Here is a 53,916-nt window from a genome sequence, read left to right on the forward strand (position 1 = left end):
TCGGAATGTTCGCCGCCGCGTTCGCCGTCGGACTGGTCACGTCGAAGCGGCGCTACCTCGAGATGACCGCGGCCGGTGCCTCGGTCGGCGGCGTTACCGCGCTGCTGGCCTCGCCGATCGCGGTCGCCGGCTCCGGACAGGCCGTCCTCGCGGTCGGTGTCAGCGCCGGGCTGGCCGCCTGCGTCGGCGGCTACTACTTCGGCCGCGACCTCCGAGACGGGCTGTTCCGCGACGTCGAGTGATCAAATCTGGTCCGAAGCCAGCTCCCAGCCGCGTTCCGTCCGCTGGACCATCCCCTCGTCGGCCAGCAACTCGAGTAGCTCGGCGACGACCTCTCGGGGGGGCTCGACGTCCTCGCTGAGCTCGGTAATCGACTTCGGCTCCGACCGAATGCTCGCGAGCACGTCGGCGTAGATTCGGCTCTCGGGGCCGGAGCCGACGGTCTCGGAGATCCGATCGAGGACGTCACAGACGTTTCGCTGGACCCACCGCTGAGCGAGCGACAGCTCGTTTTCGAGCTGCTCTAGCTCCTCGAGCGTGCCGAGCAACTCCTCGAGTTCGTCGGCCTCGCTCCAGTTAACGTCGAGTTCGAGGTGACGACAGGTCGTGATGTCGAAGCTGCTGTTGGTCGGATAGGCGCTCTTGCTCACGTAGCCGTACGGCGAGAGGCTCACCTCGAGTCGGACGTTGCGAGCGATGTGAAAGTACTTCCGCCGCTGATCGTCGACCCGGCTCTCGATCAGGCCCGCCTCCTCGAGTTTGCGCAGGTGTTCGATGACCGCCTTCGGGCTCACTCCGAGGTACTCCGAGATCTCGGTCACGTAGCAGGGTTTGCGTGCGAGCAACCGGAGGATCCGTCTCCGGTTTTCGTTGCCGAGAAGATCCAACAAGGCGGCGGAGTCCATCGTATGTACGGTTAGGTGCCGTCGCGGAAAAGCGTGTCTTCTCACTGCACCGAACGTAGCGACTCGGTTCCGGTTCCTCGATGGAGCCGTCGGTTACTCGTCGTCCTCGTCGGATTCGTGGTCCTCGTCGGTCGTCGGTCCGTCGCTGCGGACCGGCATCTCGTTATCTTCGCTCGTCGAGTCTCCGCCACTGCTCACCGATTCGTTTCCGCTATCATCGTCGTCCTCGCCGAGTGCGGTATCGTCGTCTTCAGATTCCACAGGGTCGGTTCGTTCCTCGTCATCCGAATCGTCGGCTGAAGTGCGCTCGTCGTCATCCGCGTCGTCGCCGGGCAACTGGTCGCTAAACGGCGCGCCGTCGAGGTAGTCGTCGAACCCGACCAGCTTCTTCGCAATGTCCGCGATCTGCTCGCCGCTGAGTTCGGCGGCGCTCTCCCGAACGGACTCGAGTCGATCGAGGCCGACCTCGGTATCGAGCGCGAACGGACGGGTCTGCTCGACGGATCGCTCGAGTGCGGTGATCTCGACGGTCAGTCGAGTCATCCGCGCCTGGTACTGTGGCTCCGAGAGTTCGTCTTCCTGCTCGCGGAGTTCGTCACGCTCGTTTTCGAGCGACTCGAGCTTCGCCTCCAGTCCGTCGGCCCGGTCGTCGACGAGCGCCTTGCGGGTTTCGTTGTCGGCATCCTCGTACTTCGCTTCGAACATCTCGGATTCGACCGTGTTCGACGTGTCCGCCGCGCTCGATTGCATGAACGTGGAGACGCTCTGTCCCGGTGCCACCTCCTCTTCGTCCGGCTGTTCGGTGGTGCTGTCGGCGCCGATCGCACCCGCGAGGGCCCCGCTCGCGGCGGGTGCCACCGTCAGGCCGACGAGGGCGACCGCCACGAGAAACACAACCGACCGAGTAGCTGTCATTACCGTGTTCAACCGAGGAATCTCCTAAAAAGTCAGACCTTCGTTCGGATCGTTCAACTGATCCCGGCGTGGCCTGAGAGCCGCCCGGAGTGTTTAAGCGGCTTTCAGCTGCCGTCGTTCGCTACTTATCGAAGCTGGTAACCTGTTCGTCCGACCGTCGGTTCCGTCAGGCGACCTCGACTGTTTCGGACCGTTTAAACCGTTTATCATCAGTTTCAGCGACTGACTACTGCTCTTCTGGTGCAGGTTTCACGACCGTTCTCGAGACCCGCTCTGGACCGTTGTGCTCTCATGACGGTTGAATCGTAACCGGCCGCCGATCGAAACTGCTGTCGAACGATTTCATTGATAGCACGTCGGCTTAAACATCTCGCCGAACAGTTATGTCCCCTCGAGTCGTGGTATCAACTGTCATGTTCGAGGTGTTTTCGCGGAGCTACTACCTCGGCCGGCTCTACGTGACTCCGACCGACGGAGATCACGCACTCATGCACGACGAGCAACACGAGCGCATCAACGAGGAGGTGTACACGACCGGGGAGGGCCTCGAGCGGCTCGACGCCCCGCTGGTGATGAAACTCGAGTCGAGACACTTCCCGGTCCACGGCGACGAGGCCGTTCCGACGAACACGCTCGCCCTCCCCGAGTCGATGCTCGAAGACACGGCGATCCGAAACCCGCCCTCGCTCCGCGAGGTGATGCTCGCGCGCCGCGAACGCGCCGAGCAACTGCTCGCGTTCGCCGGCGGCTGGCAGGTACCCGACCCGGATCTCGGTGACTATCCCGGCGCCGGAACCTAAAAGTAGTCCCGCTTCGCGTGTTCGGTCAGATGCTCGACGAGTTGCTCGGCCGCGCCTCCCTGAAGGAGCGTATCGACGACCTCGAGGAAAAGAACGAGCGCCTGCGAGAGCGGTACGAGGCTGAATCCGAGCGCCGGTCCGACGCGGTCACGGCCAGACAGGACGCCGAAGAGAAACAGAACCGGCTCGAGGACCGCATCGCCCAACTCGAGGGCGAACTCGAGCGCACCGACGGCGACGAGGGCGATCTCGGCGTTCGCCGCCGCGAGGAGCTACGCGGCGGACGCCTCGCGGACGTCCTCGACCGACTGCAGTCGATCCGAACGGAGCCGGAGGGCGCTCTCACTGCCGGTATCGGCGACGAAGCCGGAATTCCCGACACCGTCCGAGACGACCTCGAGGACGTGCTGGGCGACCGACTCGCCCTGCTCGACGGCGAGGCTCCCTGTCTCTGCTGCGTGGACGACGCCGGACTCGTCTCGGTTGCGCTCGAGTCACCCGTCCGGCCCGCACTCGAGCCGATCTGGGGCGATCGGTTCGAACTCGAGCGCGAGTGGTTCCTGCCGACCGGCCGCTACGCGCTCGCGCTCGTTCGAGCGGACCTGTTCGCCCTCGGCGTCTACGAGGACGACGAGCGCGTCTCCTATCGCGGCTTCGAGAGCGACGTGAAGGGAAACCACTCGAAGGGCGGCTTCTCGCAGGCCCGCTTCGAGCGCATTCGCGACGACCAGATCGACGACCACCTCGAGCGCTGTCGCGACGCCATCGCCGAGTACGACGGCGACCGACTCTACGTGGTCGGTCAGCGCGGCGTCGTCGACGCGCTTGCAGAAGAGTCGGCGTTCGAACCGGACGCGACCGCGGCCGTCGACGCGACCGGCGATCCGAAGCCGGCGCTCGAGGACGCCCGTCGCTCGTTCTGGACGACGACGCTGACGGTCATCTGAGCCACGACAGCGGTTCTCGGCTTCGACCGGTATCAGGGGATTCATTAGCGACCCCTCCGAGATTCGAACGATGAGTATCCCGTCGTTCGTCATCGGCATCGCCGGCGGCACGGGCGCCGGAAAGACGACGGTCGCGCGCACCGTCGCCGAGACGGTCGGCGAGGCCGTCACGCGGATCCCGGTCGACAACTACTACGAGGACCTCTCCCACCTCGACTATGAGGAACGAGCGGAGGTCAACTACGATCATCCCTCGGCGTTCGAGTGGGAGTTGCTCCGCGAACAACTCGACGCGCTTCTCATGGGCCAACCGATCGAGATGCCCCAGTACGACTTCGAGATTCACAACCGGAAGGACGAGCACGTCAGGGTCGAGCCCTCGGACGTGATCGTCCTCGAGGGAATCTTCTCGCTGTTCGACGAGCAGATCCTCGAGATGCTCGACCTCAAGGTGTACGTGATGACCGACGCCGACGTCCGCATCCTGCGGCGGATCGAGCGCGACGTCGTCGACCGCGGGCGCGACCTCGAGGGCGTCATCGAGCAGTACCTCGAGACGGTCAAACCGATGCACGAGCAGTTCGTCTCGCCGACGAAGAAGAACGCGGACGTGATCATCCCCGAGGGCGCGAACCGGATGGCGGTCGACCTGCTGGTCGAGAAGGTCGAAGCGGAACTCGTCCCCGGAGAACCGGAGGGCGACGCGGAGCACTCCTTCCCCCTCGACGTCGGCGAGGAGCGTTCGACGCGCGTCGAACTCGAGTCTTCCGGTAGACCCGACGACTGACCCGTTCGTCCTGTCACGGGTCTGCCAGTCGGTTACCGAGATATCTACGATTAAGTAGCCGCTCGCCCGATAGCCCGGTATGCAGATCGCGATTCTCGCCCACGAGAAGTTTCCGGACCGAGCCAAGACCGCTCTGGGAGTACTGCGCTACGCTGATTACGACGTCGCTGCGGTCCTCGACCGCGACAGCGCCGGCAGCCGGGTCACCGAGTTCGTTCCCGACGTGCAGGACGCGCCGATCGTCGAGGGGATGGCCGACGTCGACGCCGACGTCGACGCCCTGCTGATCGGGATCGCGCCGATCGGCGGCGGCTTCGACGAGAGCTGGCGCGACGACGTCCGGACGGCCCTCGAGAACGGCTGCGACGTGATTTCGGGGCTCCACTACTTCCTCGAGGACGACGAGGAGTTCGTCCGACTGGCCGACGAGAACGGCTGCGAGCTGTGGGACGTCCGCAAGCCGCCCGAGGATCTGACGGTGAGCCAGGGGATCGCCGACGAGGTCGACGCCGAGGTCATCCTCACCGTCGGCACCGACTGCTCGGTCGGGAAGATGACCGTCTCGATGGAACTGGCTCGCGACGCCCGCGAGGCCGGCTACGACGCCGCTGTCATCCCGACCGGCCAGACCGGAATTATGATCGAGGGCTGGGGCAATCCGGTCGACCGGGTCGTCTCCGACTTCACGGCGGGTTCGGTCGAGGAGATGATCCTCGAGAAGGGCGACGAGCACGACTTCCTCTTCGTCGAGGGCCAGGGCAGCATCGTCCACCCGGCGTACTCTGCGGTCACCTGCGGCATCCTCCACGGCTCGATGGCCGACCAGCTGATCCTCTGTCACGAAGCGGACAAGGAGGCGATCCACGGCTACGAGTCGTTCTCCCTGCCGTCGATCTCGAGCTACGTCGATCTCTACGAGGATCTCGCCGAGCCGGTGTCGGACGCCACCGTCACTGCGGGCGCGCTCAACACCGCCCACCTCGAGGACGGCGAGGCTCGACAGGCCGTCGACGACTACGTCGAGACGCTCGGCGCGCCGGCGACCGACGTCATCCGCTTCGGGACAGACGACCTGCTGGAGGCGCTGCTCGAATGACGCTCGCGACCGACTTCGAACGGCGAACGCTCCCGCTCGAGTTCCCGTTCGGCATCTCCCGGGGAACGGCGACCGACGCCGAGATCGTCTTCGTCACGATCGAGGACGAGGACGGGACCGTCGGCGTCGGCGGCGCCGGACCGTCCGCCCACTACGGCGAGACGCCCGAGACGGTCGCGGCGGTCCTTCCCGACCTTCTCGCGGTCGTCGAGGAGATCGGGGACCCCCACCAGCTCGAGCGGATCGAACGCCGCATGCGCGAGACGGTTCGGCGGAACCCGGCCGCTCGTTGCGCCGTCAGCATCGCCGTCCACGACCTCGTCGCGAAGCGTCTCGACGAGCCGCTGTACCGGTACTGGGGGCTGGATCCGGCGGAGACGCTCGAGACCTCCTACACCATCGGCATCGACGATCTCGAGACGATGCGCGAGAAGACCGAAACTGCGCTCGAGCGCGGCCACGGAACGCTGAAGGTCAAACTCGGCACCGATCGCGACGTCGAGATCGTCCGGACGATCCGCTCGGTCGCGCCCGACGTCCGCCTGTTCGTCGACGCGAACGAGGCCTGGACGCCCCGCGAGGCCGTCGGGAAGATCGACCGACTCGCCGAGTTCGACCTCGAGTTCGTCGAGCAGCCCGTCGCCGCCGAAGACCCCGAGGGACTGCGGTTCGTCTACGAGCGCTCGTCGCTGCCGATCGCGGCCGACGAGTCCTGCATCACGCTCGAGGACGTTCCGCGGATCGCCGACCGGTGTGACATCGCGAACCTGAAACTGATGAAGTGCGGCGGGCTGCTGGAGGCGAAGCGGATGATCCACGCGGCTCGCGCCCACGGCCTCGAGGTGATGTGCGGTTGTATGAACGAGTCCAACGCCTCCATCGCGGCGGCCTGTCACCTCGCGCCGCTGCTCGACTACGCCGACCTCGACGGCTCGCTTCTGCTCGACGAGGATCCCTACGCGGGCGTCCCGATGCCGGACGGCGAGATCGATCTCGCGGGCCTCGAGCGGGCCGGCACCGGTGCGGTGCTCGAGTGACGGAGTCGGCGGTCCTGGTACCACGACCCTCAGAAGCGTTATCCGTGCACTGGCCGTACGATCGTTTGTAATGGCGAAAGGTAACGTTGATTTCTTCAACGACACAGGCGGCTACGGTTTCATTTCGACGGACGACGCGGACGATGACGTATTCTTCCACATGGAAGACGTCGGCGGCCCGGACCTCGAAGAGGGACAGGAGATCGAATTCGATATCGAACAGGCCCCCAAGGGTCCCCGCGCGACGAACGTCGTCCGCAACTAATCGCGGATACCCACGTCAGAGTCACCGTGCGGCGACTCTGACCGACGGTCCAGTTTTTAGTGATATTACGCGTCTAGACGGTTCTGTCCGCGGATTTTGTCGCCGATCAGTACCGCGAGCAGGTCGCCCAGTTCGCGAGAAGGAGACAGCCGACGACCGCGAGCATGGCGATCAGGATGGCGCGTCGCTCCCCGTACCGATCGGCCAGCATCCGCTCGGGTACTGGCTGATCGCGTACGCCAGCCGCATCCCCGTCATCGCCGTTCCGACGAGCGCGTTCGAAACGTCGAACTCGGCGACGATCTCGGGGACGACCCGACTGACGGCCAGCCGACCGACTGTGATCACGAAAAACGCCAGGATACAGAGCAACAGCACCGTCTCGCGATAGCGCCATTCGGCGAGTCCCATCGAATCGTTCGGTGGCGCTTTACCGCGGTCCTCGTACTACCTGTCGAACCCGGAGAACGCGTCGGGTACCCGGGCTCCGAGATTCGAGAGGCATTCGCACTCCGCTCGACACAGCCACGGCGACTGTCGCGTTCATCGCCAATATGGTTTAACAGGATCGTTACCCTGAGAGATTCAGGCATGACCGGCAGTCACGACAGTTCGAGACTCTCTCGACGGGTGCTGTTACAGGCCACGGGCGGGACGATCGCGCTCTCGAGCGCCGGGATCGCGGGCGCGAGCGGAACCGACGACTCGAGCGGACGGCTCTCCCGGCGATGCCCCGACGCGACGCTGCAACCGAGCATGGGACACTGCGAGGGCGCGAGTGTGGAGGGCTGTGCGGACGACCATCCCGCCACGGTAGCGCTCCGGGAAGAGGTCCAGGAGACGCTCGAGACCCGGTATCCCGACGTCGGCGCGCTGATCGACGCGGGGTTCAAGCCGTACTTCGATACACTCGACGGCGAGGACGACGGCTGGTCTCACTGGTTGAATCCGGAGTACATCGGCGACGACACCCTCCTGGATCCCGAGCGACCGGAGTCGGTGCTCGTCGACAACCAGTCCTGGCGCTCGATCGGCGTCATGTTCATCGCGACTCGCGACGGCGAACCGATCGATCCGCCGCCGGCGGTGTACGACGCTGACGGCGATAGCGAGTCTCCAGACGACGGTCACGAGCACGACCGAGATCCCGATGACGACCACGATCACGAGAACGGGCACGGCCACGATCAGGACGACGACCACCACGACTATCCTGAGGGCGATCCGGACCGCTGCTCACCGTGGCACTACCACGCCGGGCTTCCGGGCCGATTCGCGTGGTGGTACTACCAGCAGGCCTACGAGGGGGCTTTCAGAGAGGGCGACCTCCAACTCCCCTGTCGCACGCCCTGTCTGATGCACGTCTGGGCGGTCGACCACCCCGGCGGAGCGTACGCACACGACGGTCCGCCGGCCGCGTCTCGCGACGACGAACCCGCCGAGGACCCCGGATTCGAAGACGCGGAACCTGGCGAGGACGAACTCGGCTGGGACGTGCTGCCGGACGAGGTCGCCCCCGACCGGAAGCCGGACGAGTTCTCGATCCCCGGGCGGCCGGGACCATAGGGCGACTCGAGTCTCGAGACCCGAATCAGGCTCTCCACGACTCGAGCGCGGCCAGGACCTGCGCCGTCGCCTCCGTAACCGACGACTCGTCGGTGTCGATCCCGAGGTCCGGATTCGGCGGCTCGAACTCCCGGTAGATGACGTGGACGCCCCGCTCGTCGATCGATTCCCGTCGATTCCGGTTCCGCTCGAGACAGGTCTCGAGAGTCGCGGTCACGAGGACGAATCGGACCTCATCGAGCGTGCGAAACCGTTCCTGCCAGCGCCGCCGGTAGAAGGTGCCGTCGACGAGCCAGAGCACGTCGTCGGGTCCCTCGGCGACGCGTTCTGACAGTCGCTCGTAGGTGCGACTCGAGAAGTCGTCGGAGTGGAGCAGTCGCGTCGGCTCGTCGCGGCTCTCGAGTCGACGGTCGACGCGGGTCGCGATGGTCGTCTTTCCCGCACCGGGCGGCCCGCAAATAACGACGATCACGACCTCGAGTAGGAACCGACCGCCGTAACGTGCTCGGATTCGTGCCGGTCGGAAACGAAGGGGGACGATCGGCGCGGTTCACTCCCAGTCGATATCCTCGCTGCGACTCGAGTCCCGAAGGATGAACGGTCCGATCGCCAGCGTCCGCTTCGCCATCGTTCCGATCCGGAGGACGAACGCGACCAGCAGGAGAAACGGCGTGACGGCGACCGTCGCCGCCGTCACGACGACCCAGGTGACGGTATCGACGCCGAGTACCGTTCCGGTGATGGCTTCGGCATCGAAAAAGAGCAACATCGACATCGCGACGACCAGTGCGGGCACCGAGACGTACATCATCGCCCGCGAGAGGTTGATCAGCTCCCACTGGAAGTACAGCGTCTTGAAGTGCTCGCGGGCGAGTCCGAACAGCTTCAGCGCCTCGAGGAGATCGTCGTAGGCTTCCCGGGCCTCGTCGGTGAACGACTCCGTGTGAACGTTCTGGATCCGGCGAGCACGGAAGATCTTCCAGGAGTAGTTGTAATCCAGCGCCGCCTTGAGGACGTCGTAGGTGCCGAACTGGGCGTCGGCCAGATCGTCGCGGATCGAGTCGGCGTGGGTCGTGAGGTTGTCGACGAAGTCGTCGACGCGCCCCTCGAACTCCTCGTCGCGGCTGTCGGCGACGGCGTCGCGAAACTCCGAAGCGCGATCCTGGGAGGCGGCGACGATCGCCTGCATGAACGATGCCGGTTCGGGCGGGCTAATCTGCGCGTCGATCACGTCCTCGACGTCCTCGTGAAAGTCGAGCGACCCCTCGAGTCGCTCGCGCTGATCGTCGACGGCACCCAGTTCCTGGGAGAGCACGAGCTGGTTGATCGTCAGGACGAGGGTGACGCCGGTGATGATCGCGGTCACGAGCGCCTGGAAGAGGAAGTGAACCGGCTCTTTCACGGCCATGAGCCCCCGGAGGGAAACCGGACTGAGTTCGCTCAGTACGAGTAGACCGACGAAGACGAACGCCATGAGGCCGGCGGTTACGACCCACCGGTTCGCGTTGAGAAGCAACCACAGCTTCCACGTCGAATCTTCGCTCCGCTCGGCCATCGTATCGTCGGGCTGCGAACTGTCGCTGCTCATCGGACGGACTCGAACTACGATACCGACCGGCAAATACGCACGGCCGGCGGTCGCTCTCGGTCGATACGCGGTCGAGACGGACCGACGACACGGATCGTCTCCGTTCTGCCGTCTCAGTTACCGATCAGTCGACGCTCGCAAACGGTAGCCGACCGGTAGCGTGCGTTCGGTCCAACGGTGATTCGCAAACAAAAGCACTTCTACGGGGGGTCTGGTAACGTATCGCTGTATGACTGAGTCCGGCTGGAGTGACGAGACGGCCAGCACCATCGAAGACCGCGTCCGCGGCGGTCGCCTGATGGTCTGGTTCCTGGTTCGAGGGAACCGTCTGGTTGTCGCCAGCGTGATGGTGTTAGTCGCGTACGCGATACTGATCGCTCTCGGCGAGTTCGGTCCGGGTTCTATCTCGAAACTCTTCGAACCCGATCCGGTGTTCGCGCTGTTCACGCCGATCGTTATCGGCATCATCATGGGTGTCAGCCTGGTCCTGACGTTCAACCAGCTCGTGCTCTCCCGGGAACTGGGTCCCGTCGGCGACCAGCGCGATCGGATGGCGGAGGCGATGGACTTCCGCCGGGACGTCGAGGAAGCCGTCGGACGGGAAACCAGTCCCCCGGAGCCGTCGACGTTCCTGCGCGGCCTCGTCGAGAAGACCGGCGAGCACGCGAGCCAGATTCTCGACCGCCTCGACGAGGAGCCCGCTCTCGATGACGACGCGCGGTCCGACGTCGCCGGGTACGCCGAAGGGGTTCGCGACGACGCCGAGAGAGTCACCGAGGACCTCAAGGGCCAACAGTTCGGGACGTTCGAAGTCGTGGCAGCGGCCCTCGAGTACAACTACTCCTGGAAGATCTACATCGGACGGCGAGTTCGAAACCGCCACGCGGACGTCCTCTCGGAGGAGACCATCGAGTCGATCGACAGGCTGCTCGAGGACCTCCAGTTCTTCGGGCCGGCCCGCGAGCACTTCAAGACGCTGTACTTCCGGTGGGAGATCATCAACATCTCGCGGGCGCTGGTGGTCATCTCCCTGCCCGCGCTGGCGGTCGCCGCCTACATGATCCTGATCTTCGAGACGGGCGACGTCGCCGGTTCGGTCGCCGGCGTCGACAGCGGACTGCTCGTCGTCGGACTCGCGTTCGCGATCGGCGTGATGCCGTTCTCGATCTTCCTCTCGTACATCCTCCGGATCGTCACCGTCGCGAAGTGGACGCTCGCGATCGGTCCGTTCATCCTGCGAGAGACCGACCGCGGTTCGGACATCGAGTGGGAGTAACGTTTCGTCACTCGCTCCTATCGCGATACGAGACGTCGAACTGCCCCTCGTCAGGATCTTTCTGGGGGAGAATCGGCCCGACCGACGCGGTTCGCCGGGCCACGGTCGCGGTTCGGAGGATGAACGCGACGAGTAGCGCGAGCGGCGACACGACGACCGCGACGAGCCCGCTGACGACGTAGGGAAGGAGCGCGGTGCTGATGTTCGGACCGCCGAGATCAGCGTAGATGAACCCGATGAGCATCGCCGAGAGTATCGACGGAACGCCCGAGTAGATCGTTAGTTGGGAGAATCGAGTCAACTCGCGCTGCAGGTACGTCGTCTTGAAGTGGTCCCGGGCGACGCTGAACAGTTTCAACGCGTCGATCAACTCGTCGAAGGCCGTCTCCGTTTCCTCTGAGATCGAATCGGCGTGCATCCCTCGAAGGTGTCTGGCAGCGTACATCTGCCACGCGTCGTTGTACCCGATCGTGGCCGAGAGCGCCGTGAACGTGCCGGACTTCGCGTTCTCTAGCGTTTCGTCGATCCGCTTGGTGCTCTCGTCGATAGTGTTGACGTACTTGGCGACCAGTCTCGCAAACTCTTCGTCCTCGTGATCCGTGACGGCATCGGAGAGATCGTGAGCGTGGTAGTGAATCGTCTCGACAAGGAGTTCGAGCAATCTCGTCGGTGACGCCGGCGATGCCGGCACCTCCGCCATCTCTTCGATATCCCGTTGAAAGTTCATGACGCCGTCGATCTGGTCACGAGCCTCCCCGGCGGTAGCGAACTCCCGAGAGAGAATGAGCTGATTGATCGAGACGACGAGCGTGACGAGCGAGAACGTGCCCGCGATCATCCCGCCGGCCAGGCGGGTGATCGAGTCGTCGTTGACAAACGCGATGATACCGAGTTCGTTCAGAGAGAGAAACAGTACGAAGACCGCGAGTGACAGAAGGAGCGCGATAAAGACGCGACCACCTTCGACCAGCACCCAATCCGATACTCGTGTCAGCGAACTCGTTCGTTGACCGATATCGGCTCCGTATGATTCGAGCGTCTCGTCGACCTCGGACCGATCCATGGAGTCACGTTCGCCGGAGGTGACAATAAGGGACCACGTTGCATATCCCGCTCCGGTGTCAAATCGACGGACATCGCCGGCGTCGACTCGGTCTCTTCTCGGCGACTCGACCGTTACCGTCGTCCTCGAGTTGTGACGAGTGCCGTGTAATTCACCTGCGGGCGTATCGGTTCGACTGAGTCGGAATCTGACGGTTCATGGCTCACACTGAAATACACTCGCGCCGTCGAATCGACCATGATCAGCTACGGGGACCGTCTTCGAGACCGTTCGTTCCGGAGGCTCGAGGAGCCATGACCCGGCCGACACTGAGTCGCCGCCGCGTTCTCGGCTCGGCCGGCGTCGCTATCGCGGGCGCGTTTGCCGGCTGTAACGACGTCGGCGGGGGTGGCGAACCGGAGTACGAGGACGGCGAGGTCGGTAACGTCGACGGCGAGGCGCGGTCGGCCGAACAGATGGCTGCAGCCGAGGCGCTCGCCGAGCAGGAGGTCAACGAGGGCGTCACTCCGCTCGACGTACTCACGATCCAGAACCACGAGTTCGTGCTCGAGGATAACTACCTCGGCTCGACGGTCCAGGGAACCGTAGAGAACACGGGCGAAGACCGGATCGAAATCGTCGAGGTTCGGGTCCGCGTCTACGACGAGACCGGAACCCAACTCGGGCAGTATCTCGACGTCACCGGCGACCTCGCCGGGAACACCACGTGGAATTTCCAGGTCGTCATCCTCGAACCGCCGGCCGACATCGCCGACTACGAGATCGCGGTGCTCGGCACCCCGTCGTGAGGCGAGAACGGCCGCCCTACGGGGACGAATCCCTCTCGTCGACGAGTTCGTCCGCAACCCCCTCGTAGATCGTCTCGACCTGCTCGTTCAACTCGTACGCCGGTCGACCCTTTCCGGTCGGCGAGCGCTCGTCCGGTTGCCGCTCTTCGACGAACCCCTCGGCCTCGAGGCGGTACAGCGACCGCATCACGTCGGCTTCGGTGATCGTCCCGACGACCTCCGCCTCGGCGTCGTTCAGCCGTGTCCGGCACGTGCGCCGGATCTCGTGCGTCTGGACGGGAATCTCGTCGTTGCGGTGCACCTCGGCAATGGCACACAACACCACCTGTTCGGTTAGCGAGAGCGATTCGATGTCTGACTCGGCCACCATACACAACCGTACTACAGCCTAGATGGTAGCCGTTCCCCTCAGTCGTCGTTCGTGAAAATTCAGATGTGCGGATACTGTAACGACCCTTCTCGGCTCGACTCCGTCGATCGGAGACGCTACGCGTTCTCTTCTTCCTGCAGTTCCTCGAGTTCGCTGTCGATCTCGTCGTCGTCGACTTCGGCCTCGAGGTCCTCGATCTCGGACTCGTCGACCGCCTCCTGAGGTTCGGACTCGGATTCGGCGCCGGAGTCGGCGCCGACGTCCGATTTGAGCGTCTCGAGTTCGGCCTCGACGCCGCTGTCGGTCGAGAGCTCCTCGAGTTCGCGGTCGATCTGATCCTTATCGGAGAGTACGTCGTCGAAGGCACCCGTCTGGTGGAGTTCGTCGAGCGCGGACGCGCGAGCCTCCATGTCCTCGGTCTGCTCCTCGGCGCGTTCGATGGCGCGGCCGACGTCCTCGAACTCGTCACCGGTGGCCGTCATCGCTTCCGACACCGTCGAGCTGGCCTCGGCGGCCTCGTAGCGGGCCTTCATCGTCTCCTTCTTGGTGCGGAACTCCTCGATGCGGTTCTGCAGTTCGTCCTTCTGCTCGATAAGCTGGTCCTGCTGGCTCTGGAGCTCCGAGACCTGACGCTCGAGGTCCTCGATCTGGTTCATCTTCGTCTTCTTCTTCTCGAGGGCGCGGCGCGCCAGATCCTCACGGTCCTGCTGGACGGCCGTTCGGGCCTGCTCGTTGTGTTTCTCCACGTTCTCCTCGAGGCGCTTTTTCTGCATCTCGAGGCGCTTCTTCTGGGTGGTGAGGTCGGCGATACCGCGTTTGACGTCCTGGAGCTGATCGCGCATCTGCTCGTAGGAGTAATCCAGCGTCTCGGTCGGGTCCTCGGCCCGGTTGAGCACCGAGTTGATCTTCGATCGAATGACGTAGGAGGTCCGAGAGAGGATGCCCATACGCCTACCTATCGTTCGCCGCCCTTAAAAACATCACATCAGCGACAGTCCGTGCCGAAACCGACGCCGCAGCGGCGCCGTTCTCGCCGATTTGACTATCGTAACGACTGAAACGGTTTCCACACCGATCGCGCGACGGCTGTTCGATCGGGTGTGCGCTGACGTTCAGTGGCTACTATAGCCTCCCTCACGAACGGTCGGTCATGAGCGACGTGCTCGTTCCCGGCCGCCGCGACGTCCGGGGCCGACTCGATGAACCGGACGGGGAGACGGACGCCATCGTGATCGCCTGTCCGCCCCATCCCCAGCACGGCGGCTCTCGCACGGACCAGCGGCTGATGGCCGTGACCGAGGCCCTCTGCGAGGCCGGGATCGCCTGCCTCCGGTTCGACTACGGCGAGTGGGGCGACGGCTACGGCGAGCGCGAGGACGTCCGCAACGCGATCCGGTGGGCCGCAAACCGGGACGATGGGGAGGGCGCTGACGGCTGCCCGATCGGCGTCTTCGGCTACAGCTTCGGGGCGTCGCAGGCGCTGCTCGCGTCGGCGACCGTCGACCGGCCGGTCGCGGGCGTCGCCGCCCTCGCGCCGACGGCGACGCTCGAGGAGGATCTCGACGCCGTCGCGGCGCTCTCGACCCTCGAGTCGCCGGCGCTGGTACTCCACGGCGAGCGGGACACGACCGTCGACTGGGAACCCGTCGTCGAGCGTGCGCGCGAGCGAGGCGACGACGTGGTCTCGCTGCCGGCCGATCACTTCTTCCTCGGGACGCGCGACGAGATCGCGCGGGCGGTCGTCGACTTCTTCGAGCGACTGCTCGTGGAACCGTAAGCGCCCGCTACGACCGGCCCGGTCCAACATTCGATGGAGACCGGACGGAAGTAGCGACCGCCTACGACTCGCTCGCTCGAACGTATCCGGTCGATACGATTCGGTACGTTCCGGTATTTCGAACGGTATGCGGTCGTATCTGCTACTCGGCGGCTATTTCTCGAGCGCTTAACAATAGTTCCGGAACAGTTCTTCTCGATTGGAGTATCAATGAGAGTGAAGGAGTTGCGAGCCAGTCGGCGGACGGAACGTGGGGCGACCGGCGTCGGTCGTTCCGCCGCAGATCGCGCACTTCGAGGGGTAACGGGTGGAACGGTGGTACCGTTCGAAACGACGCATCGCGGCTCGAGCGATACGCGGCGCTCGAGCGAGACCGCCATCGGGGTGAGTATCGATGGATGACGTAGCGGAGGAAGAACCGGGTCAGCCGGGCGGCGTCGGCCGCGCCTCGTCGGAGCCGATCGAGTCGAACGGCCGGGCGCCGATTTCGGCCGGACGCGATCGGACCGTCGCGATCCACCAGCCGAACTATCTGCCCTGGCTCGGCTACTTTCAGAAGATCCACCGGAGCGACGTCTTCGTCCTCCTCGACGACGCGGAGTACTCGTCGGACTCCTGGATCAACCGGAACAAGATCAAAACGCCCGACGGGTGGACGTGGCTCACCGTTCCGGTCCACGGCTCGGACGAGCCGATCGCGGACGTCGAGATCGCGGACGACAGGTGGGCCGACAAACACCGCAAGAGTATCCAGGCGAGCTACGGCGGCGCCGCACACTACGACGAGTTCGCCGACTTCTTCGCGGAGACGTACGTGCGCTCGTGGGAGTCGCTGTGCGAGCTGAACGTCCACCTGATCCGGGAGCTTTCCGAACGGATCGGACTCGAGTGCCAGTTCGTTCGCGCGTCGACGCTCGACGTCGACGCCACGAACAGCGAGCGCATCGTCCGACTCTGTGACGAAGTCGACGCCGACCGGTACTTCTCCGGGGAGGGTGCCCGCTCGTACAACGATCACGATCGGTTCGAGGCGGTCGACATCGCTCTCGAGTACCAGTCTATCGAGCATCCCCGGTACGAGCAGCGCTTCGACGACTTCGTCCCGAACCTGTCCATCGTCGACGTGCTGATGAACGTCGGCGCCGAGGGAACGTACGACCTCCTGCGGTCGGTGACCGCCGATGAGTAGTAGTACCGATCGTACCGACCGGGTGCGCACCGACGGCTGGGCGAAGGACTTCAGCTACGACTACTACCGGACGCTGCTCCGGACGCTCCAAGCGAACTTCGATCTCCGGACGCTCTCGGAGTACCAGTCCCGCCGGCCGACCGGTGAGCGCGTCGCGTTCGTGCGACACGACGTCGACGTCTGTCTCGAGCGCGCGGTCGAGATGGCGGAAATCGAGCACGAACTCGGCGTTCGATCGACGTACATGGTGATCCCCGACTCGCCGCTGTACGACATCGAGGAGGAGAAGGATCTTCTGCACCTCATCCACGAGTTCGGTCACGAGATCGCCCTCCACTGTGATCTGGATCCCTCGAGAGCGAGCGGCGTCGACGCGCCCGCCGACGGACTCTCTCGCACGGAGTTGCGACAGATCGAGGAGGACAAGCGCCGACTGGAAGCGATCGACATCCAGCCGATCACGTCGCTCTCGTTTCACCGCCCCTCCGAGCGGGTCCTCGAGGGGCCGCGAACGATCGCGGGGATGGTCAACGCCTACAATCCGGACCTGCTGTCGGCGTACATCTCGGACTCGAGCGGGCGGTGGCGGGAAGGAAACCCGATCGAGTCGATCACCGCGAACGCCGCAGCGGACCGCCTGCAGATACTGACGCATCCGGTCTGGTGGGGAACGCATCACCTGCCGCCGATCGAGCGGTTCAGCAGCGTCGCGGACGAGTTCGAGGTGCTGGACGAGCGAATGTACGCCGAACTCGTCTCGATCTACTCGGCGTACGGCGAGCAGACCGATCGGATCGTCGCCTGATCGGCGCTGAACCGTCGCCCGATCGTCGTCGCTCAGTCCCGCCCGTGGCGGGTCAGGCAGTTCGAGAGGCCGATCAACTCGACGGGTTCGGAGTTGTCCGGCGAGTAGACGACCATCTGTCCCTTCTCCATGTACGGCACCTTCGACTCGAGGTTGCTCGGGATGTTGACGCTCTTGATAGCGTCCTCGTCGCCGAGGTTGAGGACGACGGTGGTGTTGATCTGTTTGAAGACGGCGTCGTCGATGTCCTGCGGGTCCTGCGTGATGAGAAAGAGGCCGAGTCGCTCCTTGCGGCCCTGTTTCGCGGCTTCGGTGAACTTGGTGATGACCTTCCGCGCCTGGACGCTGTCGGCGTCGGTGAGGAAGTTGTGGGCCTCGTCCATCCCCAGGATAAGCGGGGTGTCCTTGATCCGGTCGTAGCTCGGATCGTTCGAGAGTTTCTCGTCGATCAGCAGCGAGGAGAGCGCGAGGACGACTGCCTCGGTCGCCCGCGTATCGCTGATGTGGTAGGTCGGGACGACGGTGAGACCGCCGGGGCGGACGAACTCGTGGATCAGGTCGGTGATCGGTCGCGCGTCCTGGTCGAAGACGTCGTCGAAGCCGAACACCCGCCGACGGACGGCGTCGTAGGTCGCCTCGTGGACGCGTCCGGACTCGTCGAGTTCCTCTCGCAGGGCGGGGTCGTCGAGGAACGACGTGAACTCGGCGTAGGAGCCGTCGTTTCCGTACTCCCTGAAGAAGCGGTCGATCAGGAACGTGAGCGCGCCGTACTGGTTGTCGTTGAGCGAGCCGCCGGAGACGAGCCACGGCCGCGTTCGACACATCGAGAACGGGATCGTGAACTCGACCTGTTCCGCGCGGTGGTGGCCCGCGGAGTAGGTGGCGTCCCCGACTTTCGGAACGAAGGCCGTCGTATCCGTGACGCCGCCGTGGGCGATCCCCTCGCGCTCGAGTCGGCGCGCGTACTCGTCGTCCAGGTCGATGTTGTCGTCGTGCATCTGGGCGTACTCGTCCTGGGGATCGAACTGGACGACGGCCGGGCCGACGGTGCGTCCGTCTTCCATCGGGTACTGGCGCTCCTCGGCGAGGTACTGTCGGAGGATGTTCTTCGCGCCGTGGGTCTTCCCGGAGCCCGTTCCGCCGGCGATCAGCGTGTGCCGGAAGACGAGCGGGTCGCCGGCCTCGTAGTCGTCTTTCACCCGGTAGTCGATCGTCGGCGGCGACGCGGCCGTCCGCACCTTCTCGCCGCCGACCGAGAGGTGTCCCAGGAAGACGCCGTCCTCGGGCATCTTCAGCCCCGTCTTGATCTTGTTGATGTCGTTCGCCTGTCGAACGACCGTCTGCGGTTTGGGAACGCGGTCGGTCATCCGTCGTTTGAGCTCTCCCTCATCATCGTACAGTACGGCGACCGGTTCCAGCGACGTAACGAACTTGTAGTCGGCCTCGTCGACCCTGTCGCGTCGCATCGCGCGCCGGGCGTGGATCTCCGTCGCGTCGTCGGCGTGGTACTGCTGGGCGTACTCGAGGCCGGTGATCCGACAGAACAGCGACTCGCCGTCGGGGTACGGCGCGATCAGGTAGCTGCCGATGCGGATCGACGAGCGGTTACCGCGGGTAACGTACGCGCGCAGCGAGGTGTCGTCCTCGTCCTCGGCGATGCGAAGTCCCTGCGAGACGCAGATCGTTCCGATGCCGACGTCCTCGCCGTCGGGTTCGACCCCCGTCGGTTCGAAGTCGGTCGTCGCCGTCGCTCGGTCTGCGTCCGTCGATCGTGACCCCGTCTCGTTCGGCTCTGCCTCCGAATCGACCTCGGAACCAGTGTCGAACTCGTTGAAGTCACCCAGATCCGTCATATCACGTTAATGAGCACCGGACCTCAAACGCGTTTCCCTCCGGATCCGTTGACTATTCGGAGCGGGCGACAGTCACGCGTCGCTGCTTGGATCTGTCTAAAACGTCTCGAACGAAGCGGCTATAGTACCAACTGGAACGGTTTCCGCACCGATCGCACAGCCGTCGAGGGCGAGGTCGGTGGTGTCGACCTCGAGATGACGTCGATCGGGTATGCACTGACTGTCAGTGGCTACTATAGAACGAGAGTCTGACGCCGGGGGCGGTGAGAGATCGTTTGGCGGGCTGTCTCAGTTCGATACCGACGGCGTCGACCGATCCGAGCGCCGGACCGTGCCGGACTCCCGGTCGAACTCGAGCGCACCGACGTCGTCCATCGCCGGAAGGTGGATGTGGTGGAGCGAAACCGTCGCCTCCTCGGGGGTCGATAGCGATCCCGCCTCGCGCGCGGCGAGTTCGGACGCGAGCCGATCGACCGAGACCGGACGCTCCCGTTCCCGGAGGATCGAGTAGAGCTGCGTCCGGACCGGGTGGACGAGCACCTCGAGCAGCCGCTCCTGGCTCTCACAGAGTTCGAGGAGCGTCGAGAGATCTCTCAGTGGCAGCGGCATGTCGTCCGCGAGGGCCACGGTCTCGTCGTTCCACTCGAGCACCCCGCACTCCGTCAGCCGCGGCAGGTGGTTGTGGACGAGACTGATCCGAATCTCGCGGAACAGTTGCCCATCCGGCTGGTCGGTTGCCTCCCGTCGAGCGACCGCTCCCGTAAGCTCCGTGAGCGTGAGCGATGACTCTCCGGAGCGGAGAACCTCCAGCAGTCGAATTCGGCGCGGGTGACGGAGGGTATCGTGCCACTCCGCAGGTATCTCGTTTACTGGCTCCCGCGTTCCGTCACCGCCGATCCGAGCGTCGGAACTCATTACTCGCACACAGCGGTGCAATATGAATAAACACGCTTCCAAAACAGTTAGGGTTAGATATCCTATAGGAATGCCGAATCCGGTCGATGACGGCGACTACTGCTCGAAAACGTCAGTACTGGGGGGGGTCGGCAAGAGTTGCGACAACCCGTCTCGCGGTATCGATCGACGAGTCAGCGGCCCGTGACGATCGAGTCTCCGTCGCGAAGCGAACGAAATCGTCCGCTTCGTGCGGGTCATGCCCTCGTTGAACGGAATTGTCGCCCCGTCCTTTTTGCGTCTCCGAACCGTACACTATGGCATGCTTATCGTACGCGGTCGCGCGGGCGGAACCGAACTCACCGGTACGGTGTACGAGCGCGGGGAACAACCCCCCTCGTTCCGGGGTGCACCCGACGAAGACGCCGCGTACGTCTGGATCTGCGACGAGTTCTACGAGGTCAACAGCGGCGGTAGCGTTCAGGTCATCGACGGCCGGGAGGTCCACCTCGCGTTCGAATCGCCGATGCCGCGCGGCTTCGATACCCGCGACCAGGCGCTCGAGGGAGCGAAAGAACACGTTCGAACCCAGTTCGCCAGAATCGGCGTCGATCCCGAAGACGTCGAGCTCGAGGTCGAAACGGAGACCTAATCGAGGTCCTCGCCCCAGCGGTGGTCGTCGTAGTTCCGATCCCGGCTCGTCTCGAACCGGGTCTCGAGCGTCTCGCGAAGCGATCGCTTCTCCGAACTGCTGATCCGGGCGAGTTCGTCGGCCTTCTCGATGATCGTCGGCGGGCCGTGGGCGACGGCGACGTTCTGGAGGAGTTGCATCGTCAACCGCTCTCGCGTCTCCGTATCGCGCGTGAACGCGTAGGGCGCCTCGACCCGATAGATGAGGTCGTCTCGCGGATCGTAGATCACGAAGAACGTCACCTCGTACTCCTCGAGCGGACGCTCGCGGTCGACGCCGAGCGCGTCACCCTCGGCCGAGAGCGGTCGGTCGACGCCGCCCCGGGAGCGAAACCAGTTCGTGTACGTCAGCGACGACGTGTCCCGCTCCCAGCGGTCGCCCTCGACGTCGTCGACGTACTTGCCCTGCTCGAGCAGCCGGGTGAACAGCGCCGAGTCGTCGGTCCAGGGTGCGTCGCCGCCTTTCGCTTTCACCGCCCGCGTGATGACCCGCGTCGCCGGGTTCTTCACGAAGCCGACGAGCGGAACGTCCCGGTCGACGAACTCCTCGACCAGCCGGACGTAGTTCTCGAGGACGGTCGCCGGCCGCGGGTCCTCGATCAGGAAGTCGGCGAGATCGGGGTGCTGGTCGGCCCAGCGAAGCAGCCCGCGCGGGTACAGCGGCCCGTCGAGCACGAGCAGGTCCTCGACGTCCCCGGCGTGGTCGCGGGCGTGGGTACTTTCTGCGAAGTACAGCGCGAGCGCGTGGACGATCCCCTCCGCGAACTGCGGAAGCGGCGGCACCTTGACGACCCGGCTCCGGCTGTAGTCGTCGTCGAATGTGCCCCACGTCTCGTCGACGGTCATCGTCTCGTCGTTCGAGTGAACCGTCGCGACGACGGTCCGCGAACGGTGCAGGTCGAGGTCGCTCGGGGTCGCGCTCATCGCCGCCTGCGCGATGTCGATGACCAGCCCGTTCTTGAACGTCGTCGGGTTGATCGTCCCGGCGTCGAGGCCGTGTTCGGTCGGGAACGGCCGCTCGCAGAGCGCCACGTCCTCGCAGTCGACGACCCGCCGAGCGCGGTCGCCGACCGGCTCGAGGATCGTCCGGCCGTCCTGGACGAGCGGGTCGAGGAACTCGTTCCAGACGGTCTCGGCGAAGGCTCGGTGGTCGCGCTCGTCGGCGCCGTGATCGATCCGCCCCGCGAGCTGGGCGATGCCGTTGAAGTGGACCGGATCGAGTGTCATGACAGTGGGCTCCCGCCGCACTCCCAAATATCCAGTGGTCGGTGACTCTCTCGATCCCCGACAGTCGCGATCGGGGTTTCGGGGCGGTCTCCGCTCCGCGGGCGACGATCGACGGACGACAACGACAGCTAGTTACGCCGGGCTGGTTACACGTCGGATATGGAAGCTGCGCTGATCGTCCTCGACGGCTGGGGGCTCGGTGACGATACCGGAAGAGATGCGGTCAAAGCGGCCGACACGCCGGTGTTCGACCGGCTGTCGGATGCGGGCGCGAGCGGTCGTCTCGAGGTCGCCGGTCGGCGCGTCGGACTCCCCGACGGGCAGATGGGTAACAGCGAGGTCGGTCACCTCAACATCGGTGCGGGTCGCGTCGTCTACCAGGAGTACACGCGAGTTTCGGACTCGGTCGCGGACGGCTCGTTCCGGGAGAACGCCGCCATCGACGGAGCGTTCGAGACCGCCCGCGAGAACGACGGGCGCGTCCACTTCCTCGGACTCGTCAGCGACGGCGGAGTCCACTCGGATCACGAACACCTCCACGCGCTGATCGAACTGGCCGGCGACCGCGACGTCGAGGCCGTAACACACGCGATCACGGACGGCCGGGACACCTCGCCGACCGGCGGCCGGGAGTACCTGGCCGAACTCGAGGACGTCGTCGACGAGCACGGAACCGGCGACGTCGCCACCGTCTCGGGCCGGTACTACGCGATGGACCGCGACCAGAACTGGGAGCGGACGAAGCGCGCTTACGACGCCATCGTGAACCGCGAGGCGAAGTACGAGGCGGCGTCGGCGGTCGAGGCGATCGAGAACTCCTACGACCGCGGCGAGACCGACGAGTTCGTCGAGCCCACGCTCGTGAGCGGCGGATCTGCGCTCGAAGACGGCGACAGCGAGACGCCGGAGGCGTCTCGAGCAGCCGGAGTCGAAGACTCCGGCGACAGCGCCGAGCAAAGCTCGGCTGGCAGCCATCTCGCGTTGCGAGATGGCGATTCGGTCGTCTGGTTCAACTTCCGCTCGGACCGGGCGCGACAGCTCACCCGGATGCTCGCGGACGTTCGCTCCGAGGACTGGGCGAACGAACTCGAGACCAGTCCCCCGAATGCCGAGGTCGTGATGCTGACCCAGTACGACAAGACGTTCGGCCTCCCGGTCGCGTACCCGCCGAACCAGCCCGAGAACGTGCTGGGCGAGGTGCTCGCCGACGCCGGCAGGACCCAGCTCAGAATCGCCGAGTCGGAGAAGTACGCCCACGTCACCTACTTCCTGAACGGCGGCCGCGAGGTCGAGTTCGACGGCGAGGTCCGGAAGATCGTCGAGAGCCCCGACGTGCCGACCTACGATCAGCAGCCCGAAATGAGCGCCCCCGAAGTGACGGATACCGCGATCGACACGATAGAGTCCGACGATCCGGACGTACTCGTGCTCAACTACGCCAATCCGGACATGGTCGGCCACACGGGCGACTACGAGGCGGCGATCGAGGCCGTCGAGGCGGTCGACACCCAGCTCGGTCGACTCGTCGACGCGCTCGAGGCGGCCGGCGCTCACGTCCTTATCACTGCGGACCACGGCAACGCCGACGACATGGGCACCGAGGAGGATCCGCACACCGCACACACCTACAACGAGGTTCCGTTCGTCTACGTCGCACCGGACGGCACGAGCGGCCACCGTTCGGTTCGCGACGGCGGCACGCTCGCGGATATCGCGCCGACCATCCTCGAGTTGATCGACCTCGACCAGCCCCCGGAGATGACCGGCGAGTTGCTGCTCGAGTAGCGTCCCGAACGTACGAACCGGTCCGGAGGGGACTATAGTCCTCATATGAACGTTCAATAGTCCGAGCGCTCGCTCTCGGAACAGAGTCGACATGGCTACGTCCGATACTCCGACCGAAACTGATAGCGCGGTCGTCGACGCGTACGTCCTCGACGTCAGAATTCTCGAAGTCGACGAGGGAGACGGGGCCGATCTGCGGTACCGGTTCGACGCGCCCGAACACGCGACGATCGTGTTCGACGACCTCGAGGAGGCCCGGTTGTACGCCGACGTCTACTTCGACGTCAACGGGTTTGTCGAGGCCGATACCGGGACCCGCGGCGTCCCCCCGGAGGTGGTCCAGGCCGGCAAGGACACCCTCGCCGCGTACCTCGTCACGCTGCCCTGGGCCGACGTCAACTGGGTCGCCTCCTTCTACGGCGCGACGCCGACCGAGATCGAGCGCTACCTCTCGTGGGTCCGCGAGCGCGCCGAGGGGATCCGCACGCGGGCCGCGGAAGCGGGTCTCGAGTAGCGCTCCCGAACCGCCTCGCTCTTTTCGCGTTCGTCGATGCGTTCCCTCGAGCCGCGTCGCCGGGCATCCGTGTCGATCCAACGGATCGGAACAGCCCCGGGCGACCGACGACGGGGAGAACTATGTACCAGACAGTAAGGTACAGACCGCTCGGTTTCGGTCCGAACGGGCACGTAAGACGATAGTTCCCTCATATAATATTTGAAATAATAACCGTTCCCTGAACCGAACGCATGGTAGAATACACCAGGCGAACGCTGATCGCGTCGTCGACGGCGGCCGCACTCGGGGTTGAAACGTTGGGAGCGGCGGCCGAGGGGGCCGACGAGCACGACACACCCCACGCGCCGTTCGTGGACGGAGACATCACGCGATTCTCGACGACTGCCCGGGGCGCCGAGGTTACGGGTCCGTTCGTCTTCGAGACGGGCGAGTTGCTCTACAGCCTGCAGGCGCCGAGCGAGGACAACCCCGAACCGTTCGACCGCGGCGGGGTCGGGGTCTTCGACGACTTCCAGTTTACGTTCGACGGAAAGACCGACGAGTTCGACGAGCTCGAGCCCCCGCGCACGGTCGAGGAGCAGGGGCGGGTACTCTCGGCGGCTGGGGAGTACCGGTTGCTCGTTCAGGAGGGCGATCCGATAAACGGCGGCACCGAGCGGTTCGGCCACCCCCAGACGCCCGACGGCGAGGACGTCGCCGACGTCGTCGACGAGAGCTACGAGGGCGTCGGGGGCGTCACCGACATGAACTTCTTCGTCTCGACGAACGACGACGGGACCGAGGGCTACCTCTTTACGAACAACGAGACGCGACCCGGCGCGATCACCCGGACCCCGCTCAGCCGCGAGAGCGGTCGCTGGGAGGCCGATCCCGAGAACGCGATGGAGCTCGAGAACACCGACGCGTTCCGCGAGATCGGCGGCACGAAGATCAACTGCTACGGCGACCTGAGCCCCTGGGAGACGCCGATGTCGGCCGAGGAGGAGTACGGCCACCCCCGCGTCAACGGGATCGACGCGGTCAGCGACATCGTCGAGGCGGGGAGCGGGGTCGGTCTGCGCGGGGCGAGCGAGTTCTGGAACCGACCTAACGTCGCCGACCTCGAGAACGCCCTCGAGGAGATCTTCGGTGATGACGCCTGGACGCCGATGGGGCTGTGGGCCAACACCGGAACCGAGAAGCTCGCCTACCACCTCGGCGCGGAGCCGGTCGATCAGGTCGACGGCGAGGACACGCTCGCGCCGATCGGCGACGCGGCGTTCCCGAACCGCTATCGGTACGGGAAAATCGTCGAGATCACCGAGCCGACCGCCGACGAACCCGTTCCGGTCAAGCACCACGTCTTCGGGCGGGCCGCCTGGGAGTGTCCCGAAGTGTTGCCCGACGAACGGACCGTCTACCTCGCCTCGGACGGCGGCGCGAAGGGGATCTACAAGTTCGTCGCCGACGGGGCGATTCCGGACTACGACGATCGGATGGACGTCCGCGGGACGCTGTACGCCATGAAGGCGACCCAGCTCGGGAACGGGCCGGTCGGCGCGACGGACCTCGACGTCGAGTGGCTCGAACTCGGCACCGCAAGCAACGCCGAGATCGAGTCCTGGATCGCCGACTACGACGACGTCACCCAGGTCGACTACCTCGAAACGCACGCCCAGACCGACTGGGAGGACGACCTCGAGGCAGCCCTCGCGGAGGCCGACGAGGAAGTCGCCGTCAACGGCAACCGGGACTACATCACCGACGACGAGATCGTCGAGTGGGCCGCCCAGTACGAGGCGCACGGTCCCGACTGCGTCGACGAGGAGCTCCGTCGGGTTCCCTTCCTCGAGACCCGCGCGGCCGCCAAGGAGATCGGCGCCAGCGTCGAGTTCAACAAGGCCGAGGGGATCGACTCCCACGACGAGGCCGAACCGGGCGACCCCATCTACTTCGGGATCTCGTCGCTCGGCGGCGCCACGACCGACGAGCACGGCGAGTTGCGGTTCGACGAGGTCGACAGCGGCGTCGTCTACCGCGCCGAGCTCGAGGACGACTACGACGTCTCCCGGCTCGAGCCCGCCGTGGTCGGCCCGAACGCGAGCGATTCGGAGTCGCTGAAGGACGTCTCGCTGATCAACGTCGACAACGTCATGGTGATGGACGACGGCCGCGTACTGCTTTGCGAGGACAAGGGGAGCTTCGGCCGCTCGTACCCCAACGACGCTCTGTGGGTGTACGACCCCCCGGCTCGAGGCTCCGCCCGTGCCGACCGCGAACGGGAGCGTTGAGATCCGGGTCGCGGTCGTGAATTCCGGCTCGCGCTCGAACCGACGGTCGCCTCAACTGCGGTAGACCCCTGTCGGGCGCGGTGAACGGACGGCCGACGCGTCCGTCGGCCGAACCCGATCGAACTAGAGATTTACTTTCTCGACTTGAGAACGGTTCGGATACAGGAGACGACTCCAACCGACGATTCGCTACAGATAGCGTCCACGCCGGCCAGGAACCGGATCCGACGACGGGGGCGCGAGCGCCCCGCTCTACCAGACGACCTCCTGCGAGTTCGAGGATACCGACCACGCGGCCGCGCTGTTCGGCTTCGAGCGAGGACGTGATCGCCGATCTGGATCGGGCGATCGAGGCGGCCTGATCGCGACCGCGACGCCGTCCTCGCGGGAGCCGTCGAAACTGACCGGACTGCACCCGACGATAACCCCGTGGGACGCGGATACGTCTCCGCCGATGCTCGCACGCGCCCGAACCGGCGACCACGCGATCGAGGGGGCCAATCGACCCGGCGTAACCGTTTCCGTTTCCGCGGCAACGGATCGGTTCGACTCAGACGATCCGATTCGTCATCTCCTCGCGGTCGCCCGCGACGAAGCGCTCGTAGTTCTCGCGAACGATCGCCGCGACGCGCTCGTAGTACTGCGGCGTCGATCCCGCCATGTGGGGCGTCACGAGGACGTTCGAGAGGTCCCAGAGGGGCGACGACGCCGGCAGGGGCTCTTCCTCGAAGACGTCGAGTGCGGCACCGGCGATGCGTCCCTGCTGGAGGCCCTCGGTCAGCGCCGCCTCGTCGGCGACGCCGCCGCGGGCGACGTTGACGAGAACCGCGTCCTGGGGCATCGTCTCGAGGGCCGATTCGTCGATCAGTCCCCGCGTCTCGTCGGTCAGCGGACAGGCGAGGACGAGATAGTCGGCCCGCCGGAGCACCTCGTCGACCTCGTCGGCCGGGTAGGCGTCGTCGACCGCCTCGGGGACCGTCGAGAGGTCGCGTTTGGTGCCGATCACGTTCGAACCGACGGCGGCGGCGAGGTCGGCGACGCGGCCGCCGATCGCGCCGAGGCCGACGATCCCGACGGTCTTACTCGCCAGTTCGCCGCCCTCGGTCCGGCGCCAGACGCTCTCGTCCTGTTGATCGCGGGCGGTGAGCAGCTCCCGTTCGAACGTCAGCATCGAGCCGAGGACCTGTTCCGCGATCGGCTGGGCGTGGACGCCGGCAGCGGTGGTCAGGACGATGTCCGCCTCCTCGAGCGCCGCGAGGTCGTAGTGGTCGTAGCCGGCGCTGGTCGCCTGGGCCCACTCGAGGCGGTCGGCGCGGTCGCGCCACTCGGGCGGGAGTCGGGGCGTGAGTGCGACGGTCGCCGTCTCGAAGCCGGCGCGGGTTTCGGCGGGCGTCTCCGCGACCGTGATCGAGGCCCCGTCGAGACCCGCGAGTTCGGACTCGAGGGTGGCTTTCGACTCGCTCGAGTACGGGTGCGGGATCAGGAGTTCGTGGTCGGCCATGACGTTCGGTGCGCGACGGGGGGAGTCGGATGTTTCGCTTCCGGTCCGTCGGCCGCGTCGTCGATCGCGAGCCGACCGGCCCTCGAACGGCCTCCGTGCGCTCGAGTGACGCAGCACTTATCGTGATAAGCCGTCACCGGTAGTGATATGTGGTCGCACACGGGACGGGAGGGAGCGCTATGAGCGCCGTCGGGACGCTCGAGCGGATCGGGCGGTTCACGAGCAAGTACTTCGTCGTCTGGATGCTGATCGCCTCGGCCGCGGCACTGTACGTGCCGGACGTGTTCACACCCATCGGGGAGTACATCCCGCCGATCCTGGGCGTCATCATGCTCGGGATGGGGTTGACGCTGACGCCGGCGGACTTCCGGCGCGTGCTCGAGCGGCCCCGTGACGTCCTGATCGGCGCGACCGTCCAGTGGCTGGCGATGCCGCTGGCCGCCTACCTGCTCGTTATCGCGCTCAGTCTCCCCTGGGAGATCGGGCTGGGCCTGCTTCTCGTCGGCGCGGCGCCCGGCGGCACGGCCTCGAACGTGATGACCTACCTCGGCCGCGGCGACGTCGCGCTCTCGGTGACGATCACCTCGGTGACGACGGTCGCGGCGCCGCTGGTGATGCCCGCGTGGATCATCCTGCTCGCGGGCGAGTCGATCACGGTGACGTTCGGAGCGCTGGCCAGGGAGATCGTCCTGATCGTGCTGCTCCCCGTCGTCGCGGGGCTCGTTCTCCGGTCGCTGCTTGACGCGCACGCGCCGACGGCGGCGAAGGTCGGCCTGTCGATCTTCCCAGCGATCAGCGTCGTCGCGATCGTCGTCATCGTCGCGGCGATCGTGGCGCTGAACGTCGAGGAGATCTGGACCGTGAGCGCCGTCGTCCTGCTCGCGGTCGTCGCTCACAACGCGATCGGACTGGGCGCCGGCTACGGGGTCGGAGTAGCGACCGGCATGCCCGAAGATCGCTCGCGGGCCTGCGCGTTCGAGGTCGGTATGCAGAACAGCGGACTGGCGGTGGCGCTGGCGGTCGCGTTCTTCGAGCCCATCGCCGCGTTGATCCCCGCCCTGTTCAGCGTCTGGCACAACGTCAGCGGGTCGGCGCTCGCGAATTACTTCACCCGGCGCGAAGACGATCCGTCCCCCGACTACGAGCGCTCGGTCGGCGCCGACTGACGGCGGCTTTGCCGCCTCGAGTTCGGTGAAACGGCCGTTTGACCTTACAGGAGAGCTTTAGGCCGCTCTCTCGTCGCTTCCAGTCAGATGAACCGACGCACCGCCCTGACGCTGTCCGGTACCGCGGCCGCGACCCTCGTCGCCGGTTGCCTCTCCGACGTCGCCGACTCCGGAAGTACCGGCGACGGCGAACTCGACGACGATCCCCCCGACAAGAGCGAGCCGACCGATCCGGCGGACGACGTCGCCAGATACGTCGCTGCACTCGAGGACGCACCGCTGACCGACGAAACCGAACACGCGACCCTTCGGGTCGAACTCGTCGATTCGGTGATCGCGCCGGACGACCCCGTGCGGTTCTCTGCCACGCTGACGAACACGACCGACGAGACGCTCGTCGTCAGCTCAGGTGCACCCGCCCCGTTCGGCGTCGTCTGGGCGAGTCGGGCGGACGGCGATGACTACGAGAACGCCGTCACGCTCTGGACCGACGACTACGAGGACTCCACGCACGTCGGCACCGACGGCAAGCGCGTCGAGATCGTCAACGACATCGGTCTCTTGGAGGAGGTAGCGGCCGGCGAGACGCTCGAGCAATCGTTCGAACTGCACCCGGAGACGCCGAACCTCGCGGCCGGCGAGTACGTCGGCGAGATCGGCTGTAGCGTCTGGCCGGAAGACGACGAGGAGAACGGCTACGGGCTGAACGTTTCCCTCTCGTTCTCGCTCGAGCAGGCCGACGACGCTCAGCCGACCGACGGCTCCAGCGCAGCGTACGAGGTCGCCGACGAGGCGCCGTCGCTCGATTCGGACGCCGACGAGGGGGAAAACGTCGTTCTCGCCCTCGAGAGCGAAGCGGACGCGGAGGTGACGTTCGAGTACGGCGACGCCGACGCGGTCGAGGCGTTCGTCGCGGAGACCGACTTCGAGACGGAGACGCTGGTTTACGTCCGAGGCGAAGCCCCGCAGGAGTGTTACCGGGCGGCCGTTCGGTCGCTCTCCTGGGAGGGGGAGACGCTCGCCGGACGCGTCGCGCTCGAAAAGGAAGCTGAGTACGAGGTCTGTAGCGACGCGATCTCCTATCCCGCAACGCTGGTTCGCCTCGAGACCGGCGGTCGAAGCGTCGAGGAGACGGACCTCGAGATCGTGGAAAACTGATCGATCGACCGCTACGAGGGGGGTCGTCGTCGGGCCCGCCACTTTGAGCGCGGTTTCTCTTCATCGACTATTAAGGTACGGGGGAGCTAACGGGCCGGTATGACCTCGGGGTTGCTCCAATCGCAAACCGCGGACCGAGTCGTGACCACCGCCCGGACTGCCGTGGGGGACAGTCTTCGCTCGGTTACTTACTTCACGCGCGACGACTACGAACAGCTGTATCTCCGGGACGACCTTGAACGCGACGCCGACCTCTCGACGTTCATCGGCCACGAGTGGCGCGGCTTCAAGGTCGCACAGAGCGCCTACGAGGGGTCGGAACTCGGCGAGTACCGGTACACGATCCGGGTGTTCGAGAACGGCTTCCTGATCCGCATCACTTCGGAGCGCGAGGGCGTGTTCGTCACGACCGACGGGCTGACGATCAAGGACTTCGAAGAAACCGCGACCGCGATCAGCTCGGTTCTCGAGGAACGAAACCGCTCCTGACGTCAGTCGTCTCCTCGATCCTCGGCCGTCGCCGAGAGCGTATCCGCATCGCGTTCCCCGCCGATCGGTAAGCCGGAGCCGAGTTCGCCGTCGATTCCGAGCAATCGAGCGAATCGGCGACGATCTGCAACGTGTCTATCGAGACTCATGCCCGCTCAAAACGGGTGTCGCTGGTATAGTTATACAGCACATTTTCACGGAAACACGGAACTTCCTCGGCGAAACGATACGGAGCCGTGTCAGTGATTTCCGTGTAGTATCCACAGCGTAACACCCTTTTTCGCCACACGCTTTACGTCCAGTAATGACTGAATTGCCAGCAGCCGTCGACCGCGAACTCCAGTCCCACGACGCCTTCACGGCGACCGACGACGGATACGATCTGACGACGACGGTCTTCGAGACGACCGTCACGGCGACCGACGCGGAGGGGAAACGCGACGGGCGCTTCCACGTCACCGTCACGCTCCCGTCGCTCGACGCCGCGGTCGCCGACGAGACCGTCGCCCCGGTCGTCGAGGACGGCTGGTTCGAGACCCTCGAGCGCCGTCTCGAGGACACGTTCACCGTCGCGAACACGAGCACGCACGAGGAACCGACCGTCGACCGCGACGGCGACGACGTCCGGGTCACGCTCGAGTACGTCGCCTGGGACGCCGGAGAGGGCGTTGACGACGCCAAAACGCTCATCGAGTACATCGAGGGAACCTACGCGCAGGGGATCATCCCGGGCTACGAGTACCGCGGTCCGGCGGCGACGCTGCTCGAGAACGCCCAGAGCCAGGGCCAGGAGGCCAGCGAGGGCGGCAGCGGCGGTACGCCGATGTAGCTCGATTTCTTGACACCGTTTGTTCCGTTACTGTGGCCGGGAGCGCGGCTCGAGCACCGCGAGTGCCGCGTGACTCGGGGAAGGGCAGGCTGCTCACCGGCACGACGCTTCGCGTCTTCCGAACGACAGCGTAAAAGTTCGTTGTTAGTCCATCGCGATGTACGTCTTCGTATCGGTCACGCCATCGAGACTCTGCATATCCGTCGAGACGGCCTTGAGAACCTCGTAGACTTCTTCGGTGTCGACCTCGGCGATGATGTCGTAGTTGCCCGCGACGATGTGAGCCTCGACGACGGGCTCGATTTCCCTGATCGACGCGAGCAACCCCTCGGACTTTCCAGCGGCCGTCTTCACCATGATGAACGCGTGAACCATCTGTCTCGACGGTGTGGTACAGTTTCGCACGACTAAAGCTTTTGTGTCGGTCTCTCGGGAGTGGTATGGGAACCCGGGGCAAACTTATTGGCGGGGGCGAGCGTACCCTTCGTTCATGCGGTTTGTGATCATCGGTGCCGGACGAGTCGGCCTGCGCACAGCGCGTGTCTTGCGCGAGGAGGGACACGAGGTGACGATCATCGAACGAGACGACGCGATGGTACGACGTGCCCGGAACCAGGAGTTTACCGTCGTCGAGGGCGACGGCTCCCAGGAATCGGTTCTCGAGGAGGCCGACATCAAGGCAACCGACGCGCTGGGTGCGCTGACCGGCGACCTGAACGTCAACTTCACGGCCTCTATGATCGCCAAACACCACGGCTGCAGAACGGTCATGCGCATCGACGAGGCCTACCGCGAGGGGATCTACCGCAAGTACGCCGAGGAGGTCGACGAGATCATCTACCCCGAACGGCTGGGCGCGATCGGAGCGAAAAACGCCCTGCTCGGCGGCACCATCCGTGCTATCGCGGACATCGCGCCGCACCTGCAGGTCGTCGAACTCACGCTCACCCAGGAGGCGCCGATCAACGGCTACACGATCAGCGAACTGCAACTTCCCGCCGACGCGACCGTCCTCGCCTTCGGCAAATGCGAGGATCCGCTCGAGATCCCCTCGGCGGACGAATCGCTCGAGACCGGCGATCGGCTCGTCGTGCTGGCGGACTACAAGGTGTTGAGCGAGGTCAGACAGCTTATCGTCGGCGAGACGGAGACGCGGGCAGCAGCGAACGCGGGCACTGGAGGTGTCAACTGATGGTTACGGCTTTCGTCATGATCAAAGCGAATACGGGCGAGGCGGACCGACTCAGAAACAACATCGAATCGATCGACGGCGTCGAATCCGCACACATCGTCGCGGGTGACGTCGATATCATCGCGAAGGCGTCGGTCGAGGCGCCGGCCGCAGTCAAGAACATCGCGGCGACGGAGATCCAGGGAATCCGCGGCGTCGAGGACACGCAGACGTACATCGCGATGGACTAGAGCCCAACTTTTGCGCTGCGGGCCGGCTTCGCCGGCCCTCGGCAAAACTTGGATGAAAAGCACTTCTTCCTCTGTTCGTTCCCTCGCTCACGGCTTCGCCGTTCGCTTTTCCGCGGCGCAAAGCGCCGCGCTCACAGTCACTCACATCGGTCGTCGGCCCGCTCGCGCCTGCGGCGCTCGCGGCGGAGTGCGGTGAACCGCTTGCCCTTCCCCGGTCGGCTCGAGCCTGCCTGTTGAGGCCGTAGCCCTTTCAGGCCGACACTGGTACGGTAGAACATGGCAGATTATCAGCCGGACTACCTGGAGGACCCGCCCGAAATCGACTGACCAGAGGAGAACGAGACCCCCACGTCCGACGATCTCGGTCCCGCGTCGGAGGACGACCTCGAACTGGTCGGGATGGCGAGTACGGGCGCCCCGGTGCTTCACAGCGCCGAGTCTTCGATGCTGTACCACGGCGAGGTGAACGAAGACGGCCGCGTTACGCCCAGGCTCGACAACGAGGTCGACGTCGACACCGGAGACGACGGCTCGCTGGCGGATGCGATCAGCGACCTCGGCGACCGACTCGGCTGGGATTCGCTGACCGACTACGGCCGCGAACACTCGGGCGGACAGGAGCCGCCGAAGGAGTGAATCGTCGAGGGATCGAGTCGCGCACGATCTGACGGCCGCTGAGCCGGCCGTCGACCGATCAGTGCTCGAGTTCCTGACTCTCTTCTCGAGATGCGAACTCCTCGAGCCACGCCCGCTGCTTGTCGAGTCGCGGCGGAACGTCGTCGTAGACCGGTTCGAAGACCTCTCCGGGTTCCGGTTCGGGAGTCGACTCGGCGATCTCGACGGCCTCCTCGAGTTCCGCCTCGGCTTCCTCACGGATCTCCTCGACGAACGCGTCGTCGAGCGCGCCCTGCTCGCGGAGGTACGACTCGTAGCGCTCGAGGGGGTCCGCGGTGCGCCAGTCGGGGAGGTCATCGCGCTCCTCGCGGTAGCGCGAGGGGTCGTCGCTGGTCGTGTGCGCGCCCTGGCGGTAGGTCAGGCTCTCGACGAGGACGGGTTCGCCGTCGCGAGCGCGCTCGAGGGCGGCTTCGGTGATCTCTCGAACGGCGAGCGGGTCGTTTCCGTCGACGCGGACTCCCTCGAAGCCGTAGGCCTCGGCCTTCTGGGCGATGGTCGCGCTCGCGGTCTGGCGCTCGCGCGGCAGCGAGATCGCCCAGTGGTTGTTCTCGCAGAAGAAGACGACAGGCGCCTCGAAGACGCCGGCGAAGTTGAGCCCCTCGTGGAAGTCGCCCTCGCTCGTCGCGCCGTCGCCGAAGTAACAGCAGATAGCTTCGTCGGAATCCGAGTAGTTGGCGGCCATTCCCATTCCCGCGGCGTGGGGGATCTGGGTCGCGATCGGCACCGCCTGCGGGAAGACGTTCAGTTCGTGATCGGATGCGTACTCGGGGTAGCCCCGGCGAAAGAGCAAAATGTCGCTCATCGGAACACCGTGGGCGATCTGCATCGCGTTCGACCGGTAGGTCGGCACGAGCCAGTCGTCGTCCGCGAGTGCGTGTGCGGCCCCGACCTGGGACCCTTCCTGGCCCTTGTAGGGCGGGTAGCCGCTCATCCATCCGCGCCGCTGGAGGGCGAGTGCGCGCTCGTCGAACCGACGCGTCCGAACGACGTCACGGTAGATTTCGAGGGCCTCATCGACGGACACGCGGGTGTCCTCGAGGGCGGTCTCACCGATCACGCGGTGCATGCCACGAGCGTGGTAGGGAGCGGTGAAAGTGATTCCGGTTACTCGTCCGAAGCGTCCGCCTCGTTTGCTTCGAGGGCGTTTGCGACGACCTCCTCGACGCGCTCGAGGACGATCTCCGGGGGCTGAGTCGCGTCCACCCGGACGAACCGGTTCGGATCGCGTTCGATCAGCCGTTCGTAGTTGTCCCGGACGCCGGAGAGGTACTCGGCGCGCTCGAACTTGTTCGTCGTTCCCGCGCGGGCGGCGGCGGTCTCCGGATCGAGATCGAGGTAGATCGTCAGGTCGGGTTCGACGGAGAACGCGCGGTGGATGCCGACGACGTACTCGAGCGGTCGCGTGATCACCCCCTCCAGCGTCGCTCCCTGGTAGGCGAACCGCGAGTCCGAGTAGCGGTCCGAGATGACGAGGTCGCCGCGCTCGAGGGCGGGTTCGATCACTCGCGAGAGGTGGTCGGCGTGGTCTGCGGTGTAGAGAAACAGCTCGGCGAGCGGGTCGGCGTCGTCGTCCTCGATCGAACGGTAGACGGCCTCTCCGTACCACGATCCCGTCTCTCCGGAGGTGGGTTCCGTGGTGAACGTCGCGTCCGGATAGACGTCGTGAAGTGCCTCCCAGACCGTCGTCTTGCCGCTCCCGTCCAGTCCCTCGAGCGTCACGAGCATATCCCTACCTCTCGCGGGTGGCTACAAGGTTCTGACGTCATCGTCCTGCCAGTCCCTTACAATGTGCCGTCTAGCTATTTATCGCTCCGAACTGGTACGTTAGATATGAACGTTCTCGTCGCCGGTGGAACCGGCTTTATCGGTACGAACCTCTGTGCGGAACTGCACGAGCGCGGCCACGAGGTGACGGCCCTCTCGCGCGATCCCAGCGGTGCTGACCTTCCACCGGGCGTCGACCGGGCGATGGGCGACGCCAGCGCCTACGACTCGATCGTCGACGTCGTCGACGGCCACGACGCCGTCGTCAACCTCGTCTCGCTGTCGCCGCTGTACCAGCCGCCCGAGGGCACCAGCCACCGAGAAATCCACCTCGGCGGCACGGAGAATCTCGTTCGAGCCTGCGAGGAGCGCGGCGTCGACCGGTTCGTCCAGATGAGCGGGCTCGAAGCGGATCCGGACGCGCCGACCGAGTTCCTCCGCGCGAAGGGCGAGGCCGAGTCGGTCGTCGCCGACTCCGCCCTCGAGTGGACGATCTTCCGTCCCTCCGTCGTCTTCGGGGACGGGGGCGAGTTCGTCGAGTTCGCGAAGAAGGTGACGACGCCGTACGTAACGGGACTACCCGCCGGCGGCAAAACTCGGTTCCAGCCGATCTGGGTGGGCGACCTCGTCCCGACGCTCGCGGACGCGCTCGAGGACGACGATCACGTCGGCGAGACGTACGAGATCGCCGGCCCGCAGATCGTCACGCTCGCCGACGTCACCGAACTCGCCTACGAGGCGGAGGGGGAGTCCGTAACCATCGTTCCGATTCCGATGGGACTGGCGAAACTCGGACTCGCGGCAGTCGATTCCATTCCCTTCGTTCCGTTCGGTCCCGACCAGGCCCGGTCGCTCGAGATGAGCAACACCGTCGTCGACAACGACATCATCGCCTTCGGTGTCGACCGAGACGATCTGCTGCCGATCAGGGCCTATCTCGGCCTCGAGAGGGGCGGACCCGGCGCCAGTTAGGCGGTCGTCGACGTTCTCCTGCGGAACACCTGACAGCAGTCAAACAAGAACGATACTGATAGGATCGATTTACTCGAGCGAATATACTCGCAAAAAGTCGCTTCCGTATTGCGGTTTTCCGATACATTCATCCGCTGATGAAAGTCAGTCTATCACAAGACTTATAGTCTCTATCACACTGGTACCAATCCAACGGAGCCCCCTGATAATCAATGAAGCTGGCGATGATCGGATTCGGACAGGCCGGTGGCAAAATCGTCGATCGATTCCTCGACTACGACGATCGGACGAACAGCGGGATCGTCCGCGCGGCAGTCGCCGTCAACTCTGCGAAGGCAGACCTCATCGGTCTCGAGAATATCCCACAGGAGAATCGCGTACTCATCGGCCAGGCCCGCGTAAAGGGCCACGGCGTGGGTGCGGACAACGAACTCGGCGCGGAGATCGCCGAGGAGGACATCGACGAGGTTCAGAACGCTATCGACGCGATCCCGACCCACGAGGTCGACGCGTTCCTCGTCGTCTCGGGAATGGGCGGCGGCACCGGTTCCGGTGGCGCGCCCGTCCTCGCGAAACACCTCAAACGGATCTACACGATCCCGGTCTACGGACTCGGCGTGCTTCCGGGGACGGACGAAGGCGGAATCTACACGCTCAACGCGGCCCGCTCGTTCCAGACGTTCGTTCGCGAAGTCGACAATCTGCTCGTCTTCGACAACGACTCCTGGCGGCAGACGGGCGAGTCCGTCGAGGGCGGCTACGACCAGATCAACGAGGAGATCGTCCGCCGGTTCGGCATCCTCTTCGGCGCCGGCGAGGTCGGCGACGGGCAGGACGTCGCCGAGAGCGTTGTCGACTCCTCCGAGATCATCAACACCCTCTCGGGTGGTGGCGTCTCGACGGTCGGTTACGCCAGCGAGGACGTCGAACTCGGTACGAACGGCGGCCTCCTCTCCCGGTTCACCGGCGGCGAACAGGGCGACGACGATCTGGACGCGGCGAACACGACCAACCGCATCACGAGCCTCGTTCGCAAGGCCGCACTCGGCCGCCTCACGCTCCCGTGTGAGATCGAGGGCACCGAGCGCGCGCTGCTCGTGCTCTCCGGTCCCCCGGAGTATCTGAACCGGAAAGGCATCGAACGCGGGCGGAAGTGGCTCGAGGAGGAAACCGGCAGCATGGAAGTTCGCGGCGGCGACTTCCCGCGCCAGGAGCCGGAGGTGTCGGCCGCGATCTTGCTCTCGGGCGTGACGAACGTGCCGCGGATCAAGCGCCTCCAGCAGGTCGCGATCGAAGCGCAGGACAACATCGACGACATCCAGGCCGAGAGCGAAGAGAACCTCGAAGAACTCGTCGAAGACGACGAGGACGAACTCGAGCCGCTCTTCTAGGCCGGCGCCCTCGCGATCGATCATCGACAGCGCCCGCGTCCGTGCCGGGGGGCACGCGGTGGGTCTCGCGGCGTCGCCGTCGTCGATCTCGGGAGTCCGACGTTCTTTTGAGCGCGTACTGGCAAGCACAGCTAAGATGCACGTCGTCGTTCCGTTCGCCGCCGACACGCCGAAAACGCGCCTCGAACCGGTACTGGCGACCGAGGAGCGATCGGTGTTCGCGCGGGCCATGCTCGAGGACGTGCTGACCGCGATCGAGGCGACCGGCCGCGAGACCACGGTCGTCTCGACGGCGCCGCTCGACCTCGAGGACTCGCTCTCGGCGACCGTAACCGTCGACGATCGGCCGCTGACGGCGGCGGTCAACGATCGGCTCCCGACGAGCCGCGGGGACGAGCCCGTCGCCGTCGTGATGGCCGACCTCGCGCTGACGACGGCGGACGCGCTCGAGCGGCTGTTCGCTGCCGCCGGCGACGTCGTGATCGCGCCCGGACGCGGCGGCGGGACGAACGCGCTCGTCGTGCGCCACCCCGAGTTTCGGGTGGACTACCACGGGGGTTCGTATCTCGACCACCGCGAGATCGCCGCCGAGATCGGGGCCGATCTCGGGACGATCGACTCGTTTCGGCTCGGCACGGACGTCGACGAACCGGCGGACCTCGTCGAGGTACTCGTTCACGGGACCGGCCGCGCTCCCGCCCGCCTCCGGAACCTCGGCTTCGAACTCGACACCAGCGGCGGCCGCGTCGGCCTCGCTCGCGCGGCGGACTCGGTGCGGGACTAGCGCGAACCGTTCGTGTTTAGCTGAATCGAGCCGTCCCAGGAGCGGTACGTCGCTGTACTCGACCGGATCCGGGTATCGTCGTTCGCATTGCGACGCCGCACTGGCGAAAAAGCTGGAGCCGACGTCGACGCGCGTTTATTTGGAGGCTGATTCGGCTTTCACCTGCTCCGTTTCCAGGCCGACGTCTTCCGGCGTCAGTCGCTCGGGGAGGTCCTCGCCGCGGTCACCGGTTACGGCACCGAGGATTTCTTTGAGGTACGCGTTGAACAGCGTCGGGTTCTCGCTCATTGGAAAATGCCCGATTTCCGTCATCTCGATCGCCGTCGCCCCCTCTCCGACGCCCTCGGCGATGTCGAATCCGTCCTCCGGCGTCGTCAGGTAGTCGTACTGTCCGTTCGCGATGAACAGCGGACACTCGGTGGCGTCGATCTGATCGAGTTTATCCCGATAATCGTGATCGACCGAGTAGAAGTACAGATCCCCCTTGAATACGCCGGTGGCGCCCTGTTCGTAGTGGTACATCGTCTCGCGACGAGTGTGATCCGGCCCCTGCGGTGCCATCAGTCCCCAACAGGAGTAGGCGTTTACCTCGGTCGTGTTGACGCGCGGGTGATCGAGCCAGTCGATATAGAAGCCGGGACTGTACGCGCCCGCTTCCAGCCCGACGATCGCCCGGAACCGGTCGGGATACCAGTCGGCCAGTTCCAGCGCGATGTTTCCGCCCATGCTACAGCCGAGGTAGATCGGATCCTCGAGTTCCAGCGCGTCGGCGATCGCGACGATCCGCTCGGCGAACTCCTCCCCGGTCATCGAGTAGTCTTCCAGCCACCACTCCTGGGTCGGCGGGGGCGCAGACTTCCCGTGGTAGGGCAGATCGTACGCGATTACGCGGAACTCTTCGGTGATCTCCTCGTCGGCGAGGACGTGCCGCCACTCCTGATTGTTACAGCCCGCCGTGTGCTGACAGAGAAGCGGGATTCCGTCTTCCGGTCCGTTCTCTTCGAAGTACACCCGGTGAGTCACGCCGCCGATGTCGACGTGGACGTATCGCCCGGTGATCGATTCCACGCTGTCCAGCTCGTCGACGCTCATAGGTTGCCTCCGTCGTTGTGCGCTTTCCGCATCAGGTCGAGCGTCCGCTGGAACGCCCGCAGGTTCTGGAAAATCTTCTCGTTGTCTCCGGCCAGTTCGAGGTGGCCTTCCTCGTTACGGACCGCCGTCCGATAGTGCGACGCGATGATCTCGTGGTTGAACGCCGGCGGCGTCTCCTGGACGAATTCTTCCCACGCTTCCCGCGCGCCTTCGACACCGAACGACCACTGATGGTTCAGTCCCGGATTCGGAGTTATCTCGTCGATTCGGCCGCCGTTCATCGCGACCAGGAACCGCTCGTCGCCGATCTCCACGTAGAAATTCTCGTCGAACTTGTCGTGGCCCCTGACCTGCATCTCCGGATCTTCGTTGACCGTTTCTTTGAAGTGTTCCCACCAGCCGTGGCTGGCAAATTCCGTCTCGGTCACTGTGTATCACGCCCGCTTGGGCATCGCCGTGTGCACTCGGGATCGAATAAAGGAGTTCGATAGTTCCAATCGTTTCGGTGTCTCCGATCCGACGTAATCCCCTCACAACCCTGTCATCCGTCCGCCGCGTCGTTCGTTACCGTCCACAGCGTTGTCCTCGATCGGTGCGAAAGCCGGAACTTCGATCCGAGCGGGCTGTCACTTCGGTACGCTCTTTCGGCGCAGTTGGCCGAATTTCACCGTTATTTCGCCCATTTACTCGCCGTCGTCGAGTCGTCGTCCTACTCGCGGCCGCCGTCCGTATCTCACGGGCGAGCCGCGAGGCTTCCACACCGCATTACTGCGCGATCAACACGCCACTCGCGTTCGGCACATCGACGCTGCCCGCTTCTCGGTCAGTCGATCGCGACGTCTCGGGACCGCCGCCGCGCGTGACCGATCGCGACGCAACTCGAGTCAAAGTGAAACCTTATGTGCGGAGCGGCGACACTCCGAGGTAATGCTCTCCGGTGCGAGCGAGTACGGCGTCGAGGTTACGATCGACGATGCAGCCGTCGAGCGCCTGCTCGCGGTGGATCCCGGCGACGTCGAGGCCCCGCCGGAACTGAGTTTCGCGCGGAACGTCTTCGTCCCGCTGACGACGGCGTGTCGCTACACTTGCACCTACTGTACCTACTTCGATCCGCCGGGAGCGGCCTCGCTGCTCTCGCTCGAGGAGGTCCGTGACATCTGCGAGCGCGGCGCCGACGCCGGCTGTACGGAGGCGCTCTTTACGTTCGGCGACGACCCCGACGACCGCTACGCCGAAATCCACGATCAGCTCGAGGAGTGGGGTCACGACTCGATTCACAGCTACCTGCGCGAGGCCTGTGAGGTCGCGCTCGAGGAAGGCCTGCTCCCGCACGCGAATCCGGGCGACCAGACGCGCGAGCAGATGGAGACGGTCGCCGACGTCAACGCCAGCATGGGCGTGATGCTCGAGACGACGGCCGAGGTCGACGCCCACGCCGGCTCCCGGCGAAAGGAGCCGGGACAGCGGTTGCGAACGATTCGGAACGCGGGCGAACTCGACGTGGCGTTCACCACGGGAATCCTCGTCGGGATCGGCGAGGACTGGCGCGACCGAGCCGAGAGCCTTCTCGCGATCCGGGAGATGCACGAGCGCTACGACCACATCCAGGAGGTGATCGTCCAGCCGGTCGCGACCAACGAGCGTTGGTCCGGGGAGACGCCCGGCCTCGAGACGATGCGGCGGGTGACGGCGATGGCGCGGGCCGCCCTCCCCGAGGAGATCTCCGTGCAGGTGCCGCCGAACCTCGCGCCGGCGCGGGACCTGATCGACTGCGGGGTCGACGATCTGGGCGGCGTCTCGCCGGTAACCGACGATCACATCAACCCCGACTACAAGTGGCCCGCGCTCCGGGAACTCGAGGAGATCGCCGCCGAGGCCGGGCTTCCCCTGCGCGAGCGACTCCCCGTCTACGAGCGCTTCCTCCCCGCCGATCTACGGACGAACGAGTTCGACGGCGTCGGGGCCGACGGAACCGGGCCGGACGAGACCAGCCGGGAGTGGATTTCGCCGCAGATTCGGGACGCGATCGAGGCCGACGACTCCGCCGGTGATCGCTACCGGCGGGTACTCCGGCACGGAACGCCCGAGTAACGGCCGGTTTCGCCGAACTTTCTCTCGTTTTGCGCCGAATAGCTTATAGGCGATTAGTGTAATGGGTCCTGATATGGTAAGACATACCATTAAGATCCTGTCCACGGTTCGGACCGTCAGCGGTGATACCCGATGAGCGACGATCCGTCCGACGACGGGGAGGACGAGAGTTCCGATCGACCCCCCGACGACGAGAGAACGAACTCGAGCGGGTTTCGTCTCGAGGCCGGACTACGGCCGTTATCGGACATCCTCGGCACTCTGTTCGAGGTTTCCGTCACCGACGTCCCGCCACCACCGACGGAGCCGCCCGACCGGTCGGTCGCGGACGACGAAACGCCGCGTCGGTCGGAGGGCGACTCGCAGCGCTCGGTAGACCGCGAGCGAACGGATCGCCCCCGGAAGAAGCGTCAGCGCACGTTCCCGTCCGACGGGTACCTGATCGATACCCGACGCGAGAACGGAGAGTTCGTCGTCACCGCCGACATCCCGGGCGCGAGCGTGAACGATCTCTCTATCGGGATCGATCCCCGGACGAACGAACTGGTGATCGGTATGACGGGATCCGTCCTCGAGCGCATCGAGCCGCCGTGGCGGTCGAGCGAGGCGACTCGAGTGCGGTTCAACAACGGCGTCCTCGAGGTCCGGCTGCGATCGGACGAACCCTGAACCGAACCGCGAGGTCCAGTCGGAATCGGTTTGCGCCGTTCGCGTCCATCGGCAGCGCCGTCGAAGGGACTACCCGCGACGCAGCCGACGGACTTCGAACGACACGGAAACGGCCAATTCGGCGGACGTACCAGTACTTCGTCTGAGAGCTATATCTCCGTCCGCGTCGTAGTTTCCGTATGGACAGTGATACGATCGCGTTCGGCGCTCCGATTGTCGGACTCTTTCTCGGCGCGGTGATCCTCGTGGTCAGCCTCTTCGTGAGCGGCCTGACTATCGTGGCCGCCCTCGGCGGACTGATCGGCCTGCTCAGCATCGCTGCGCTCGCGATCGCGGTCGCCCGTTCCGTGGGCGAAGAGCCGTCGGTCAGCGTTACCCGACGCGGAGGCGGCGAGCCACGGCGCGCTCGCAGGGCGGAGTGAACCGGCTCAGGTGATCCGGTAGCGATCCCCGTTTACCCGCTCGAGCGTCGCCGTCTCGTGCAGGGTGAGGACCCGTCCGGTCGGGTTCGATCTGATCGCGGCGTCGGCGTCGACGCCCTCGAGCGTACCCAGTAGCTGTGCCTTCGGTGGACCCTGGGTCGCGCCGCAGTCGTAGACGGTGAGCAGCCCGCGCTCTCCGTCCTCACGCTCGTAGACGACGAGACGGGCGTGGTTCGGCAGGTGCCAGCTTTGCTCGCCGATCTGGTGGAGATGATTCATGCTCACTACCGCGGCCAGCGCGAGGAAAAGGCTCCGCTGCGGCAGTACCGGGCCGTGGTGTTCGAACGCAGTATCGATCCCAGTTACCGATTTCCGATTTCGATCAGTCGTCGGCAGGGACGGTCCGCTCCTCCCGCGTGAGCAGCGGCGTCCCGTCGGCCTCCGGCCCGAGTTCGGGGCCGAACGGCGGTTCGTCGGGGTCAATCACGCGTCGCTGCTCGTAGTCGGTCGAGCGCTCGACCGGGATCCGTCCGATCGAGCGGACGAGGTCGACGTAGTCGGAAAACGAGCGGAACTCGCCGTACTCGCCGCCGGCGCGCTTGGTGATCTCCTCGGAGAGAATCGTCCCCATGAAGTCGTCGGCGCCACAGGAGAGCATCTTCAGCCCTTGCTCGTCGCCGTACTTGACCCACGAGGACTGGATGTGCTCGACGTTGTCGAGGAAGAGCCGCGAGACGGCGATCATGAGTTCGTCTTCGTCGTCGCTCGCGCCGCCGGAGACGACGTCGTGCTCGAACAGGGGCGTGTTCTGGTGGACGAACGAGAGCGGGACGAACTCCGTGATCGCGCCGTCGACGCGGTCCTGGAGGTCCCGAACCCGTTTCAGGTGCATCGCCCGGTGGGCCTCGTTCTCGACGTGGCCGTACATGATCGTGGCCGTCAGCCCCAGTCCGACGTCCGCGGCGGCCTCCATCGCCTCGAGCCACCCCCGGGTGTCGATCTTGCCGGGACAGATCACGTCGCGAACCTCGTCGACGAGGATCTCGGCGGCCGTGCCGGGGACCGTATCCAGTCCCGCCTCCCGTAGACGATCGTAGACCTCCTCGTACGACCAGTCGGTCCCCCGGCGCGCGTGGTAGGCCTCTTCCGGGGTCATCGAGTGGACGTGAACCCCGTCGACGCTCATCGCGTCGATCTGCTCGACGTAGGTGCCGGGATCCGTCGCGTACCGCGCGGGCGGTTTGAAGTTGACCTCTTTGGGACGGGGGTGGGCCTCGAGGATCTCGAGGTGCTCGTCGTCGAGCGCGAATCCGGGGTGGAGTCCGGAGACCGAGCAGACCTCGTAGATCCCGCGCTCGACTGCGTTGGCGACGATCTCGCGCGATTCGGCGGGCGTCTTGGTGAACCCCTGGGTCTCGACGTCGGCGTCGCGCTCGAAGGTGTGAGCGGCGTCCTTGAAGTTGCAGAACAAGCACCCGACGTTGCAGGCGGTCGTGACGTTGTTGTTCAGGTTCGCGACGAAGGTCACCTCCTCGCCGACGACCTCGGCGCGGCGCCGATCGGCGGCCTCGAGCACCCGTTCTTTGCGTCGCCGGTCGATGCCCTCGACGTCCGTTCCCGTCGTCAGTAACTCGGTGGCGTCGTCGACTGCCAGTCGGTCGCCACGCTGTGCCTTCTCGAGTGCGTTCTCGAACGATTGGTCGGTTTCGGGAACGTGGTCGAACGTGAGGTCGGCCTCGGTCACCGGTCGCTCCATCGGCGTACCAATGCCGGTACAGCGAGAAAAGGGTGATGGATCGTTCGTTCCGTCCGCTCGAGGTAGTCGCGTCTCGGTCAGGACGACCGCTCGATCCGTACCACTCGCGGACCGTCCACGGACTCACGACTCGTCCGACTCGTTGCGGGCGGTGCCGGTGAGAATCAACTGTGCGGCCTCTTCGGGGGCATCCCAGTGGGGGTAGTGCCCGCTCCCCTCGAACCAGTACAGTCGCGCGTCGGGAAATCGGGCCATCGCGCGCTTTGCCTGACGGGGAAGCGTGACCCGATCCTTGCGCCCCCAGCCGATCACGATCGGTCCCGGTGCGGAGTCCGTCCCCGGTTGGCCGGATCCGAAGGCTAATCGACGAAGCAGTTCGTCGAAGGAGGGGGAGTCGGCGAAGGTTCGCATCTCCTCGCGGGCGACGTCGGCGGACAGCTTCCAGGGGCGAGCGGAGAGCTGGGCGAGGAGCAGGGTTCGACCCGCGGCACTGGCGGTAAGTTGGTCCATCACCGGTTGCAGCAAGCGGACGAGGCGAATCGACGGGGCGAGGGTCGCGTAGAAGAAGTACCGCTCCCATCCCGTCCAGAACCCGCCCGGAGCGAGCGCGACGGTCGCGCCAACGTCGCCCCGGCGTGCGAGTTCGAGGACGAGTCGTCCGCCCATCGAGTTCCCGACGACGTCGACTCCCTCGAGATCGTTTTCACCCAGAAACGAGGCGACGGCCTCGGCGAGGGTGTCGATGGAGACCTCGCCCGACAGCGGCGGCGTCTCGCCGTGGCCGGGGAGATCCACCGCGATCACCTCGCGATCGGCGGCCAGCGTATCGAGTACCGGCATCCACGTCCGCCAGCTTCCGCCCAACCCGTGAACGAGGAGCAGCGGCTCGCCACTCCCACGTCGTCTGTGATTCATCTCCATACGCTTCGAAGGGCTGGTAGCTGCGTAGATCTTCCCCACCAATAAGTACGTAAGGTGGGCGCGAATTAGCGACTGGTCCGATACTGAAACCTTCTTAGGGTCCGGCCACCGCAACTGATACATGAACTGCGGCGTCCCAGCTATCCGCGGGTGTCTCGAATGACGAGCGTCAAAGAGTTCCACATCGAGGAAGAAGCGACGTCCGACAGTCTCGGGCAGGGCTCGTTCGTCTTCACCGACGACTACTCGGTGTTCGACTGGGGGAAGATGCCCGACCAGATTCCCGACAAGGGGGCCAGCCTCTGTACGATGGGCGCCTTTAATTTCGAACTGCTCGAGGACGCGGGCGTTCCGACCCACTACCGCGGCGTCGTCGAGAACGGCGAGATCCTGTCGCTCGAGGACGCCTCGCGACCGCCCTGGCAGATGGCCATCGATCTGACTCAGGTTCCGAGGCTCCCAAACGAGGGCCGAGAGTACGACTACGACCACTATCACGAGGCGGCCGGACAGAACTACCTGATCCCGCTCGAGATCGTCTTCCGCAACCGCGTCCCCGTCGGCTCGAGTCTCCGCCGACGGACCGATCCCGCCGATCACGGCCTCTCGTTCGAGAGTTGGCCCGACGAAGCCGTCGACCTCGAGGAACCGATCGTCGAGTTCTCCACGAAGTACGAGGAGGGCGACCGCTATCTCGACCGCGAGGAGGCCGACGCCATCGCCGGCAAGGCGGACATCGCCGACCTCGAGTCGATCGCCGACGAAGTCAACCGAGTCGTCACCGATCAGGCCGTGGAGACCGAACTGTTCCACGAGGACGGCAAGATCGAATGTTGCTACTACGACGGCGGGATTCGAGTCGCCGACGTCGTCGGAACGTTCGACGAGAACCGCTTCAGCTACGGCGAAACGCAGCTGTCGAAAGAAGTCCTGCGCCAGTACCACAAGCGCACCCAGCCCGAGTGGGTCCAGGCCGTCAAGGCCGCGAAAGCCGAGGCGAAACGGGAGGACGTCGCCGACTGGAAGTCGCTCTGTGATCTCGAGCCGAAGCCGCTCGACGAGCGCGTGCTGAAGACCGCGCGGAACATGTACTGCGCCGGCACCAACACCTACACCGGACTGGACGTTTTCGACGCGCCGCCGCTCTCGAGTGCGGTCGGCTCCGTGCAGGGACTGTAACCCTCTCTGGCCCCGTTGAAAATTTCCTCTTTGTATGAGATTTCATCTGAAATAGCCGTCACGTGGATGTGCGAACCTACCGCTGGTACTGCTATCAGCTACCGGCGATGCTGGTAGAGCCGTGCTGAATACGGGGCGCGTAGTCAGTGCGAGTCAGGGCCCGATCACCGTGGAATAGTGATTGGTCAATACAGGCCACAGAGATACTATCATTGGAAAAGATTTATTATTTATAAATAAAACTCATTTTTATGAATGTTATATCGGTATCTCGCCGGCACGTGATTGCTATACTCGGTCTTTCATCACTTGCAGGCTGTTTAGATGCTGTCCCGCTCAGGTCTGATAGTAAAACAGGCGTCCCGTTGGGAAGCCTTTTCATACATAATCCAAGTGAAGAACCACAATCAGTACAACTGCGACTCGAACGTGCGGATGAAATCGTTTATGAAGGTGATGTAGAAGCAGCGGAAGGATACGAAATTATCGACCCGTCGTGGTCAACGGAACCAGCCGAGTATACCCTGCTGTACGCCACTGATGAAGAAATCGGAAGCGCTTCGATTCCCACGGATTTCGAAGGAATGGCGAATTCAGCAGACTGCTACCACGCACTGTTTAACTTCCACGGTCCGCTGGAACCACAGGTTGAATTACGGGATTCTGATGAGTTTGCTGAGGGCACCTGTTAATCAATTCTCAGTTTGCAGGACCTCTTTCGGGTAATTCAGCAAACACCGGGTGAAATAAAGCAAACTGCTGTGCTGCACACATCCTCTCTATCAGCACACCGCTCTTGACAGGTACTCGGTAGTTCGAACCGGTTTTGCTGAACCCACAGAGCAAATGTAACACGAGAGCCTCGGTACCCTATTCAGTTGACGAACTGGCCGATGAGGAGATAGTTTGAAACCGATTGCGTGCACTCAACAGGTATGCGAGGGCGGCAAACGCGACTACTATCTGTGGTACCTGTGTGAAGCCGAAGACAGTTGCTCCGAGTGCAAGGTCAAGCACCAATAGTGTATATAGTACGACAGCTGCGACCCATCCCACGAGGAAACCCCGCCACAGCAAGTAGGCGATAGCGAATCCAGCAAATCCCGCCCAGACCGCCGTCCGCCCCTCCGGTACAGCGTAACTAATCGCAAAAAGGCTCGTTACCAAACGCTCGACACTGTATAGCACCGTAATCAGGACGACTCCGACGGTGCCGAGCGGTTGGGAGCGTAATGACTCTACATTCATACCAAATTCTTCAGTCTGGTATACATAAGCATTTATTCCGTACGGGGGTGTGGCGATCTCACCGCCAGTTAAAGAAAACAATCTTGTCTGCTGAGAGAAAATCAGGCACTATGACAGTGTCGTCTCCCTCTCGTCGTTTTCTCCTCCAGACGATCGCTGGTGTGATTCTCGGTGTAGTGGCCTACTTGAGACAGCCTCGCTGGCCGGGGTTCTTTGGAGGATATATAGAGGCCACACCGCTCGAACCGCTGATCGATCCCGAGGAGCACGATGACCAACTCCCGCCAAATGAGTTCGTCACCCCTTCGAGCGACAGTAAACTGGTCGACCTTGTCCCGTTACAAGACGCGTTACAACAACCCAGCGAACAGATAGAATTATCGCGACGTGAATTCGGCGACGCGTACAGCGTCTTAGAGGAGTTCCCGGTGTTCGAACCGCACCACCACGAGGGACACGATCACCCAGCAGTTAGCCACGGTGGAATCTACGTCCGTGATGCAGAATATACGTATGTAATCCAACTTATTCCGTGGTGTAGCAACGTGTGGTGGATCGAAACGAGAGGAACTCCCGAAGGACGGGCCTCCTGTGCCGAGCGATAGTGGTGCTTCGGGACTTTCGAATTAGATCTGCCGAAAAATTGTTGTGTTCTGTGAGTGATCCTCTGAATTCCGCTAATTGTGTACTTCCTGACTTCAACTCCGTAGATATCACCTGTAGCTGAAAAAATCCGAGGGTCGGTTCGAAACTGCACGTAGCGATCGATTCAGCGCCGATGGATGGTACTTAACTGCCGCGTCGTGATGGATACATCCACTATATTCCGAACTGTTGGCTCGCTACGAGCCACGCAGGCTGGAAGTGCAAATCGATTCGATGACGGTCATCCGAGACGTCAGGGGTGGCGATGACCCGACGGAACCGGGCGTCGAGACGTACAGCGAGGCCGTCACGGCGGCACTGTCGAGCATCCCGGAACACCAGTACACGCATCTGGCCGACAGCGACCCGAACCCCGCCGACGCACTGGCGACGGTGGGAGCCGATATCGCGGCCTTCGGACCGGGATAGTAGAGTTACGCCGCTTACAATTCGAACTCCCGGCTCCGTTAGAATCCTCAGAAGCTACTAGAAACCACGTACTGACTACACCCTCTGTATTCAGAACTGTGTTCTCGACAGCTATCAGTGAAATCGATTGCCACTCCGTCACCTGCTCGCCCTGTACGTAGTCCGATTAACGGACAGTTGGCAACAACAGAACATCTCAACATCGAAAACAGACTGCGCGTAGGTGGACTGTTTTCAGTCGGAGAAAGCCGTCAGCGCTGGCCCGTCGAACGACCAGAACAGATCAGGGACTCGGCAGCGTCACGAAGAAGGTCGATCCCTCGCCGGGTTCGGACTCGACCTCGATGCTGCCGCCGTGGCGCTCGACGATCCGTTGACTGAGTGCGAGTCCGATCCCCGTTCCCTCGTACTCCTCGCGGCTGTGCAGGCGGTCGAAAACGTCGAAGATCCGCTCCTGGTCGTCCGGATCGATGCCTATCCCGTTGTCGCTGACGGCGACGATCCACTCGCCGTCGCTCCGTTCGGCCTCGACGTGGATCCGCGGCGGCTCGTCGCCGCTGTAGGTGATCGCGTTACTGAGCAGGTTCTGGAAGAGCTGCCGGAGCTGACTCCGGTCTCCCGAAACCGTCGGCAGGGAATCGACCGTTAGCTCGCCGTCCCGTTCCTCGAGTGCGATCTGCAGATCCGTCCGGACCCCCTCGAAAATCTCGTCCAGATCGACCGGTTCGAACGGGTTGCCGCGGGTCTCGATCCGGGAGTACTCGAGCAGCCCCTCGATCATCGCCCGCATCCGCTCGGCGCCGTCGACGGCGAACTCGATGAACTCCTCGGCGTCGTCGTCGAGTTCGTCGGTGTACCGGCGCTCGATCAACTCGAGGTAGCTCGTGATCATCCGCAGCGGCTCCTGCAGGTCGTGTGAGACGGCGTAGGCGAACTGCTGGAGGCGTTCGTCCGACTCCACCGCCTCCTGCTCGTTTTGCTTTCGTTCGGTGATGTTCCGGTAGGTAACGACGCCGTACGAGTCGCCCTCGTACTCGGTCCGCGTCACGGTCAGCTGGAACCACCGCGCTTCGGTCGGCGAGCGACACGGGTACTCGAGCGAGAATCGTTCCTGCTCGCCGTCGAGAACGGCCCGGGTTCCGTCGGCGGCTTCGGCCGCGTACGGGCTGTCAGAGCCGTCACAGACGGAAATGTAGTTTGCGCCGACGCCGTCGACCGGCGGCCGGAGCTCGTCTTGCTGGGCGAACGTTTTCCACGCCTCGTTCGTCGCCAGGATCGTCCCGTCAGAATCCAGTACTGCGATATTCGACGACAAGGTATCGAGGACGTGAAACCCCAGCCCCTCGGGAATCTCCATACACGTTCGTCCGGACGGAGGGGTAAATGCGATTCGGTTGTTCGAGTCTGATACGGGATCATACGGCTTCTCGCCGCAAGTGAACCGCTCTCGACGATTGTCTCGCGTATCGATGGCTCCGTCGTGTCTCGATTCGCCGGCTCTCGATCGGCCGTCTCGAGCACGGGACGCTGGTTTGCTCATCACCCCGGACCGGGACGGACGCGGAGAGAAACTCTCATAGGTGGGGGGTCGTAACGTGAGATCGAGCGCTAATGAGTCCCGTCACTACCAGTGGCATCGTAGCGAGTATCGCCCTGTTCGACCCCACGATCGGCATTACGGCCGTCGCGACCGTCATGCTCTCGCTGTTCGTGCTCGCGATGGTGTTCTTCGCCGTCGCACCGCTCGTCTCCTCGTCGTGGACCGAACAGTTCGGCGTCGCCTCGAGCGGCTCCTCCCTCGAGGCCGAAGCCAACGAAGCCGACTGAACGCCCGATTCGCGTCAGTCCTCTTCCGTTCCGTACTGTTCTCGCACCAGGTGAGCGACGCCGCGTTCCTCGAGGACGTCTATCGTCACCCAGCAATCGGCGATGTGTGGGTCTCGATCCGTCTGCCCTCGTCGATGTCGTTCCGCGCGGTGACCACCGCACCCTCCGCTCACAGCTTCCTGACGAACTCGAGGCGCCGTTCACCGAGGCGAGGGGGTCCGCTGGCGGCCTTGCATCTGAGGTCCAAATACCGACACCGGTCACCGCCGAACGTCCATCTATGCAGGAAGACGAATTTTACGAACTCGTACAGGAGGCGAGTCACCTCGACACGATCGAGCGCGCGCAGGTCGCGAGCGAGGCCGTCATCGAGACGCTCGGCGAGACCCTGACCGGCGGCGAGGCCGAGGACGTCGCGAGTCAGCTGCCGCCCGAACTGGCCGGCGTCATCGAGGGCGCCGACCACGACGGTGCCGGCTACGGCCGCGACGAGTTCGTCGACCGAGTCGGCGAACACCTCCAGGGGGGGCGATGTCGAGTCGGACGACGCCGAACGGTACGCCGAGGGCGTCACCGACGCGATCACGGTCGCCCCGACGGAGGGCGAACCCGAGGATCTGAAGTCCCGGCTCGACGGCGATCTTTGCCCGCTGTTCGAGGACGTTGCGGTCGATCAGGGGAACGTATAGGACGTTCGGGCTGCCGCGCTCGAACCGAGATTCCGGTCGGAGATTCCGCTTTTCCTGCAGTCGTCCGAACAGCGGCGCGACGAGCGGCGTACCGAATGGCCGATACCGCCGCAACAGGTTCGTTCAAGTGGCTGACGCACCACGTCGGTTAGCAATGAGTGATTCGACCGACGAGGACGCCCCCGAGTGTCGAGCGTGTGGCGACCCGGTAACCGAGGGTGGCGAGCGACGAGTCGTAAGTATCGTCGAGAACGGCGAGGCGGTCCACTACCAGTTCTGCAGCGCGGCGTGTCTCGAGTCCTGGGACCGTTCCTAACTCGTCAGTTTGCCGGCGTCTCGGATTCCGCCTCTCGTTCCGACTCGTCGCCGTCCGTCTCGCGCTGGGCGTCCGCGACGGCGCTGCCGATCCCGTCGACCGGCCGATCCGGCGTGATCTCGTCCATCTCTCCCGGCAGTCCGAGCTGGTAGCGGGTGCCGTTCTCGCGAACGCTCGTTCTGCCGCGGTGGACCGAGACGTCGCCGTTCAGGTGGAGCCGAACCGCCTCGAGCAGCGCGTCGGCCTCGAGGGGCTGGCCGCGGCGTTTCATCTCCGCGAGGTCGGCCTCGTCGGGGACGTCGAACGCGCGCTGGGTGATGATCGGCCCCTGATCCAGGTCCGTCGTGACGTAGTGGGCCGTGACGCCCGCCACGCGGACACCCTCTTCGATGGCCTGTCGATAGGCCTCGGCGCCGGGGAACGCCGGCAGCAGCGAGGGGTGAACGTTGATGATGCGGTCCTCGTACCGGAAGACCACGTTCGGAGAAAGAATGCGCATGTAGCGCGCGAGGACGATCAGGTCGGCGTCGTACTCGGCGAGGAGCTCGAGGAGCCGTTCCTCGTTCTGCTGGCCCTTCTCGTCACCGATGTCGTGGAACGGGACGTCGTAGTGCTCCGCCAGCGGCTGGAGCTCGTCGTGGTTCCCGATGACGACGCCGATATCCGCGCCGAGTTCGTCGTTCGCCCAGGCCTCGAACAGCGCCTCGAGGCAGTGACTCTCCTTGGTGCCGAGCACGGCGATCTGCTGGGTCTCGCGGTCGGCCGGGAACCGGACCTGGACGTCGAGTCCGAGGTCCTCGCCGAGTTCGTGGAGATCCTCCCGAAGCTTCGCCTCGGTACAGACCATCTCCGCGGTGTCGACGGCGAGGTACATCCGGAAGACGCCGTCGCGGACCGCCTGATCGAGGTCCTCGATGTTGGCTCCGCGCTCGAACAGGAGGCTGGTCACGCGGGCAACCAGCCCGGTATCGTCGTCTCCGATTACGGTAATTTCAGTCACGTCGGTCGTCATCGCAGCCACCTCCGCTCGAGCGAAGATCGGGTCATCAGTACTGATCTCAGTCTATGGGCGGCTAAAAGTCCTGCTTTCCGTCGATATCCCTGAGAACGAACCTGTAGTAACACTTTCTTCTATATTATTCAAAATTAGTAATTTCTAACCTAGTATTATTAAGTACGTGGAACCCCATCGGTTCGGTATGAACGCCACCGATCTCGAGGTCGCGATCGTCGGCGCCGGTCCGGCGGGAATCGGTACCGCTGTCGCGCTCGAGCGACTCGACGTCGAGTACGCGATCCTCGAGCGCGACCGTATCGGTGCCTCGTTTCGCAACTGGCCCGACGAAATGCGGCTGCTGACGCCGTCGTTCCCCGCCAACGCCTTCGGCGTGCGCGACCTGAACGCCGTCACGATCGACACCTCGCCGGCGCTGGCGCTCGACCGCGAACACCCGACCGGCGACCAGTACGCGGACTACCTCGAGGCCGTCGCCGAGTTCCACGAGGTTCCCGTCGAGACGGGCGTCGACGTGGAAGCCGTCGTTCCCGACGGCGGTGAGAGAGACGAGAGTGACGGGGTTACGCTCGAGACCGCGGACGACTCAATCCGGGCCCGGTACGTCGTCTGGGCGGCGGGACAGTACCAGTATCCGTCCAGCGGCTCGATCGAAGGCGGCTCACACGGCGTCCACGTCGCCGACGTGGATTCGTGGGAAGCGTACGCCGACGACGCCTCGAGCGAGGGAATCGATGGAAGACCGCAGGCCGTGGCCGACGGCTCCGGCGCGGCGGCCGAGCGCGCGGCCGACGCCGTAGTCGTCGTCGGCGCCGAGAGCGGGATCGACGCGGCACTCGGCCTCGCCGAACAGGGGCTCTCGGTCACGGTGCTCGACGACGAGGGAACCTGGCGGTTCCGCAGTCCCGATCCCAGCGAGGTGCTCTCCCCGCGAACGAACGAGCGACTCGAGGCGGCCCTCGAGGACGGGAAGCCGATCGATCTCGTTCCCGAGGTGCGCGTCGGGGATATCGAAAGCGACGACTGCGGGGGATCGCACGTCGTGCACACGAGGGA

At 64.7% G+C, this 53,916-nt stretch carries 59 protein-coding genes and 5 pseudogenes (2 of these 64 cut by a window edge); 40 read left to right on the forward strand and 24 right to left on the reverse strand.

All coding sequences use genetic code 11. From position 1 onward, the window contains the following. Positions 1–242, forward strand: the 3' portion of a protein-coding gene (locus NED97_RS02590) for a DUF456 domain-containing protein (protein WP_252489170.1). 340 nt of this gene lie to the left of the window's left edge; the window shows 242 of its 582 coding nt (coding positions 341–582); its start codon lies beyond the left edge, outside the window; its stop codon occupies positions 240–242. Here NED97_RS02590 and NED97_RS02595 read toward each other — a convergent pair whose 3' ends face one another. Beyond that, positions 243–905, reverse strand: coding sequence for an ArsR/SmtB family transcription factor (locus NED97_RS02595; RefSeq protein WP_252489171.1), 663 nt, complete (start codon positions 903–905; stop codon positions 243–245). It abuts the gene before it with no gap. 93 nt (positions 906–998) lie between these two features. Further along, a complete protein-coding gene (locus NED97_RS02600) occupies positions 999–1,820 on the reverse strand; it encodes a hypothetical protein (RefSeq protein ID WP_252489172.1) in 822 nt (273 codons plus the stop codon). Positions 1,821–2,233: 413 nt separating this feature from the next. Between NED97_RS02600 and NED97_RS02605 the strand changes: the two genes are divergently transcribed. The 6 genes from NED97_RS02605 to NED97_RS02630 all read left to right on the forward strand — a co-directional run bounded on the left by NED97_RS02605 (position 2,234) and on the right by NED97_RS02630 (position 6,752). Beyond that, positions 2,234–2,620 carry a DUF5802 family protein gene (locus NED97_RS02605; protein ID WP_252489173.1) on the forward strand — a complete coding sequence of 129 codons (387 nt, stop codon included), beginning with the start codon at positions 2,234–2,236 and terminating at the stop codon, positions 2,618–2,620. A gap of 29 nt (positions 2,621–2,649) precedes the next feature. Then, positions 2,650–3,567, forward strand: coding sequence for a Vms1/Ankzf1 family peptidyl-tRNA hydrolase (locus NED97_RS02610; RefSeq protein WP_252489174.1), 918 nt, complete (start codon positions 2,650–2,652; stop codon positions 3,565–3,567). Between the two features lie 70 nt (positions 3,568–3,637). After that, positions 3,638–4,354 carry a uridine kinase gene (gene udk / locus NED97_RS02615; protein WP_252489175.1) on the forward strand — a complete coding sequence of 239 codons (717 nt, stop codon included), beginning with the start codon at positions 3,638–3,640 and terminating at the stop codon, positions 4,352–4,354. 79 nt (positions 4,355–4,433) lie between these two features. Then, complete coding sequence (locus NED97_RS02620; RefSeq protein ID WP_252489176.1) at positions 4,434–5,450, forward strand: DUF1611 domain-containing protein; 1,017 nt, start codon at positions 4,434–4,436, stop codon at positions 5,448–5,450. Beyond that, the gene (locus NED97_RS02625) at positions 5,447–6,487 is read left to right on the forward strand and encodes a dipeptide epimerase (protein WP_252489177.1); all 1,041 of its coding nucleotides are present in this window, start codon (positions 5,447–5,449) and stop codon (positions 6,485–6,487) included. Before NED97_RS02620 ends, NED97_RS02625 begins: the two co-directional genes overlap by 4 nt. A gap of 70 nt (positions 6,488–6,557) precedes the next feature. Continuing rightward, positions 6,558–6,752, forward strand: a complete 195-nt coding sequence (locus NED97_RS02630; protein ID WP_252489178.1) for a cold-shock protein — start codon at positions 6,558–6,560, stop codon at positions 6,750–6,752. Positions 6,753–6,915: 163 nt separating this feature from the next. Here NED97_RS02630 and NED97_RS02635 read toward each other — a convergent pair. Further along, positions 6,916–7,163: pseudogene (locus NED97_RS02635) on the reverse strand (MFS transporter); the annotation flags it as partial. Between the two features lie 180 nt (positions 7,164–7,343). Here NED97_RS02635 and NED97_RS02640 point away from each other — a divergent pair. Beyond that, positions 7,344–8,318, forward strand: a complete 975-nt coding sequence (locus NED97_RS02640) for a hypothetical protein (protein ID WP_252489179.1) — start codon at positions 7,344–7,346, stop codon at positions 8,316–8,318. Between the two features lie 25 nt (positions 8,319–8,343). On the opposite strand, the gene NED97_RS02645 is transcribed toward NED97_RS02640, so the two are convergent. Both NED97_RS02645 and NED97_RS02650 read right to left on the reverse strand, forming a co-directional pair. Beyond that, on the reverse strand, positions 8,344–8,790 hold the full coding sequence (locus NED97_RS02645; protein ID WP_252489180.1) for an AAA family ATPase: 447 nt from the start codon (positions 8,788–8,790) through the stop codon (positions 8,344–8,346). 78 nt (positions 8,791–8,868) lie between these two features. Continuing rightward, on the reverse strand, positions 8,869–9,906 hold the full coding sequence (locus NED97_RS02650; protein ID WP_252489181.1) for a hypothetical protein: 1,038 nt from the start codon (positions 9,904–9,906) through the stop codon (positions 8,869–8,871). Between the two features lie 229 nt (positions 9,907–10,135). Between NED97_RS02650 and NED97_RS02655 the strand changes: the two genes are divergently transcribed. Next, complete coding sequence (locus NED97_RS02655) at positions 10,136–11,182, forward strand: hypothetical protein (protein WP_252489182.1); 1,047 nt, start codon at positions 10,136–10,138, stop codon at positions 11,180–11,182. 7 nt (positions 11,183–11,189) lie between these two features. On the opposite strand, the gene NED97_RS02660 is transcribed toward NED97_RS02655, so the two are convergent. Then, on the reverse strand, positions 11,190–12,245 hold the full coding sequence (locus NED97_RS02660) for a hypothetical protein (protein WP_252489183.1): 1,056 nt from the start codon (positions 12,243–12,245) through the stop codon (positions 11,190–11,192). Positions 12,246–12,538: 293 nt separating this feature from the next. On the opposite strand from NED97_RS02660, the gene NED97_RS02665 reads away from it, so the two are divergent. Then, positions 12,539–13,033 (forward strand): FxLYD domain-containing protein, encoded by a 495-nt coding sequence (locus tag NED97_RS02665; protein ID WP_252489184.1) that lies wholly within the window; start codon positions 12,539–12,541, stop codon positions 13,031–13,033. A 16-nt stretch (positions 13,034–13,049) separates the two neighbouring features. Here the strand turns inward: NED97_RS02665 and NED97_RS02670 are convergent, their stop codons facing one another. Together NED97_RS02670 and NED97_RS02675 are read right to left on the reverse strand one after the other, a co-directional pair. Then, positions 13,050–13,403, reverse strand: coding sequence for a hypothetical protein (locus NED97_RS02670; RefSeq protein ID WP_252489185.1), 354 nt, complete (start codon positions 13,401–13,403; stop codon positions 13,050–13,052). Positions 13,404–13,519: 116 nt separating this feature from the next. Beyond that, positions 13,520–14,350 carry a PspA/IM30 family protein gene (locus NED97_RS02675; protein WP_252489186.1) on the reverse strand — a complete coding sequence of 277 codons (831 nt, stop codon included), beginning with the start codon at positions 14,348–14,350 and terminating at the stop codon, positions 13,520–13,522. A 203-nt stretch (positions 14,351–14,553) separates the two neighbouring features. Between NED97_RS02675 and NED97_RS02680 the strand changes: the two genes are divergently transcribed. The 3 genes from NED97_RS02680 to NED97_RS02690 all read left to right on the forward strand — a co-directional run bounded on the left by NED97_RS02680 (position 14,554) and on the right by NED97_RS02690 (position 17,174). Continuing rightward, on the forward strand, positions 14,554–15,180 hold the full coding sequence (locus tag NED97_RS02680) for an alpha/beta hydrolase (RefSeq protein ID WP_252489187.1): 627 nt from the start codon (positions 14,554–14,556) through the stop codon (positions 15,178–15,180). A 394-nt stretch (positions 15,181–15,574) separates the two neighbouring features. Then, on the forward strand, positions 15,575–16,369 hold the full coding sequence (locus tag NED97_RS02685; RefSeq protein ID WP_252489188.1) for a WbqC family protein: 795 nt from the start codon (positions 15,575–15,577) through the stop codon (positions 16,367–16,369). Next, complete coding sequence (locus tag NED97_RS02690) at positions 16,362–17,174, forward strand: polysaccharide deacetylase family protein (protein ID WP_252489189.1); 813 nt, start codon at positions 16,362–16,364, stop codon at positions 17,172–17,174. Before NED97_RS02685 ends, NED97_RS02690 begins: the two co-directional genes overlap by 8 nt. Before the next feature lie 32 nt (positions 17,175–17,206). Here the strand turns inward: NED97_RS02690 and NED97_RS02695 are convergent, their stop codons facing one another. Together NED97_RS02695 and NED97_RS02700 are read right to left on the reverse strand one after the other, a co-directional pair. Then, positions 17,207–19,027: an ATP-binding protein gene (locus tag NED97_RS02695; RefSeq protein WP_252489190.1), complete on the reverse strand. Its 1,821-nt coding sequence runs from the start codon at positions 19,025–19,027 to the stop codon at positions 17,207–17,209. 288 nt (positions 19,028–19,315) lie between these two features. After that, positions 19,316–19,942: a DUF7344 domain-containing protein gene (locus NED97_RS02700; protein ID WP_252489191.1), complete on the reverse strand. Its 627-nt coding sequence runs from the start codon at positions 19,940–19,942 to the stop codon at positions 19,316–19,318. Between the two features lie 301 nt (positions 19,943–20,243). Here NED97_RS02700 and NED97_RS02705 point away from each other — a divergent pair, with 301 nt between their 5' ends. Continuing rightward, a complete protein-coding gene (locus tag NED97_RS02705; RefSeq protein ID WP_252489192.1) occupies positions 20,244–20,573 on the forward strand; it encodes a DUF7113 family protein in 330 nt (109 codons plus the stop codon). Here the strand turns inward: NED97_RS02705 and NED97_RS02710 are convergent. Continuing rightward, positions 20,570–21,838 carry a DNA double-strand break repair nuclease NurA gene (locus tag NED97_RS02710; protein WP_252489193.1) on the reverse strand — a complete coding sequence of 423 codons (1,269 nt, stop codon included), beginning with the start codon at positions 21,836–21,838 and terminating at the stop codon, positions 20,570–20,572. The genes NED97_RS02705 and NED97_RS02710 overlap by 4 nt on opposite strands. Positions 21,839–21,997: 159 nt before the next feature. Between NED97_RS02710 and gpmI the strand changes: the two genes are divergently transcribed. The 4 genes and pseudogenes from gpmI to NED97_RS02730 form a co-directional block, all read left to right on the forward strand. Beyond that, a complete protein-coding gene (gene gpmI, locus NED97_RS02715; protein ID WP_252489194.1) occupies positions 21,998–23,623 on the forward strand; it encodes a 2,3-bisphosphoglycerate-independent phosphoglycerate mutase in 1,626 nt (541 codons plus the stop codon). A 91-nt stretch (positions 23,624–23,714) separates the two neighbouring features. Further along, a complete protein-coding gene (locus NED97_RS02720) occupies positions 23,715–24,137 on the forward strand; it encodes a hypothetical protein (protein WP_252489195.1) in 423 nt (140 codons plus the stop codon). Between the two features lie 233 nt (positions 24,138–24,370). Then, positions 24,371–26,371: pseudogene (locus NED97_RS02725) on the forward strand (alkaline phosphatase PhoX); the annotation flags it as partial. Positions 26,372–26,586: 215 nt separating this feature from the next. Then, positions 26,587–26,726: pseudogene (locus tag NED97_RS02730) on the forward strand (O-acetyl-L-homoserine sulfhydrolase); the annotation flags it as partial. A 234-nt stretch (positions 26,727–26,960) separates the two neighbouring features. On the opposite strand, the gene NED97_RS02735 reads toward NED97_RS02730, so the two are convergent. Next, positions 26,961–27,911: a D-2-hydroxyacid dehydrogenase gene (locus NED97_RS02735; protein ID WP_252489196.1), complete on the reverse strand. Its 951-nt coding sequence runs from the start codon at positions 27,909–27,911 to the stop codon at positions 26,961–26,963. A gap of 179 nt (positions 27,912–28,090) precedes the next feature. Between NED97_RS02735 and NED97_RS02740 the strand changes: the two genes are divergently transcribed. The 3 genes from NED97_RS02740 (at position 28,091) to NED97_RS02750 (ending at position 30,724) form a co-directional block, all read left to right on the forward strand. Beyond that, the gene (locus NED97_RS02740) at positions 28,091–29,077 is read left to right on the forward strand and encodes a bile acid:sodium symporter family protein (RefSeq protein ID WP_252489197.1); all 987 of its coding nucleotides are present in this window, start codon (positions 28,091–28,093) and stop codon (positions 29,075–29,077) included. Positions 29,078–29,164: 87 nt separating this feature from the next. Further along, positions 29,165–30,235 (forward strand): hypothetical protein, encoded by a 1,071-nt coding sequence (locus NED97_RS02745; protein ID WP_252489198.1) that lies wholly within the window; start codon positions 29,165–29,167, stop codon positions 30,233–30,235. 99 nt (positions 30,236–30,334) lie between these two features. After that, positions 30,335–30,724 carry a DUF7522 family protein gene (locus tag NED97_RS02750; protein WP_252489199.1) on the forward strand — a complete coding sequence of 130 codons (390 nt, stop codon included), beginning with the start codon at positions 30,335–30,337 and terminating at the stop codon, positions 30,722–30,724. A 2-nt stretch (positions 30,725–30,726) separates the two neighbouring features. Here the strand turns inward: NED97_RS02750 and NED97_RS02755 are convergent, their stop codons facing one another. Continuing rightward, entirely contained in the window at positions 30,727–30,873 is a 147-nt protein-coding gene (locus NED97_RS02755) for a hypothetical protein (protein WP_252489200.1), read from the reverse strand. Positions 30,874–31,028: 155 nt separating this feature from the next. Here NED97_RS02755 and NED97_RS02760 point away from each other — a divergent pair, with 155 nt between their 5' ends. After that, positions 31,029–31,553, forward strand: a complete 525-nt coding sequence (locus tag NED97_RS02760; RefSeq protein ID WP_252489201.1) for a DUF5813 family protein — start codon at positions 31,029–31,031, stop codon at positions 31,551–31,553. 144 nt (positions 31,554–31,697) lie between these two features. On the opposite strand, the gene NED97_RS02765 is transcribed toward NED97_RS02760, so the two are convergent. Next, complete coding sequence (locus NED97_RS02765) at positions 31,698–31,928, reverse strand: Lrp/AsnC family transcriptional regulator (protein ID WP_252489202.1); 231 nt, start codon at positions 31,926–31,928, stop codon at positions 31,698–31,700. Between the two features lie 115 nt (positions 31,929–32,043). On the opposite strand from NED97_RS02765, the gene NED97_RS02770 reads away from it, so the two are divergent. From NED97_RS02770 to NED97_RS02780, 3 genes are all read left to right on the forward strand, one after another. Beyond that, positions 32,044–32,745, forward strand: coding sequence for a potassium channel family protein (locus tag NED97_RS02770; RefSeq protein WP_252489203.1), 702 nt, complete (start codon positions 32,044–32,046; stop codon positions 32,743–32,745). Then, a complete protein-coding gene (locus tag NED97_RS02775; protein WP_252489204.1) occupies positions 32,745–32,975 on the forward strand; it encodes an Lrp/AsnC family transcriptional regulator in 231 nt (76 codons plus the stop codon). Before NED97_RS02770 ends, NED97_RS02775 begins: the two co-directional genes overlap by 1 nt. 444 nt (positions 32,976–33,419) lie before the next feature. After that, complete coding sequence (locus NED97_RS02780; RefSeq protein WP_252489205.1) at positions 33,420–33,611, forward strand: hypothetical protein; 192 nt, start codon at positions 33,420–33,422, stop codon at positions 33,609–33,611. A 58-nt stretch (positions 33,612–33,669) separates the two neighbouring features. On the opposite strand, the gene pdhA is transcribed toward NED97_RS02780, so the two are convergent. Both pdhA and tmk read right to left on the reverse strand, forming a co-directional pair. Then, positions 33,670–34,716 (reverse strand): pyruvate dehydrogenase (acetyl-transferring) E1 component subunit alpha, encoded by a 1,047-nt coding sequence (pdhA, locus tag NED97_RS02785; protein ID WP_252489206.1) that lies wholly within the window; start codon positions 34,714–34,716, stop codon positions 33,670–33,672. A gap of 38 nt (positions 34,717–34,754) precedes the next feature. Then, on the reverse strand, positions 34,755–35,375 hold the full coding sequence (gene tmk / locus NED97_RS02790) for a dTMP kinase (protein WP_252489207.1): 621 nt from the start codon (positions 35,373–35,375) through the stop codon (positions 34,755–34,757). Positions 35,376–35,480: 105 nt separating this feature from the next. Here tmk and NED97_RS02795 point away from each other — a divergent pair, with 105 nt between their 5' ends. The 3 genes from NED97_RS02795 to cofC all read left to right on the forward strand — a co-directional run bounded on the left by NED97_RS02795 (position 35,481) and on the right by cofC (position 38,561). Continuing rightward, on the forward strand, positions 35,481–36,386 hold the full coding sequence (locus NED97_RS02795) for a complex I NDUFA9 subunit family protein (RefSeq protein ID WP_252489208.1): 906 nt from the start codon (positions 35,481–35,483) through the stop codon (positions 36,384–36,386). Positions 36,387–36,598: 212 nt separating this feature from the next. Beyond that, entirely contained in the window at positions 36,599–37,777 is a 1,179-nt protein-coding gene (locus NED97_RS02800; RefSeq protein ID WP_252489209.1) for a tubulin/FtsZ family protein, read from the forward strand. Positions 37,778–37,913: 136 nt separating this feature from the next. Continuing rightward, complete coding sequence (gene cofC / locus NED97_RS02805; RefSeq protein WP_252489210.1) at positions 37,914–38,561, forward strand: 2-phospho-L-lactate guanylyltransferase; 648 nt, start codon at positions 37,914–37,916, stop codon at positions 38,559–38,561. Positions 38,562–38,696: 135 nt separating this feature from the next. On the opposite strand, the gene NED97_RS02810 is transcribed toward cofC, so the two are convergent. Continuing rightward, a complete protein-coding gene (locus tag NED97_RS02810; RefSeq protein WP_252489211.1) occupies positions 38,697–39,653 on the reverse strand; it encodes an alpha/beta fold hydrolase in 957 nt (318 codons plus the stop codon). Beyond that, positions 39,650–40,081, reverse strand: a complete 432-nt coding sequence (locus tag NED97_RS02815) for a hypothetical protein (protein WP_252489212.1) — start codon at positions 40,079–40,081, stop codon at positions 39,650–39,652. The genes NED97_RS02810 and NED97_RS02815 overlap by 4 nt, the downstream gene beginning before the upstream one ends. Before the next feature lie 499 nt (positions 40,082–40,580). Here NED97_RS02815 and cofG point away from each other — a divergent pair, with 499 nt between their 5' ends. The 3 genes from cofG to NED97_RS02830 all read left to right on the forward strand — a co-directional run bounded on the left by cofG (position 40,581) and on the right by NED97_RS02830 (position 42,835). Then, the gene (cofG, locus tag NED97_RS02820; RefSeq protein ID WP_252489213.1) at positions 40,581–41,744 is read left to right on the forward strand and encodes a 7,8-didemethyl-8-hydroxy-5-deazariboflavin synthase subunit CofG; all 1,164 of its coding nucleotides are present in this window, start codon (positions 40,581–40,583) and stop codon (positions 41,742–41,744) included. 132 nt (positions 41,745–41,876) lie between these two features. Further along, entirely contained in the window at positions 41,877–42,413 is a 537-nt protein-coding gene (locus NED97_RS02825) for an Hsp20/alpha crystallin family protein (protein ID WP_252489214.1), read from the forward strand. 179 nt (positions 42,414–42,592) lie between these two features. Beyond that, positions 42,593–42,835 (forward strand): hypothetical protein, encoded by a 243-nt coding sequence (locus NED97_RS02830; protein WP_252489215.1) that lies wholly within the window; start codon positions 42,593–42,595, stop codon positions 42,833–42,835. A 6-nt stretch (positions 42,836–42,841) separates the two neighbouring features. On the opposite strand, the gene NED97_RS02835 is transcribed toward NED97_RS02830, so the two are convergent. The 3 genes from NED97_RS02835 to NED97_RS02845 form a co-directional block, all read right to left on the reverse strand. Further along, the gene (locus NED97_RS02835; RefSeq protein WP_252489216.1) at positions 42,842–43,114 is read right to left on the reverse strand and encodes a hypothetical protein; all 273 of its coding nucleotides are present in this window, start codon (positions 43,112–43,114) and stop codon (positions 42,842–42,844) included. A gap of 103 nt (positions 43,115–43,217) precedes the next feature. After that, positions 43,218–44,591 (reverse strand): 7,8-didemethyl-8-hydroxy-5-deazariboflavin synthase subunit CofH, encoded by a 1,374-nt coding sequence (gene cofH, locus NED97_RS02840; RefSeq protein ID WP_252489217.1) that lies wholly within the window; start codon positions 44,589–44,591, stop codon positions 43,218–43,220. A 123-nt stretch (positions 44,592–44,714) separates the two neighbouring features. Continuing rightward, positions 44,715–45,512, reverse strand: coding sequence for an alpha/beta fold hydrolase (locus tag NED97_RS02845; protein WP_252489218.1), 798 nt, complete (start codon positions 45,510–45,512; stop codon positions 44,715–44,717). A 159-nt stretch (positions 45,513–45,671) separates the two neighbouring features. On the opposite strand from NED97_RS02845, the gene NED97_RS02850 reads away from it, so the two are divergent. From NED97_RS02850 to NED97_RS02865, 4 genes and pseudogenes are all read left to right on the forward strand, one after another. After that, the gene (locus NED97_RS02850; protein ID WP_252489219.1) at positions 45,672–46,691 is read left to right on the forward strand and encodes a phosphoribosylaminoimidazolesuccinocarboxamide synthase; all 1,020 of its coding nucleotides are present in this window, start codon (positions 45,672–45,674) and stop codon (positions 46,689–46,691) included. Between the two features lie 281 nt (positions 46,692–46,972). Next, positions 46,973–47,383, forward strand: a complete 411-nt coding sequence (locus NED97_RS02855; protein WP_252489220.1) for a hypothetical protein — start codon at positions 46,973–46,975, stop codon at positions 47,381–47,383. Between the two features lie 666 nt (positions 47,384–48,049). Then, on the forward strand, positions 48,050–48,544 hold the full coding sequence (locus NED97_RS02860) for a hypothetical protein (protein ID WP_252489221.1): 495 nt from the start codon (positions 48,050–48,052) through the stop codon (positions 48,542–48,544). Positions 48,545–48,764: 220 nt separating this feature from the next. After that, positions 48,765–49,013 (forward strand): annotated as a pseudogene (locus NED97_RS02865) (ribonuclease H); the annotation flags it as partial. 283 nt (positions 49,014–49,296) lie between these two features. On the opposite strand, the gene NED97_RS02870 reads toward NED97_RS02865, so the two are convergent. Beyond that, entirely contained in the window at positions 49,297–50,370 is a 1,074-nt protein-coding gene (locus NED97_RS02870; protein ID WP_252489222.1) for a PAS domain-containing sensor histidine kinase, read from the reverse strand. Between the two features lie 254 nt (positions 50,371–50,624). Here NED97_RS02870 and NED97_RS02875 point away from each other — a divergent pair, with 254 nt between their 5' ends. After that, on the forward strand, positions 50,625–50,840 hold the full coding sequence (locus tag NED97_RS02875; RefSeq protein WP_252489223.1) for a hypothetical protein: 216 nt from the start codon (positions 50,625–50,627) through the stop codon (positions 50,838–50,840). A 14-nt stretch (positions 50,841–50,854) separates the two neighbouring features. On the opposite strand, the gene NED97_RS02880 is transcribed toward NED97_RS02875, so the two are convergent. Then, on the reverse strand, positions 50,855–51,013 hold the full coding sequence (locus tag NED97_RS02880; RefSeq protein ID WP_252489224.1) for a hypothetical protein: 159 nt from the start codon (positions 51,011–51,013) through the stop codon (positions 50,855–50,857). Between the two features lie 107 nt (positions 51,014–51,120). Between NED97_RS02880 and NED97_RS02885 the strand changes: the two are divergent. From NED97_RS02885 to NED97_RS02895, 3 genes and pseudogenes are all read left to right on the forward strand, one after another. Continuing rightward, positions 51,121–51,306: pseudogene (locus NED97_RS02885) on the forward strand (DUF2267 domain-containing protein); the annotation flags it as partial. A 4-nt stretch (positions 51,307–51,310) separates the two neighbouring features. Continuing rightward, on the forward strand, positions 51,311–51,529 hold the full coding sequence (locus NED97_RS02890) for a hypothetical protein (protein ID WP_252490670.1): 219 nt from the start codon (positions 51,311–51,313) through the stop codon (positions 51,527–51,529). Positions 51,530–51,683: 154 nt separating this feature from the next. Further along, positions 51,684–51,845 carry a DUF7576 family protein gene (locus NED97_RS02895; RefSeq protein ID WP_252489225.1) on the forward strand — a complete coding sequence of 54 codons (162 nt, stop codon included), beginning with the start codon at positions 51,684–51,686 and terminating at the stop codon, positions 51,843–51,845. Positions 51,846–51,849: 4 nt separating this feature from the next. Here the strand turns inward: NED97_RS02895 and NED97_RS02900 are convergent, their stop codons facing one another. Further along, entirely contained in the window at positions 51,850–52,857 is a 1,008-nt protein-coding gene (locus NED97_RS02900) for a formyltetrahydrofolate deformylase (RefSeq protein WP_252489226.1), read from the reverse strand. A gap of 187 nt (positions 52,858–53,044) precedes the next feature. On the opposite strand from NED97_RS02900, the gene NED97_RS02905 reads away from it, so the two are divergent. Then, positions 53,045–53,916 carry the 5' portion of an NAD(P)/FAD-dependent oxidoreductase gene (locus NED97_RS02905; protein ID WP_252489227.1) on the forward strand. It continues 343 nt past the right edge of the window, so only the first 872 of its 1,215 coding nucleotides appear in the window; its start codon is at positions 53,045–53,047; the stop codon falls past the right edge of the window.

Source organism: Natronococcus sp. CG52, from assembly GCF_023913515.1.
GTDB classification, from domain to species: domain Archaea; phylum Halobacteriota; class Halobacteria; order Halobacteriales; family Natrialbaceae; genus Natronococcus; species Natronococcus zhouii.

Bases quoted from the DNA above. Each gene is read 5' to 3' on its own strand.
- NED97_RS02595 (WP_252489171.1), bottom strand. From the start codon at position 905: ATGGACTCCGCCGCCTTGTTGGATCTTCTCGGCAACGAAAACCGGAGA.
- NED97_RS02600 (WP_252489172.1), bottom strand. From the start codon at position 1,820: ATGACAGCTACTCGGTCGGTTGTGTTTCTCGTGGCGGTCGCCCTCGTC.
- NED97_RS02605 (WP_252489173.1), top strand. From the start codon at position 2,234: ATGTTCGAGGTGTTTTCGCGGAGCTACTACCTCGGCCGGCTCTACGTG.
- NED97_RS02610 (WP_252489174.1), top strand. From the start codon at position 2,650: ATGCTCGACGAGTTGCTCGGCCGCGCCTCCCTGAAGGAGCGTATCGAC.
- udk (WP_252489175.1), top strand. From the start codon at position 3,638: ATGAGTATCCCGTCGTTCGTCATCGGCATCGCCGGCGGCACGGGCGCC.
- NED97_RS02620 (WP_252489176.1), top strand. From the start codon at position 4,434: ATGCAGATCGCGATTCTCGCCCACGAGAAGTTTCCGGACCGAGCCAAG.
- NED97_RS02625 (WP_252489177.1), top strand. From the start codon at position 5,447: ATGACGCTCGCGACCGACTTCGAACGGCGAACGCTCCCGCTCGAGTTC.
- NED97_RS02630 (WP_252489178.1), top strand. From the start codon at position 6,558: ATGGCGAAAGGTAACGTTGATTTCTTCAACGACACAGGCGGCTACGGT.
- NED97_RS02640 (WP_252489179.1), top strand. From the start codon at position 7,344: ATGACCGGCAGTCACGACAGTTCGAGACTCTCTCGACGGGTGCTGTTA.
- NED97_RS02650 (WP_252489181.1), bottom strand. From the start codon at position 9,906: ATGAGCAGCGACAGTTCGCAGCCCGACGATACGATGGCCGAGCGGAGC.
- NED97_RS02655 (WP_252489182.1), top strand. From the start codon at position 10,136: ATGACTGAGTCCGGCTGGAGTGACGAGACGGCCAGCACCATCGAAGAC.
- NED97_RS02660 (WP_252489183.1), bottom strand. From the start codon at position 12,245: ATGGATCGGTCCGAGGTCGACGAGACGCTCGAATCATACGGAGCCGAT.
- NED97_RS02665 (WP_252489184.1), top strand. From the start codon at position 12,539: ATGACCCGGCCGACACTGAGTCGCCGCCGCGTTCTCGGCTCGGCCGGC.
- NED97_RS02670 (WP_252489185.1), bottom strand. From the start codon at position 13,403: ATGGTGGCCGAGTCAGACATCGAATCGCTCTCGCTAACCGAACAGGTG.
- NED97_RS02675 (WP_252489186.1), bottom strand. From the start codon at position 14,350: ATGGGCATCCTCTCTCGGACCTCCTACGTCATTCGATCGAAGATCAAC.
- NED97_RS02680 (WP_252489187.1), top strand. From the start codon at position 14,554: ATGAGCGACGTGCTCGTTCCCGGCCGCCGCGACGTCCGGGGCCGACTC.
- NED97_RS02685 (WP_252489188.1), top strand. From the start codon at position 15,575: ATGGATGACGTAGCGGAGGAAGAACCGGGTCAGCCGGGCGGCGTCGGC.
- NED97_RS02690 (WP_252489189.1), top strand. From the start codon at position 16,362: ATGAGTAGTAGTACCGATCGTACCGACCGGGTGCGCACCGACGGCTGG.
- NED97_RS02695 (WP_252489190.1), bottom strand. From the start codon at position 19,027: ATGACGGATCTGGGTGACTTCAACGAGTTCGACACTGGTTCCGAGGTC.
- NED97_RS02700 (WP_252489191.1), bottom strand. From the start codon at position 19,942: ATGAGTTCCGACGCTCGGATCGGCGGTGACGGAACGCGGGAGCCAGTA.
- NED97_RS02705 (WP_252489192.1), top strand. From the start codon at position 20,244: ATGCTTATCGTACGCGGTCGCGCGGGCGGAACCGAACTCACCGGTACG.
- NED97_RS02710 (WP_252489193.1), bottom strand. From the start codon at position 21,838: ATGACACTCGATCCGGTCCACTTCAACGGCATCGCCCAGCTCGCGGGG.
- gpmI (WP_252489194.1), top strand. From the start codon at position 21,998: ATGGAAGCTGCGCTGATCGTCCTCGACGGCTGGGGGCTCGGTGACGAT.
- NED97_RS02720 (WP_252489195.1), top strand. From the start codon at position 23,715: ATGGCTACGTCCGATACTCCGACCGAAACTGATAGCGCGGTCGTCGAC.
- NED97_RS02735 (WP_252489196.1), bottom strand. From the start codon at position 27,911: ATGGCCGACCACGAACTCCTGATCCCGCACCCGTACTCGAGCGAGTCG.
- NED97_RS02740 (WP_252489197.1), top strand. From the start codon at position 28,091: ATGAGCGCCGTCGGGACGCTCGAGCGGATCGGGCGGTTCACGAGCAAG.
- NED97_RS02745 (WP_252489198.1), top strand. From the start codon at position 29,165: ATGAACCGACGCACCGCCCTGACGCTGTCCGGTACCGCGGCCGCGACC.
- NED97_RS02750 (WP_252489199.1), top strand. From the start codon at position 30,335: ATGACCTCGGGGTTGCTCCAATCGCAAACCGCGGACCGAGTCGTGACC.
- NED97_RS02755 (WP_252489200.1), bottom strand. From the start codon at position 30,873: ATGAGTCTCGATAGACACGTTGCAGATCGTCGCCGATTCGCTCGATTG.
- NED97_RS02760 (WP_252489201.1), top strand. From the start codon at position 31,029: ATGACTGAATTGCCAGCAGCCGTCGACCGCGAACTCCAGTCCCACGAC.
- NED97_RS02765 (WP_252489202.1), bottom strand. From the start codon at position 31,928: ATGGTTCACGCGTTCATCATGGTGAAGACGGCCGCTGGAAAGTCCGAG.
- NED97_RS02770 (WP_252489203.1), top strand. From the start codon at position 32,044: ATGCGGTTTGTGATCATCGGTGCCGGACGAGTCGGCCTGCGCACAGCG.
- NED97_RS02775 (WP_252489204.1), top strand. From the start codon at position 32,745: ATGGTTACGGCTTTCGTCATGATCAAAGCGAATACGGGCGAGGCGGAC.
- NED97_RS02780 (WP_252489205.1), top strand. From the start codon at position 33,420: ATGCTGTACCACGGCGAGGTGAACGAAGACGGCCGCGTTACGCCCAGG.
- pdhA (WP_252489206.1), bottom strand. From the start codon at position 34,716: ATGCACCGCGTGATCGGTGAGACCGCCCTCGAGGACACCCGCGTGTCC.
- tmk (WP_252489207.1), bottom strand. From the start codon at position 35,375: ATGCTCGTGACGCTCGAGGGACTGGACGGGAGCGGCAAGACGACGGTC.
- NED97_RS02795 (WP_252489208.1), top strand. From the start codon at position 35,481: ATGAACGTTCTCGTCGCCGGTGGAACCGGCTTTATCGGTACGAACCTC.
- NED97_RS02800 (WP_252489209.1), top strand. From the start codon at position 36,599: ATGAAGCTGGCGATGATCGGATTCGGACAGGCCGGTGGCAAAATCGTC.
- cofC (WP_252489210.1), top strand. From the start codon at position 37,914: ATGCACGTCGTCGTTCCGTTCGCCGCCGACACGCCGAAAACGCGCCTC.
- NED97_RS02810 (WP_252489211.1), bottom strand. From the start codon at position 39,653: ATGAGCGTCGACGAGCTGGACAGCGTGGAATCGATCACCGGGCGATAC.
- cofG (WP_252489213.1), top strand. From the start codon at position 40,581: ATGCTCTCCGGTGCGAGCGAGTACGGCGTCGAGGTTACGATCGACGAT.
- NED97_RS02825 (WP_252489214.1), top strand. From the start codon at position 41,877: ATGAGCGACGATCCGTCCGACGACGGGGAGGACGAGAGTTCCGATCGA.
- NED97_RS02830 (WP_252489215.1), top strand. From the start codon at position 42,593: ATGGACAGTGATACGATCGCGTTCGGCGCTCCGATTGTCGGACTCTTT.
- NED97_RS02835 (WP_252489216.1), bottom strand. From the start codon at position 43,114: ATGAATCATCTCCACCAGATCGGCGAGCAAAGCTGGCACCTGCCGAAC.
- cofH (WP_252489217.1), bottom strand. From the start codon at position 44,591: ATGGAGCGACCGGTGACCGAGGCCGACCTCACGTTCGACCACGTTCCC.
- NED97_RS02845 (WP_252489218.1), bottom strand. From the start codon at position 45,512: ATGGAGATGAATCACAGACGACGTGGGAGTGGCGAGCCGCTGCTCCTC.
- NED97_RS02850 (WP_252489219.1), top strand. From the start codon at position 45,672: ATGACGAGCGTCAAAGAGTTCCACATCGAGGAAGAAGCGACGTCCGAC.
- NED97_RS02860 (WP_252489221.1), top strand. From the start codon at position 48,050: ATGACAGTGTCGTCTCCCTCTCGTCGTTTTCTCCTCCAGACGATCGCT.
- NED97_RS02870 (WP_252489222.1), bottom strand. From the start codon at position 50,370: ATGGAGATTCCCGAGGGGCTGGGGTTTCACGTCCTCGATACCTTGTCG.
- NED97_RS02875 (WP_252489223.1), top strand. From the start codon at position 50,625: ATGAGTCCCGTCACTACCAGTGGCATCGTAGCGAGTATCGCCCTGTTC.
- NED97_RS02895 (WP_252489225.1), top strand. From the start codon at position 51,684: ATGAGTGATTCGACCGACGAGGACGCCCCCGAGTGTCGAGCGTGTGGC.
- NED97_RS02900 (WP_252489226.1), bottom strand. From the start codon at position 52,857: ATGACGACCGACGTGACTGAAATTACCGTAATCGGAGACGACGATACC.